We start from the raw sequence: 57,671 nt of genomic DNA on the forward strand, positions 1-57,671 counted from the left end.
TTTTATCCTTTATTCACAGCTTTGTTCACAGGGTGAATAACTTTTTTCACATTATACCCATACCCTCTTTAACATATAACTAATAATAGTTTAGATAAAATAAAACAAACTTATTCACATGATATTCACAGGGTGAAGACTTTTTTAAGGAGTATGTTTGCTAGCAGATACCATCATAGAACTTTTAAAAGAAGAGATCTCTTCACAAGAATATGATCGCTATATTAAACAACTTAAATTCCACGAAAAAGCCTCTAATTCGGATCAAATGGTCTTTCTTGCTCCTAATATTTTGATCGCTAATTGGGTTAAAACAAAATACTCCGATAAAATTGCTCATCTGTTTGAACTCAAAACGGGTAAGAAACCTGAAATCAAAATTGTCCTCAAAGAACATCTTAAAACCACCAAAGTGAAATCAACGCCTGTTGAGATGATTGATGCGATTAAAAACACTAAAAACACTATTTTAAACCCATCGTATACCTTTGATAGTTTTGTCGTAGGAAGCTCCAATCAATACGCTTACACTGCCGCTAAATCGATAGCAGAAAAACCAGGTGTCATGTACAATCCTGTTTTTATTTACGGTCCTACGGGACTTGGTAAAACGCATCTTATTCATGCCATCGGCAATTATGTTCAAGGCAGAGGTAAAATCGTTATTTATGCGACGATTGAGCAGTTTATGAATGATTTTACTTACAATCTTCGCAACCAATCTATGGACAGATTTCGTGAGAAATACCGTAGTTGTGATGTTTTGCTCATTGACGATACTCAATTTTTATCCAATAAAATTCAAACGCAAGAGGAGTTCTTTCATACGTTCAATGAACTCCATTCTGCGGGCAAACAGATCGTTTTAACTTCTGATAAACCACCAAAGATGATCAATGGACTTGAAGATCGTCTTAAAAGTCGCTTTGAATGGGGTTTGATTGCCGATATTGGCTTGCCAGAATTAGAAACTAAAATTGCGATCATTAAAAAGAAGTGTGAACTCGATGGTATTAATCTTAACAGCGACATTGTCAATTACATTGCTGCCAATATGGGCGATAATATCCGTGAAATTGAGAGTGCTATTATCAACCTTAATGCCTATGCATCGCTGATGCGTCAAGAAATTACCCTTGATTTCGCCAAAAACGTGATGCGTGAACAGATTAAAGAGCGTCGTGAAAACATTAGTCTTGAGGATATTATTCAAATCATCGCTAAAGATCTCAATATTAAACCAAGCGAGATTAAATCAACCAAACGCAGTAAAAACATTGTGGAAGCTAGACGTATTGGCATTTATTTGGCACGTACCCTCACTCCAAATTCAATGCCCGCATTAGCGACCTATTTTGGAATGAAAGATCATACAGCGGTTTCACATAATATTAAAAAAATTAACGAAATTATTGAGACCAATGAGTCCTTTAAACTCAAAGTTGAAGATCTCAAAAATAAAATTTTAACCAAGCAGATGTAAAAAGTTTTGATGATAAATGTGACGAGATGTGAAAAACCCTTGACGCATCTTTCACGCCAATAATCCCTAGTTTGAGGTATAATGTTGATGTTTTCACAATTTCATCCCATTCTACTACTTCATCTATTTTAAATTAAATAATAAAAAAGGAGACTCTATGAAGGTTTCGATAAAAAAGAGCATTTTAGAAAACATGTTACTCAACATTCAACCTTATTTAGAAAAAAAGGATTTGAGTCAGATAACATCCCATGTTTTACTCATTACTGAAGAGAGTCAATTTGTCATCAAAGCAACCGATTATGAGATTGGTTTATGCTACCACACACCTGAAGTCAAAATCATCACAGCAGGAAATGCAACCGCTAATGGTAAAAAACTTCTTGATATTATCAAAAGTTTAAAAGATGACGAAGTTGTTTTAGAAACCATCAATGATTACCTCTATATCAAACAGAATAGCTCCAAATTTAAACTTCCGATGCTTAACCCGAGTGATTTCCCACCCTTCCCTCAAATTGACGCTAAGCCCAAATTTGACATCAACAGTAACACGCTGGTTCGCTCCATTAAAAAGATCGCTCCCGCCATTGATAGCAACAATCCTAAATTTGAACTGAATGGCTCTTTAATTGACATTAAAGACAACAGCATCAATTTAGTAGCAACCGATACCAAACGTTTGGCAATCGTACAACTTGAACAACCGACCGAACATAACTTTACATTGATTATTCCTAAAAAAGCGATCAGCGAAATTCAAAAACTCTTTTTTGATACCATTGAAATTTTTTACGATGAAAACACACTCATTGCTTCATCGGCTCATTTTACATTTTATACTAAACTGATCAATGGAAAATTCCCAGACTATCAACGCATTATCCCTAAAAATAAAAACTATAGAATTTTACTCAGTCGTGAATCGATGGTGGATTCTATTAAACAGATCTCAATCATCTCTCCTGAAATTAAAATCACCTTTAAACCTGAAAAAATAGTTTTTGAGAGTTTGAATGATGATAACATTGAAGCTAAAACAGAAATTGAGTTTAAAACGGGACTTGATAGTGACATTTACCTTGCAGTTAACAGTCGTTATATTTTAGATTTTTTATCCAATATCGAAAATAGTAACTTTACCTTAGGTTTCAATGACAGTGGTCTTCCTTTCACATTAGAGAGCGATAATTTTACAACCATTGTTATGCCAATTATGATCTAAGAAACCAATACAAAAAGATAATAAAGAAGTGGAGAAAATATGAGTACTTACGGTGCAGACAATATTAAAGTTTTAAAAGGCCTTGAAGCAGTACGAAAACGTCCTGGTATGTATATCGGTGATACCAACATTAACGGTCTTCACCATCTTATTTATGAAGTGGTTGATAACTCTATCGATGAGGCAATGGCGGGCTATTGTGATCTTATTAAAGTTGAATTAACACGTGAGGGCTCATGTATTGTTGTTGATAATGGTCGTGGTATTCCTGTGGGTTGGCATGAGGGCGAAAATATGTCAGCTGCAACGGTTGTTTTAACCGTTCTTCACGCAGGTGGAAAGTTTGATAAAGATACGTATAAAGTCAGTGGTGGTTTGCACGGTGTTGGTGTTTCGGTTGTAAATGCACTTTCATCAAAACTGGTTGCGACCATTAAACGTGAAGGCAATGAACACCGTCAAGAGTTTGCCGCAGGTATTCCTCAAACACCTCTTGATGTGGTTAAAACAACCAATCGCACAGGTACGATGATAGAATTTTGGCCAGATTCTACTATTTTTGAAACCACAGAGTTTCAATTTGAAATTTTACAAACACGTTTTAAAGAGCTTGCCTACCTTAATCCAAAAATTACGATTGAACTTAAAGATCAAAGAGACGGACGCGTTGAAGTGTACCACTTTGAAGGTGGTATTAAACAGTTTGTTTTGGATCTTAATAAAAAAGAAAAAGTAGCGGATGCTGTTCACTATACTGCTAGTATTGAAGATGTTGAAGTGGATGTTGCGATGATGTATAACTCAACTTACAGTGAAATTCTCTTCTCTTTTGTCAATAACATCAAAACCATTGATGGTGGAACGCATGAAAGTGGCTTTAGAGCAGGTTTGACACGTGCCATTACGGGTTATATTAGCCTCAATGCAGGTGTAAGAGAAAAAGACGTCAAAATTACAGGTGATGATGTTCGTGAGGGCTTGATCGCGATTGTCAGCGTAAAAGTACCTGAACCTCAATTTGAGGGTCAAACCAAAGGAAAACTCGGAAGTTCTTATGTAAAACCAATTGTGCAAAAATTGGTCTATGAGCAACTGGTTAAATACTTTGAAGAAAACCCGATCGAAGCAAAAGCCATTATGAACAAAGCGCTTGCAGCAGCACGGGGCAGAGAAGCGGCTAAAAATGCAAGAGATTTAACCAGACGTAAAGATGCGATGAGTATCGGTACACTTCCTGGAAAATTGGCAGATTGTCAAAGTAAAGACCCTTCTATTTGTGAACTTTACCTCGTAGAGGGCGATAGTGCGGGCGGTTCTGCTAAACAAGGAAGGGACCGTGTTTTTCAAGCGATTTTGCCACTTAAAGGTAAAATTCTTAACGTTGAAAAAAGCCGTTTGGACAAAATTTTAAAATCCGAAGAGATCAAAAATATGATCACTGCCCTAGGATGCGGCATTGGTGAAGAGTTTAATGAAGAAAAACTTCGCTATCATAAGCTCATTATCATGACCGATGCGGACGTTGATGGTAGCCATATTCAAACGCTTCTTTTAACTTTTTTATTCCGTTTTTTACGTCCTGTTGTGGACAATGGCTATGTCTATTTGGCGCAACCTCCTTTGTACCGTTACAAAAAAGGTAAAAAAGAGATTTACCTCAAAGATGACACTGAAATGAATACTTTTTTAATTGAATCAGGTATCGATAACATTGCGATTGAAGGTGTTGGAACACCTGATTTAATTGATTTCTTTAAAATTATCTCTGCGTATCGTGGTATTTTAAAAGAGCTTGAAAAACGCTTCTCAATGATCGAAGTGATTCGTTATTTGATTGAAAATCCTGATTTGATCACGCTTCCAACTGATAAACTCTTTATAGAGATAGAGCGATTTATCACCGCCCTTGGGTACAATATTTTGAACCATTACATCTACGATGAGAGTATTCATCTGTTTATTCAAACCAAAGATGGTTTGGAAGAGCTTCTTTTGGATGAGACATTTTATGCAAACCCACTGTATGAAGAGGCACTCTATATTTATTCTAAAATTCAAGAGCGTGATTTTGATGTTTTTGACGGACGTGATCCTGTTGAAGTTTTGGATGAAATTGAAAAAAATGCTAAAAAAGGCGCTTACATTCAACGTTACAAAGGTCTTGGTGAGATGAACCCAGAGCAACTTTGGGAAACCACGATGAATCCTGAAAATAGACGCCTGTTACAAGTTAAAGTGGATGATGCTGAGGCTGCTAGTGATACCTTTACCCTCTTTATGGGTGATGAAGTTGAACCTCGTCGTTTGTATATTCAAGATCATGCCAAAGATGTAAAACACTTGGACGTTTAATGCTCTATTCTGAGATCAAGGAGAGAGAAAACCGATTTATTACCGCACTTAAAATCGTGTTTCCTCTCCTGCTTCTCATTGGCATTTTTTTCCACTCGTATCAGCTCTTTCCACACACATCCATCAACTTTATTCTTCTGATTTTATTGATCCCCATTTATGTCTATTATACGGTCTATCTTATCTATTATGGGTTTCAGACTTCACTGATTGACCCGATCACTAAAACATTCACCAGAGCCGAAATTATCGCGAAAATTAAAAAAATTAACGATCGGGAAAATACCGCCGTTATCTTTTTACATGTAAACAATTTAAGCGACATTAATGAGCGGTATGGCATTAACAATGGAGATCTCGTTTTAGGGCAATTTATCCAAAAATTGGAATTTTTTTTAAGAGAACACCGTTTTAAAAAAGTTGCGATTGGGCGTTACAGCAGTGATAGTTTTTTGCTTTATCTCAAACATCCCCATAAAGAGCTTCGCCACCTTTTAATGATTTTTACTAAAAGCGTTCAAAATGTGGGTATTTCCAATATTGAAATTAAAGTGGCTTTTTCACTCTTAAGCGCTGCGTATGATAGCGATACACATAACCTCATTGAACGGCTTTTAATGCTCATTGAAGAGCAAAAAAAGAGTGAAGAGACGACACCTCATATCAAACTCAATCAATTTCACATGATTATTGATGAAGCAATCAAACAGCATCAGCTTTTTTTCAAATACCAACCCTCTCTAAGCCTTCAAACAGAGCAGATCAGCATTTTAGAAGTCCTCATTCGTATGGAATCACACACCTATGGATCGCTCTCCAAACAGCAAATTCAGCGCATTGTAAACCATACGGGTTATGAGATGGCGTTCGATGAAAAAGTATTTGAACTTTTGGTCGAAGAGATGGAACCGTTGCTTCAAAAAGAGCTGCTTTTTAGTGTTGAAATTTCCCCCGTGACGCTGCGAAATCTCAGTTTTAAACGCTATCTTTTAACACTTCTTAGCCAACACAAGATTGATCCGCACCGTTTTATTCTTGAGATAACAGAGCAAAAAAGTTATGAAAATATGCACCGATTTAGAGAAATTATCGAGAGTTACCAAGAGGTTGGATTTAAAATAGCGCTTGGTAATTTTGGGGGTAATAACTGTGGGTTTGAATACCTGAAGCATTTGCCGATTGATTTGGTAAAGTTTGACATTGAATTTACCAAAAAAATCGAAGATTCCAAATACCAACAGCTTCTTTTACACTATGTGGAACTTATCCAATCGCTTCATATACAAAGTATGGTAAAATTCGTCGATAAAGAGGCACTTTTGGAAAAAATAAAAGAGATTAGGCCTGATTTTATACAAGGGTTTTGCATTTCAAAACCTAAAAATTTAGAACAAATAGTAGGAGATATTTTATGAAATACGGTGAACAAATTATTAAAGAATTTGATGTGGAAAAAGATTTGGAAATTTGGCCCAATCAGCACAAAAAAAACTATGTGATTAAACTGACACTGCCCGAGTTTTGTTGTTTGTGCCCACGCAGTGGTTATCCTGATTTTGCGACGATTTACATTGATTACATTCCAAATGGCTTTGTTGTGGAGCTTAAAGCGATCAAACTTTACATCAACAGCTTTATGAACCGTAACATCAGCCACGAAAACAGTGCCAATGAAATTTACGATCTTCTCGATTCCAAACTCAAGCCAAAATGGCTCAAAGTGGTGGCGGATTTTAATCCAAGGGGCAACGTGCATACAGTGATTGAAATTGATTCCAAACAGGTACGAAACGAAAGCATATGTTAAGTCCAAAACTCATTGAGCAGTTCTTTGGGGCTGCTTCGATTCAACGCTGGAACGATTACCCTCGCATGGTGGAACTGGTTGAACTTGATAAACAGGCGCACAAATTTATCATCGCCTATTTTTTAGCGCAAATGGAAGAAAAAGATAGCATCAATATGGTCACGATGATCGAAGCGGGCATCTTTGAATTTCTGCGTCGGGTTGTGGTCACTGACATTCGCCCAGATGTCTTTCGTAAAGCGCTTCAAAAAAAAGAGAAAGAGATCAATACATGGGTGCTGGCGCAACTCTATGATTCGCTCAGTGACATTGAAGATGGCGCTTTTTATGAGCGTTTTAAGAGCTATTTGAACGACAGCTCTATGTATAAAAAAGAGCGATTTATCCTTAAAGCGGCTTCGTATATGGCGACACGTTGGGAATTTTTGATCGTCTATCAAACCAGCCAATTTCTCAACAATATCGACCGTGTGAAAGAGGCAGTGGAAGAGGAAATTGAGGATTATTATGAACTCATTGGGGTTCGTAAAATGGCGATGAATAAAAAAATCTCTAAAATCGTTGATCTAAGCGGTCGCCTTCGTTTTCAAAAACGGTGGGCGCAAACGCCGCGTATTCCTGAAACCTCCGTGCTTGGGCACATGCTAATTGTCGCCATTTTGGGTTATTTTTATTCACGCTCCATCAACGCGTGCGATAAACGTCTTGAAAACAACTTCTTTTGCGCCCTTTTTCACGACTTCCCTGAAGCACTCACCCGTGACATCATCTCTCCTGTCAAATACTCCGTCAGCGGGCTTGATGACATTATCAGTGAGTTTGAAATTAAGATGATTGAAGAGGAAATTCTGCCGTTTTTGCCCGATAATTTGGTTTCGAGTTTCAAATATCTTTTGGGACTCTATGGGGACAATCAAAAAAATGAATTCCTCAATAAAATCAATCACACTGGCATTGAAATTGTCGAAGATTTGAGTGCGTATAATGAAGATAAATACAACGCGATTGATGGTGAAGCGCTAAAAAATTGTGATAGAATCGCTGCATTTATCGAAGCGACGCTTTCTATTTCGCATGGCGTGAAGTCTAAAGAGTTGATTCAAGGCAAAGAGTATATTCGTGGGAAGTTGAAAGAAAAAGGACAAATGGGCAATGCTGATTTTTATCAATTGGCGTTGGAAATTGAAACGTATTTGGGAGTTTAGGGCGTAGTGTAAAAAACCCTCTCCCAGATGACTGCGGCACACACCTAAAAAAAGCGCTCTGCTGTGTTCCCACCCTGAAGCGTTACTCTTAAAAGACATTGCACAGGTCTAGAAGAAGGCGAAGCGTATTTTACCCAAACATTCTTAAAAAACACAGAGGTTAACAATGGTCGATCCAAAAATTGAAGAGAGTTGGAAAAATGTTTTACATGTAGAGTTTCAAAAGCCCTATTTTGAGAGCTTAAAAAGCTTTTTGGTGGAAGAGAAAAAAAACTACACTGTTTATCCCAGTGGTGCGAATATCTTTGCGGCATTTGATAACACACCTTTTGAGAGCGTTGAAGTGGTCATTTTAGGGCAAGACCCGTACCATGGAGCCCATCAAGCGCACGGGCTCTCTTTTTCGGTACAAGATGGCATTCAGCATCCGCCATCCCTCCAAAATATTTTTAAAGAACTGCGCGATGACATGGGATGTGCGATTCCCAAAAGTGGCAATTTAAGCGCGTGGGCAAAACAAGGCGTTTTCTTACTCAACACGGTTTTAACCGTTCGTGCCAGTGAAGCCAATTCCCACCGTGGTCAGGGTTGGGAGAATTTTACGGACGCCGTGATTAAGACACTAAGCGCTCAAAAAGAGCATTTGGTCTTCATTCTTTGGGGCTCACCTGCAGGTGCTAAAGCCAGTCTGATTGATAGTAAAAAACATCTCATTTTACGTGCTCCTCACCCTTCACCTCTCTCTTCGTACCGTGGTTTCTTTGGTTCCAAGCCTTTTTCAAAAAGCAACGAATACCTTAGCAGTAAGGGTAAAAAGCCCATTAATTGGTGTTTGGCTTGAGTGTAAAAGAGGCGATTTATGCGTGGTATAAAACAAATGGGCGCCATGATCTTCCGTGGCGCCAAACCAACGATGCGTACAAAATATACCTCAGTGAGATTATGCTACAACAAACCCAAGTCAAAACGGTTCTTGAGCGCTTTTACTTTCCCTTTTTAGAGCGTTTTCCAACCCTTCAAAGCGTAGCCGTTGCGCCACTCGATGATGTTTTAAAAATGTGGGAAGGGCTTGGTTACTACACCAGAGCTCGAAATTTGCATCATACAGCCATTATATGTAAGGGTGTTTTGCCCAAAAATCCTGAAGAGCTTGGCGGGCTTAGAGGCATTGGAAAAAGCACGGCACATGCGATTTGCTCTTTTGCGTACCACCAAGCACTTCCTATCTTGGATGCCAATGTCAAGCGCGTTTTGTGTCGCTACTTTGCGCTAAGCATAAAGGATGAAAAAGTGCTTTGGGAAAAGGCGTGGAAGCTTTTAGCCGTAAAGCATCCGTACGAACACAATCAAGCGATGATGGACATCGGTGCAATGATCTGCACATCTAAAAATCCGAACTGTTTGGCATGTCCACTTGAGTTTACATGTAAAGGTAAAAATGCACCTGAGAGCTATCCAAAAGCAGTGAAAAAAGCGAAAGTTCCAACGAAAAAGCGCTTTGCTTTGGTTGTCTTTCAAGAAGGAAAATTGGGGCTTATTCAACGAAAAGAGAGACTGCTTCATGGACTTTGGGGATTTGTTCAGGTGGACGAAAAGCCAAAAGGTGTACACAGCCTTGGCAAAGTTGCTCACACGTATAGCCATTTTAAACTCGAACTGGAAATCATTCAAGGTGATGCTTTACATGTAAACGTGGATGGCTATTTTACAGAGGAAGAAATTGAAAGTTTAGCACTCTCAACCGTCGATAAAAAGATCATTCAAAAGATTTTTAGCTCAAAATAGCGCCATTTTGTTACAAATATACCCAAAAATTTCATTTTTAAGCTTTTATCCTTAAACCTTCCTAATGTACTATGCCATAGCGCCTCATGCCCATTCCAAGCGTCTAAAACTTAAAAATATTTTAAAACTTAATGTTTGTTTAATCTGTTTAGGACTATGGTGAAAGGAGAGAGTCATCTAAGTTGACTTAATTTTGCCTTAGGAGTTAGAATGAAAGAGGTTAAAATTGAGCTAAAAAATGTCTATAAAATTTTCGGGGATTCACCCAAAAAAGCACTTACACTGTTAAAAAAAGGTATGGATAAAGCGGAAATTTTTAGACGTACTGCTCAAACAATCGGCGTTAATAACGCCAGTCTTCAAATATACAAAGGTGAAATCTTTGTCATCATGGGTTTATCGGGATCTGGCAAGTCGACATTGGTGCGACTCTTTAACCGCCTTATTGAGCCCTCAAGCGGTTCGATTTTGATCGATGGTGAAGATATCGCCGTTATGAATCACTCAGAACTCAGAGCTGTGCGCAGGGCTAAGATGAGTATGGTGTTTCAATCCTTTGCCCTTTTGCCCCATCTTAATGTACTGGATAACGCTGCATTTGGGTTGGAACTGGGAGGTATGCCAAAAAGTGAGCGCTACATCAAAGCCAAAGAAGCGCTGGAGCGAGTCGGTCTTTTGGATTATGTTCATACGTATCCAGACTCACTCAGTGGTGGTATGCAACAGCGTGTCGGTTTGGCAAGAGCGCTTGCTAATAATCCGGATGTGCTTTTGATGGATGAAGCCTTTTCGGCACTCGATCCGCTCATTCGGTCTGAAATGCAAGATGAACTGTTAAAGCTTCAAAGTGAGCAAGAGCGCACCATCGTTTTTATCTCGCATGATTTAGATGAAGCGATGAAACTGGGTGATCGCATTGCCATTATGCAAGGTGGTTCGGTGATACAAATTGGTACGCCCGATGAAATTTTAAAAAACCCTGCCAATGAATACGTGCACTCCTTCTTTAAGGGTGTGAATGTGGGTGGGGTGATTACGGCAAAAGATATCGCGAGTACCAAACAAGTCACCATCATCCAAAAAGATGGGCAAGGAACATTGATGGCGCTTCAAACTTTGATGGATAATGATCGTGAGTTTGCCTATATCGTTGATCGTAGAAAACGCTTTTTAGGGGTCGTATCGGTCGATAGTTTGCGCTCAAAACCCAAACGTGAAAGCATTGATGTTGCCTTTTTAAAAGAGATACCGATCATCGATGGAGCAACCTATCTCAATGATATTGTCGGCATTGTTGCGAGCACGCCCTGCTCCGTACCTGTTGTTGATAAAAACCAAAAATACATCGGCGCCATTTCAAAAGCGACCCTTTTAAAAGCATTGGATTACCAAGGGGAGGATGACAATGAGTGAGAAAATAGAAAACCCGTGGGAAATGGCTCCCGCCACACAAATGGATTGGTTAAGTGACCAATCGGCGCCACCGCTTGATATTTCGTTTAATTGGTTAGACCCGTTTAAAGAGACCTTTATTCCCCTAGATCGTTATGTGGAATCGGGTTTAACATGGACAGTAGCACATTTTCGTGATGTTTTCCAATCCATTCGTGTTCCGATTGATCTGGTTTTGCGTGCGGTTGGGGATTTCTTTGGCTCCATTCCTGCCACGGTTTTTATTGTGGTGGTAACGCTTCTTGCATGGCAGTTTGCAGGGCGTAAAATTGCGATTGGTACGTTTATCTCGCTTATCATTATTGGATTGATTGGCGCGTGGAGTGAAGCGATGATAACGCTCTCTTTGGTCTTTACCTCCGTCTTTTTCTGTTTAGTGATCGGCATTCCCATTGGCATTTTGGTTGCAAATAATGATCGGTTCTCACTGATTATGCGACCGATTTTAGATGCGATGCAAACCACGCCTGCGTTTGTCTATCTCGTTCCTGTTGTCATGCTTTTTGGCATCGGCAATGTCCCAGGGGTTGTGGTGACGATCATTTTTGCCCTTCCGCCTTTGATTCGCTTTACCAACCTTGGGATCAGGCAAGTGCCTAAAGATCTGGTCGAAGTCTCGCGAAGTTTTGGAGCAACGCCTTTGCAGATGCTCTTTAAAGTGCAACTCCCTGTTGCGATGCCAACCATTATGGCAGGTATCAATCAAACGTTGATGTTAGCGCTTTCGATGGTCGTATTTGCCTCAATGATTGCAGTCGGAGGGCTAGGTCAAATGGTACTTCGTGGCATTGGAAGGCTCGATATGGGATTGGCGTCCATTGGTGGCGTGGGCATTGTGCTTTTAGCCATCGTACTAGATCGTATCACGCAAGCATTGGGGGAGAAAGATATGGTAAACGCACATGTGGCATGGTATCAAAAAGGGCCTTTAGGCTTTTTATACGACCTTCTCGCCAAACAGAGGAAAAAACATGAATAAACTACTCAAAAAAAGCCTTATCGGCATGGTTTGCTTTTTGTTCTTAAGTGGTGTGAGTGCTGCAGCAGAAATGCCAGGCAAGGGCGTTAAAGTGCATCCGATGCACAGCTCCATTGCCGAAGAGAAGTTTCAAACAATTATTATCAACGAAGCGCTCAAAGCGTTAGGATACGATGTTTTACCGATTGAGGAAGTGTCGTATGCCGTCATTTACCAGACGATTGCCCAAAACAAAGAGTCGAATGAGATCTATTATACGACCGTCAATTGGATACCGTTGCATGATGAGATGTTTGAAAACGTAGGTGGTGAAAAAGTCCTTTTTCGTAAAGGAACGTTTATTTCAGGAAATGCACAAGGCTATTTGATCGATAAAAAAACAGCGGAAAAATATAACATTAAATACCTCAATGACCTCAAAGATCCCAAAATTGCCAAGTTGTTTGATAGCAATAAGGATGGTAAAGCGGATTTAGCTGGCTGTAACCCGGGTTGGGGATGTGAAAGATCGATTGAATATCAACTGGACGCCTTTGGACTTCGAGGTACGATTCAACACAATCAAGGCGAATATTCGGCAATTATCGCTGAAACGATTGAGCGTTATAAACAAGGTCAACCCATTTTATACTACACATGGACGCCGTATTGGGTGAGTGGTGTTTTAATTCCTGGCAAGGACACTGTATGGCTTCAAGTCACAAAGAGTGCAGACCCTGATCATAAAGATACTGCATTAACAGATGGTAAAAATTATGGTTTTAGCGCTAATACAACGCATATTGTAGCCAATGGAAACCTTGCGGCACAAAACCCTGTCGCTGCTAGATTATTTGAAATTGCGAAGTTAGATATTCGCGATGTAAGTGCTGAAAACATGATGATTAGCCAAGGTCAAAAGAGCGAAAAAGAGATTGAACATCACGCGTTATCGTGGATAAAATGGCATGAAAAAATCTTTCAAGGTTGGATAAGTGAAGCGAAAAAAGCGGCGCAATAGTATGACCCAACGAGAAAAAAATTCTTCTCGTTAGCTTCCATGGTGCGGAATGTATCCTCTACTTCCCAAAAGTAACAGCGTTGCGCCACACAGACTGACCACCATCATCACACCTGTGATCGGGAAGAGTGTTGCGTCGTGCAAGGAACTGGCGGTAAACCCCATGAGGGCTCCCACACTGTACTGCAAAACACCGATGATGGCATTGGCCGAAGCGCTGATGCTTGGGAAAAACTCCAAGGATAAAGAGACAGAATTTCCAAAAATGAGCCCTAGCGTACCAATGTAGAGTCCAATGAGCGGAAAAAGAACGTAAATGCTCTGATCTTGGCAGGCAAACAACGCAATGCCAATGAGTGCTTGAGCACTCATACCAATGCGAAGCAGAACAAGAGGGTCTTTGTATTTGACAAGCCATGCGTTGATCCTTCCCACGATCATCAGCGTAGTGACATTAAGCGCGAAAAAAAGTGCAAATTGACCTGAACTGACATGAAAATGTTCCATATAGATGAAGGATGAAGAGGTGATGAACGTGTACATCCCTGAAGAAGAGAGAATTTGAGAGACGATAAAAACCATCGCCATTTTATGGCTAAGCACGGTTTTGTAGTTCTGAATCGGTGTGACTTTGACCCGTTCTTGCTTCACTGAAGGGAAACGGAAGAGGTAAAAACCGAGCGCAAAAAGGGTGTAAAGGCTTAAAAATATAAAGATGATGTTCCAGTCAAAAAATTTGAGGATTAACGAGCCCATCGTTGGGGCGATTAATGGTGCCATCAGCATCACCATCGCGATCATGGAGAAGATGCGAGCACTCTCTTTGCCCTCGAACATATCACGCACAATGGCGGAAACATTGACCGTGGCGATGCCTCCACCAAAGGATTGAATCGCTCTTAATATCCAGAACATTTCGATGCTGTCGGTAAACGAGAGCAAAAGGCTACTGATACCAAATAAAATAAGCCCAATGATGATCATCGGACGTCTGCCGTACGCATCCGAAATGGGACCACCAAAAAGCTGTCCCATTGCCATACCAAAAAAGAAAAGGCTTAAGCTGATTTCGACATTGGGAATAGAGGTTTGAAGGCTTTTAGCAATGGCGGGGAATGCCGGTAAATACATATCAATCGATAAGGGTGTAATGGCGGCAAGGCTTGCAAGCGTTAAGACAATCTGACGCTCAGTGAGTGTGTGGGACATGAAGTTCTCTTTAGATTAGTGTGCGCACATTATAGGGTAAAAGTTTAAATCCTCTGTTAACATAACCGTTTACATGTAAAGGTTGCAGGCGATAAAAAGGTTTGTTAACAGAGCGTTTGAGATGTTTTAAAAGCAAAGCTCACAACGAAGTGTCCTTGAAAAAACTGGGCGCACCTTTGGCGCTTTTTTTTTACATGTAACCTTCATTTGACACGAATTCTCTTCTTAGAATCTTTTAAGCCCGCTTTGCCTACAATTAACGGTGATAAAATATCACATATTACAAAAAAAGAGATCAAACGGTTTTAATAACAGGAGGTAGACGATGTCTACAAGCGAACAAGAAGCAAAGCTAGTAGCGATTTTAGGAAAATTCATCGACATTGTCTCCAAAGAGCTACCTGATGATGTGATGAAAAAGTTAACGGAGCTTCGAACGAAAGAGGAAGCTCCCTTAGCTAAAGCGATTTACGATGTGATGTTTGACAATTTAGACCGCGCCAAAAAACTGGGTCGCCCTACCTGTCAAGATACGGGTGTGATTCAGTTTTTTGTGCGTTCAGGTTCCAATTTCCCTCTGCTGGGAAAATTACGGAGCATTTTAAGGGAAGCGACGATTAATGCGACAAAAAGTGCACCACTGCGCCTCAATGCGGTCGAAGTCTTTGATGAAAAAAACACTGGAACCAATGTGGGAACCGATGTTCCGTTCATCGAGTGGGAGATCGTGGATGAGAGTACCAACGTCGAGATCGAAGTCTATCAAGCCGGTGGTGGCTGTTCGCTTCCGGGTCGCAGTATTGTTTTACCTCCACTGGCAGGCTATGAAGGGGCGATGAAATTTGTCTTTGACACGATTGTCGATTGGGGCATCAATGCCTGCCCACCGCTTGTTGTGGGTGTGGGGATTGGAACTTGTTCGACTTCTGCGGCGAAGCTTTCTAAAAAAGCGATGCTAAGACCGATTGGTACTTCTCATCCGCACCCCAAAGCGGCAGCCATGGAAAAGAGCATCGAGGAAGGGCTAAACGCGATTGGTTTAGGACCTCAGGGTATTTCAGGGAAAAACAGTGTGATGGCAGTCCACGTGGAAGGCATGGCGCACCACCCTTCGGTTTTAGGCGTGGGCGTAACGGTAGGATGCTGGGCAAATCGTCACGGCATCATTCGATTTGATGAAAATTTAGCGTACGAAGTGGTGTCGCACACAGGAGTGAGCCTATGAAAAAAGTTTTAACAACCCCGATTCAAGATGAAGATATTGCATCGCTTCGCGTGGGAGACATCGTTTATCTTACCGGCACATTGGTGACATGTAGAGATGAAGGACACCGCAGAATTGTGGCAGAAGGTATTATGCCTTCACTTCCGATGGATCGCATCGCCATTTTTCACGCCGGGCCGATTGTTAGAGATGTGGAAGGTGGTTGGGAGATGGTTTCCATAGGACCTACAACCAGCATGCGTATGGAGCGTTATGAAAAAGAGTTTTTAGCCAAAACGGGCGTGAAATTGGTCATTGGAAAAGGTGGCATGGGCGAAAAAACGGCGCAAGGGTGTAAAGAAAGTTTTGCCGTGCATGCCGTTTTCCCGGGTGGTTGTGCCGTGATCGCCGCCGAAGAGGTGGAAAAAATCGAAGGCAAAGAGTGGCCAGAGTTTGGGATGCCAGAAGCGTTTTGGATACTTAAAGTCAAAGAGTTTGGCCCGTTGATTATCTCGATCGATACAGAGGGAAATAACCTTTTTGAAGCGAATAAAGTGACGTTTCATGAGCGAAAAGAAGTTGCACTGAAAGATACTGCCAAACAGATTGTTTCGATGATTGCAAAGAGCTAGAAGATAAGGCGCTTTTAGTAACGCCTTTGAGGTTATTTAAAATTGGAAAGGGTGCTGTTCATACTGCGAACAATATGCTCTCGCATAATGTTACATGCCCCTTCATAATCTTTTTCAATCAGTTTTTCGACCATTTGGTCATGTTCAGCGAGTGAAATTGCGGCGTACTCTTGCGCCGTGACGAGTCGGTTCATGGAGAGACCATTCCACAAAAGAGCGAGAAAGGATTTGAGTTTTTCACTCCCCGCGGCTTCCCAAATGGTCATGTGAAATGCTTGGTTGGCAATATTATACGCCTCCGTATCGCCCGCTTCTTTGGCACGCTGTCCTTGTTTGTTGATCTTTTTGATTGCATCAAGGATGTGATCGTTCATATTGGCGCAGGCACGCTTGAATGCTTCGGTTTCGAGTAAGATGCGCATTTCATAGTGGTCTTTAATCGCCTCTTCTGAAATGCCTTTGACGATGGCGCAACGGTTTTGGCGAAGTTCGATAAGCCCTTCATTCGCGAGGATTTGAAACGCTTCGCGCACGGGAGTACGCGACATACCGACTTGTTCGCCAATGCTATCTAGCGTGATCGATTGACCTTTGCTGATGCCGCCTGTGAGGATGGAGGAGCGAAGGATCGAAGCGACTTGTTCGCGTGCAGGCAACATTTGTATTTTGGTGAGATTCATCATAAATGCTCTTTATAATTCGATATTTTGTAAAGTATAGCATGACAAAGCTATCTTTTTCAAGAAAAGTAACAATTTCGTTTTACATGTAACGCTTTTGGGAATTACATGTAAAACGATACAGGCTCAAAAGGATGAACCATGCACGCAATTGAAAAATTATTAGCCAAAAAAGCAGGTAAAACAAGCGTCAAAACAGGTGAGATTATCAACTGTGAGATTGATATGGCAGGCATCAACGATCTTTACTTGCAGACCATACGCTCTTTTTTTGAAATGGGTGGCACGAAAGTGTATGATCCAAGCAAGGTTATTATGTTTTTAGACCATTATGCGCCCGCTTCGACCATCACGCAAGCAACGAATCAGAAGCAGTTTCGAGAGTTTTGCTGGGATCAAGGCATTGATCTTTTGATGGACATCGACCAAGGTGTGTGTCATCAGGTTTTAGCCGATAAAGGGTTGGCGTATCCGGGCGAAATCGTCGTTATCACTGACTCGCATACCACAACACACGGCGCGTTTGGTGCCTTTGGAACGGGTGTGGGTGCGACGGACTTGGCGATCATCTTAGCGACAGGAAAGCTGTGGTTTAGGGTTCCTGAAATCATCAAGATCAATTTTGAGGGGAAACTTCACAAAGGTGTGTATGCTAAAGATGCGATCTTGCACGCGATTGGCACGCTTGGAGCGGATTATGCCGTGTATAAAGCGGTTGAATTTGGCGGTTCGATGTTGGAGCAGCTCAGCATCTCAGAGCGTATGGCGCTGTGCAATATGAGTACCGAAATGGGCGCTAAAGCCAGTTACATTCAGCCCGATGCGATTACGATGGCATTTTTAGAAGAGCGGGTCACAAGGGCGTATGAGATTTACCACACGGATGCTGATTTTCACTATGCCGATGAAGTGAGCTTTGATGTGAGTGCTCTTAAACCACAACTTGCCGCACCTTCAAGTGTCGATAATGTTTATGATGTGAGTCAGTTTATCGGTCGCCACATCGACCAAGCGTATTTGGGTTCCTGTACGGGTGGCAGGGCTGAGGACATCGGCATTGCGGCGCATATTTTGCACGGCAAAAAAGTAGCGTCTCGTACACGTTTTGTGATCGTTCCCGCTTCCAAAGGCGTTTTACTCGAAGCGATGGAAAAAGGGTACGTGAAAACATTGATCGAAGCGGGAGCGACCTTTGTAACGCCTGGATGCGCCGCCTGTTTGGGAACGCATGAGGGGATGATCGCGTCGGGAGAGACCTGCATTACCACGACCAATCGAAATTTTCCAGGACGCATGGGCGATACGAAAGCAGAGATATTTTTAGGCTCACCAGCGGCGGTTGCAGCAGCAGCTTTGATGGGCGAAATCGTCGACCCTACGCTTTACATGTAAAGGATAAAAAATGCAAAAATTACTGAGTGGCAATGCCTTTGTTTTTGGCAAAAATGTCGATACCGACCAGATTTATCCGGGGCGTTTTGTGGAGTTTACCGATGTGGAAGATGTCGCGAAATATGCGATGTTTGGAGCTGATCCAGCGTTTACATGTAAAGTCAAAAAAGGCGATTTTATCGTTGCTGGGACGAACTTTGGCTGTGGCAGTAGTCGCGAGCATGCCGCCATTACGATCAAAGCTGTGGGCGTGGGAGCGATCATCGCAGAATCCTTTGCACGTATCTTTTACCGCAATGCGATCAACCTTGGCATTCCTCTCATTGTCTGCCCTAACATCTCACAATTGATCCAAACGGGCGATAGTTTGAGTCTTGATCTTCACAGTGGAGAAATACGCCTCGAAAAAAGTCTCATCGCAACCGCGGAACCGATGTCAGAATATGTGCTTAACATCTTAGAAAGTGGCGGTATCAAACCGCTGATAAAACAGCAATTAGCGACTGGAAACAGAGCCTAAAATAGCTTACATGTAAAGCGTTTCCTTACCTAACTTTTTGGGCTTGTAATGGTTTAAGTTATGCCGTTATAGAATGAAGTGGAAACGAATTTAAAGGAGTCAGGTGATGCTAAGAGAGATGATGGCATGTTTAATCGTTTTAGGCTTCCTTGGTGGCTGTAGTGGCACAGAAAATCACGAAGTGGTAGGCGAAAAAAGCGTTGAAAAAGTCTATCAAGACGCGATCAGAGACGATATTCTAAAAAGCACCAAAGATCCCAAAGAGTACCAACCGCTTTCATGGAAACTGTTGAAAAGCAGTGAAGTGGTAACCAAGCGTCTTGGCAAAAGAGCTGTTTTTATTGTTCATGCGTATAAAGAAAAAAATATTTACGGTGGCGTGATTCAACGTGAAAATATCTATTTTATCGGTGATTCAAAACCGAGCCTGATTATTGACTTTGATATGAAACAGGTTTTTGAAGAGTTCCTCTTCAGTCAGAGCATGCGCGATGTCTTCTCTCAAACGACGTGGAATTTTGAAACCCTGCAAGCAGCATATCCAAAACGCTCAAGTGACCCTGTGGCTAAAGAGAGCGTGAAAGATTTTATCTATGCAATTAAGCATTACAGTAAGGCAGATCAAGAAGTGCTCATTCATTCCATCACCAATGCCAACAACCCGATGTTCATCGCCAAAAACATGGCTATTTTCTTAAATATGCGATCCTTCCCCGAGCTGATGGAAGAGTTATTATTTGATGAAGTAACCTATAAAGGAAAATACAAATAAGGGATTACCATGAAAAAATTTTTACAACTTTTATCTTTTTTAGCACTACTCTGTGCGCCGTTGTCGTATGCGGATGATTTGATGGATGGAATTAACGCGTATGAGAAGAGTGACTATGTCAGGGCTAGCGCTTCTTTTCAAACCTCATGCGAGAGTGGCAACGCCGAAGCATGCTACAATCTTGCCAATATGTACGACAAAGGGCTTGGCGTGAATAAAGATGATCAAAAAGCCGTTACGCTTTTTACCAAAGCATGCGATGGAGGCTTTATGGATAGCTGCTACAACCTTGGTATGATGTACGACAAAGGTGAAGGCGTAAAACAAGACGCTACAAAAGCAGTTTCACTCTACACCAAAACATGCGAAATCGGACATACCAGAGGATGTTATAACCTAGCACTCATGTTCTATAAAGGTCAAGGAGTTCAAAAAGACTTCGTCAAAGCATCTGGATTGTTCCAAAAAACATGCGAGCAAGGCTATGAAGAAAGTTGTTACAATCTAGGCGTAATGTACCGCGATGGACAAGGCGTTATGAAAAGTAAACAACAAGCCCTTGAGCTTTTCAAAAAAGCATGCGACCAAAATCTTCCAATTGCATGTAAAAATTATGAAAAATTGAAAAGCGGTATGTAGGAAATTTGAGGAAAAAAGTTAAAAAAGTGGCGGGCAGAGGGGGAGACAACTCCAATTCTCGTTATAACCAGCAACCCCTTTAAATAAGGGTTTTGAATACATTTTGTTCCTTTTTTTTATGATTATATCACAAAAAAAGTTGGACAAAAAGTTGGACAGTTCAAAAGTAAAATACTTATGAACTTATTCACCCATATTTTTTTTAAACCATGACATCAAGGATAAGACGTTTTTATATCTTTTTGATACACATTGACCACTATAATCAAGTAACAGATATTGACCTTCAACATAGTGCAAACAAAGATCTGACCCACATTTTTCTAAATAGTCTTCGAACAATTCTTCTTTTTCTAAATCTGACATTTTTTCTCCTTTTATTTAAATCATTTTTGAATACCTTTCAAGTAAAACCTTATTACAAATATATAAAAAAATGTTTTTGTAATAGAACTATAACATAAAAAAAAATTAAGTTTAAAAAAAGTCGAAAAAACTTTTTATATCACCAAAAATATTGTTTCTTCTTTTTTGTGAAACAAAAAACACCTTGATAATCTAACTTTTTAACGTAACGTAGTGTAGTGTCAAAAAAGTTAGGTTATCACTGTAAGGTGTTATTTCTATGGACTAAATTTGTGATCTATAATTAAGTGTATACATTTCAAAAGGAGTATACACATATGAAATACAGTTCATTTTTATACAAGGAAATCAACTACACAAAACTTGGGAAACGCATCGCTAGAAAGACATGGAACGGCTACCAACAACTGCTTAAAAGTCTAAAACACTCACTTAGACTACAAAAAGAAGATAAAATTCATATAGATAAAGAAAAAACAAAAAACAACTTCTACTATTCTTGTTTTGAATTTTCAACACAAGATGACTTAATAGGAAAAATAGAAAAAGATATTGAAGAAAAGATACAAAAATTTGAAAATATCACTGATGAAAATGAAAGAAAAAAACAGTTTAAAGACTTTCAAAACGCTAAATACGCTATTTCTAAGAAAATACCTTTAGATATACTGGAACTGGAATTAAAAGAGAGCGATGATGCTGGAACTGTCCTTCATAACGTTGTTTATAAACACAAAATCAAAAACTTAAAATCGAAAGACAAACGAACGTTAAAAACACTAGAACACTATATTTCTATGTCAAAAAGCTATTTTTCTACAAAACAAAAAACACGAAAATATAACAATCAAACTCTTATGAAAGAACTCTTGTTCAAAATTCCAGAAGGGCAGGAATTGACTTTAACAAATGAGGAATGGAACGTAATTATTCATAATTTTAAAAGTCTATATTTTAAAAATTATGACCTTTATTGCTATGCAATACATGGGGATGAAGGAACGGAAGATAAAAGTCACGTTCATTTATTCCTGAGTAGTTATAACAAAGATGCGAATGATTTTGACATACAAAAAAATCTTTTTGAATTTATTTCAAAAAAACATGATTTAAGACTGGATATTAACAAAAACGATGACCATAAAATTTTTATGCAACATTTTCAAGATGATTTTTTTAGTTTTTTTAACGAGCAATTACACTCACTAAAGAAAAAAGAACGCATAAAACAAAACGAATATCTTAATAATGAAGATATAAAAAAACGTCTTTTAATTCAAAATGATGACAAACTAACAATAGACCAAAGACATACGAAATTAATTAATCAAAAGCTCCTAGAACGCATTCAAGAAGTGAAAGACCCTATCAAGATATTAAAATTTGAAACCAGCGAAAAATCTTCCATTTTCTCAAGCGACATCACGCAAAAAATCGAAATTGAAGCAGAAAGCAAAGACGATATAAAAAAAGTCATTAAAGCAATTAAAAACTATTCTAATCTATCAAATTTCATTCAAGATTTAGAACAAAAAAACAGAGAAAAAGATATAAAAATCTTTTCACTAAATCAAAAATTGAATGATGATTACTTCTTTTTTAACAAAAAGGAAAATGACCTATTAGAGCAAATAGATATATTAAAAAATGACAAAAATGAAGATAAAAATAAAATCAAAATGGACTTAATAAAGTCAACCGAGACAAACAAAATTTTAAAAAGTATTCTTCAAAAAATAACAAATGTTGAGATTAATGAAATTGATCAAAACTTGGAATTTAACATTCTCGAACATATTAAGAAAATGCAAAAAATCAAAGATCTCGAAAAAGAAAAATTAGACAATGCTCGTTTAACTAATAAGAAAAAAACAGAAGAGCATGAAGAAGTCAAAAATAAAATAGTTTAAAATTTTACAATACGCCCCCAAACCCCCTAAAGGGGGCTTTTTAGAAAATTACTCTTTTTGCATTCCATTCATAGAATATAAAACCTCATAGAACACTCAAAAACCTCAAAAAAAGACCAAAAGAAATGTTAGACAATACAAAACATCAGAACTGAAAAAATTGATATAGAAATCGCTCTCTTTTAATTCTTTTTCTTTTAGCGCGTAATTTTTCTTTTTCTTGGCTGTGAGTCTATTTACTACAATGTAATAAGCACAAACATATCTAATCAAACTTTTTACGGCTTTGTGAGAAATTTTATGCAAAGAATTTAATGCGGGGAAAGACTTTAAAACGAAGTAAGCAAGCAAAAACAAAACTTTTAAACGTTAATTCACATATGACAAAAAAGACAAACTACATAATTTTGGAGTCAAAAGTTTGCGTTCACAAAAATTCCGTACACTAATAAGTATAGTCATCTTAATATATGAACGAAGTGAATATATTAAGAGATTATAAGTAATTAGTTACCTCTTGAGTATACTCATATGTAACTAACTACATATGAGTATAAAATAATAATATATTTTAATTTTATTGCAATAGACTAAATTTGATTAAAATTCACCAATATATTACAAAGTTGAAAATATTTAGTAAACATTATCCTATAACCACACAATTTCGACCATTATGTTTTGCTTGATAAAGTGCTCTATCAGCACGTGAAAGTAACTCTTTAACTGTATTTTCACCTTCAAATTCAGCAACACCAATACTAATAGTCATATTATTAATATCATTAAAGAGAGTATTTTCTACACAAGCTCTTAATTTTTCAGCAAGTAGAGCTGTTTTATTCTTATCTGTCTCAGGACAAATAATTAAAAACTCTTCACCGCCATAACGTCCAACAATATCACTTTTTCGTAAATTATCAGTTAATATTTTTGCTAAAGTCTGTAATGTAGAATCACCAGTAGGATGACCATAAGTATCATTGATATTTTTAAAATGGTCAATATCAAGAATCATAAATGATAAAGGTTGACGATAACGTTTTGCTCTATTAAATTCACTTTCCATATATTCATCAAGTTTTCTTCGATTATAAATTCCCGTAAGTTTATCTATTTCAGATAAGCGCTCAACTTCTTTCTTAGCGGTTATATCATTACCAATAGCCATATAAGAAACAATTCTATTATTCCCATCTTTAATAGGAAGAATATTTTGTTCCAAATAATATATATCTTCATCTTTATTAAGGTTTTTTAATTCACCTTGCCAATTTTTTCCTGCTTCAATTGTTTCCCAAAGCTCTGAATATAATTCATTCGAAGTATCAGGATGGCGGATGATATTCATTTTTTGACCTATGAGTTCTTCTTTAGAATAACCAGATCTTTTTGCAAAAGCTGTACTTACAGATGTAATGATACTATTCGTTTTTGTCGTAGCGGTAATAACATATTTATCAATAATATCAGCAAATCTTCTTAATTCATGATTTGCTAAAAATAAAGACTTTTGCAATCTTGATGGAGCGATTGAAGCAAAAAATGCTAGAGGAATACTGACTAAAATACTCAGTAATATAATTAAAATACTTGTTTTGATATTAGATGAAAATAATGTACTCTGATAGGCAACTTTTAGTTTTAAAATCAATATAGCTTTATCTTCATTATCCAATATATCATTTAACTGAAAACTATAAAAAGTCTCACCTTTATTTTCCCCTGCAAGTATCTTTTCTGCTTCTAATGGGAATTCATCATATAATCTAATACTAGAATTTGTATACCGTGACCATGAATATTCATCATTTGGATGTGTAATAAAATAACCATCTTTATCAATAATAAAATGATCAAAACTTGTTGATTTTTTTAAACCACTAATCATTTCAGATGCAAGCAAATTAACAATAACCATGCCAACAAATTTATTATCTTTTATAATAGGTTGAGCTACTCTAAATGTTGGTTTATAAGGAACTTCTATTTTCCCATTTTCAATATTAAGATCAATACGGGAGTGCCATATTTTTGCTTCTTTCATATGACTTACAATTTGAAAATAATCTCTTTGACTTTTATCTTGTAAATTTGATTCTTCAACTATAAAAGGCTTGTCATATTTATTTTTTCTATCAACTCGAACTATCTCTTTTCCCTCTGCACTAATAAATCGAGCTTGCATAATAAAATTATTTGACATAGAAATTGCATAAAAAACATTCGTTAAATTATTTCTTTTTTGCTTATCAGGCGATGTAATATATTCTTCCAATGAAGTATTAGTAGACAATGCTTTAACTATTTCATCAAATTTTTCGATATCTGGTTTTAAATAATCAAATTTTTTTATTAATCCAACTTCTTGTGAAGCTTTATCAATATTTTTTTTAATATCAATGAGATTCATGTTATAACCAACAAAAGAACCAAAAAATGCAACCAAAATACCAAAGATTACAAAATATGTAAAAAACATGAGCTTAAAATTTTTATTTGTCATAAGAAAACCTAGTTTTTTGAATTATATTTTTAATAATATCTAGTATTACTATAATCCTAAATTAATACATTAAAATTATGTGTATAACCTTTACTTGTCAAACGAAGTGTAGTTTTAGTCACTATTTAATCCAATTAAAGGCTAGAATACGGACCTTGATGTAAAAATATCTGCAGAACTCTGCTATTCGTCTGATAATAATGATTTGATAGTTATTTTTTTCAACTTTTTCTCCTATTTTCAATGCTTATTTCATATTTTAACTAAAATATAAAAGTTATTTGATTTATACAATCTCTTAATTTTTCTATATTTATTTTATTTTTATTATAAACTGTATGTGTTACATCATTTTTAAAACTGTGTCCCATAAGATACTTTTTAGTTTTTTCGTCGGAATTTGTGTTTAATTCAATTTCTTGTGAAAAGTTTTTTCTAAAACTGTGAAAACTTTTATCTTTATCATTTACTATTTTTTTTAGTCTATTGTTTACTCTTTTACCAGCATTTTTAACTTCATTTTTTTTCTCATAATCAAAAAATAGATATTTATATTTACGGTGTTTTTTTTGATATTCAATTAAATTTTGTATGTTTTTATGAACTGGAATTATTCTTTGATGTTTTTTATTAGTAGTATCATCTAACGTTGTAACATGTATTAAATTATCGTGTATGTCTTCTTTTTTAACACTTAAAACTTCTTCTAATCTCAATCCTGTATAAATCGTAAATTTACACATATTTAAATAAACTTTTTCCATTTTACTGTTAAAAATTTTGTCTATATCTTCTTGTGAATACTCTATTTTTTCACTCTCTTCTTCTTTTAAAGATTTTATATTTTTGAGTGGGTTTTCTGTCAATACCTCTTCGTAAATTAAGTAATCAAAAAATTTACTGTAATTACTCATATGATTATTTATTGTTTTTGTATTTAATACTTCATAGTTTTCTATATCTTTTAATTTTAATACTTCCTCAAAATCTTTTTTATAGTATTTCTCGTATTTGAAAAAATTCGCTGGTAATTCCTGAAATTTCTTTTGAATTTCTTTAAAAAAAGAAAAATTAAAAACAGTATTTTCTTTGATAAAATACTTTAAATATCGAAAAGAAGAATTACTCGTTCTTATTGAATCGTTTGAAACTTTGACAAAATTCTTTCTATAATCTATATACTCACTATAATATCTATCAAGATTAATTAGAACATTATTCTTTATTTTATTAATTTCTTCATCAATTTTTGGAGAATTATCTAGTTTTTTTTCTAAAATTTTTACAATTTCAAAAATCTCATTTTCTTTTCTTTTTTCTAACTCTTCTATTCTCTTGTCGTTCTCGATTTCATCTTTCCATCGCCATTCATAATACTCTTGTTCTTCTTTTTTTGTGGCAAAAGTCATAGTTTCTTTTAGTATTCCTCTCTGACTTTTTGTTAACCCAGATTCGTAAAATTCTTCATCAAATTCGCCATTTTCTTCGTGAATTTTATTAATTTTTTCTTGAATATCTTCTTGAATTTTTTGTAGATATTCAATTGAATTTTTATCTATTTTTTTCGTCATTTTTTCATCTTTTTTCATTTCTATTTTCTCTAAAATTTTATTTTTAAGATTTTTACAATACTCAAAATCACCTGATTTTAAAGATATTTTAAAAGATTTATTATTAAATTTTTTAGAAAAGTAGTAAATGTTCTTTCTTTTATATAAGTATTTTTCTTTTTTTGAAGTTGGACAAAAAGTTGGACAGTTTTGTTTTTGTAAGTTTTTAAATTGTTCAAATGTCGAATTTAAGGTAGTTTGTGAAGTTTCTGGCGGGCAGAGGGGGATTCGAACCCCCGGTGAGTTGCCCCACGGCCGCGTTCCAGGCGACTGGATTAAACCACTCTCCCATCTGCCCATTTTGATAGGACTGGAAGTATAACGATTTTGTGCTTATTTGAGGATTAATGGCTTTACATGTAAAGTCATTAATCCTTTTTTTACGATTTACGAATCGCTTTAAAGCCTTCGATGAGTTTCTCAAAGCCGACTTTACTTGCATTTTCAACGGCACGGAATGTCTGCACACCTTCATTCAAATTGCCATTGTTACTAAAAATATCAACAGCTTTTTTAAGACCTTCATGGACTTTGACGTGATGTTCACTCACTTCGTTGACAACCGTTTGGCTGAGTCTTTGGCTAATGCTTGAGAACCATTTTCCAAATCGGCACGCGGTGTGTCCTAGAATGTTAACATTTTTGCGACCGAGGGCTGCGTTGTAGCCTTTGAGTTTGAGCATGATGTGGTCAATTTTACCATTGCTGACGGAGATTTCATTGGTGACGTTGTCGCATTTGTTGGTAATGCTGACCGAATTTTTGAGCATTGTATTAATTTGAGCATAAAAATCGTCCAATATTTTCATTGAAGCTTTGGATTCACTTTGGAAGGTTTCGCTGGTATCTGCCATCGAGTTGGTATTTTGTTTCAAAACACTAATGTTAGATTCGACCTCCAGTGTCGCTTTTTGAGTACGCTCAGCCAGTTTTCGTACCTCATCGGCTACAACGGCAAAACCACGTCCATGTTCGCCCGCCCTTGCTGCTTCAATGGCAGCATTGAGCGCCAAAAGATTGGTTTGATCGGAAATATCTTTAATGAGATTAATGATGTCACTGATGGCAGAAACACTGCTGGAGAGGTTTTCGACATCGTGGGTAAATTTTTGGGTCAATTCTTGAACTTTTTCGAGCGATGCAGAGATCTCTTTGGTCTGGTTTTCAACATTTTGACCTTCTTGCATGGACGCATCGTTCAGCGTGTTGATCTCGTTGAGCATGGTCAGGCTCTCTTCGACGGTATTTTGTAAAAAATTCATACCATCTTCGTAGCTGGCAAGAAGAATCGTCAGAAGTTCCTCTTTGGTTTGATCCGCTGAAGTTTCTTTTGCTTTTTGCTCCATGTGTTGATTTACATTTTGAAGTTGTTCATTAAGGGTTTTAATTTTTTGAAGTTCGTCTTTGAGTGCTTGGTTTTCACCCTCTAATTCTGAAATACGCTTACTGCCAAACATCGTGTCTCCTTTGGTTTATATGACGAAGATTATAACCAAGAAGCGTGATTTTTGCGTTGTATTTTAATAATACCCCACACAAATTCCATTAGAAAGATTGATCTTTCTTTCAAAAGGAGAAGGGCCAAAATATTTGCACTTTTCGATGTAAATGTGGTAGTTGTAGCTAAGCCCCAGATCATCGTAAAATTTTTGGAGATTGACGAGTTTCACATCGCAGACATCGATGATCTCTAAGGCTTTGTAGATGCAAGAGTTGTTGTGTTCTATGAGGTGTGAGGGTGCGAGACCTGTGTATTTGCAAAAGGCTTGGGACTGCACCATCCCTGTGAGGTTTGTGCACTGCTTCACAATCTCTTTGTATTTTGGAAGGATGCTCTCTTTGCGTAAAAAAACAACGCGTGCGTCATCAAATTTAGCGGCTTCCCCATTTTTCCAGTAACGATACGCATTGGAAGAGATCCCCGCAAGCAGGCTAAACTCTTTGTTTAAAACATAATGGTTCAGCCAATGGTTATGCGTAAGAATGTTCATCTGCATGTTACATCATTTTCATACCCAGTTGCGCAAGGACGATAACAAGCACCAATCCTAGCGGATAAACGGCGGCATATGCGATGGACGGGTAGTCGGTTTTGGTCATATTATTGGCCATCGTTAAAGAGGGTGTCGACGTCATCGCACCTGAGATAACGCCCAAAATATCGATAAAGTTCATCTTTAAAATCGTTTTACATGTAAAGGCGACCAAGCTCATGGAAAATAGCAACGCACCAAGCGCCATAACGATCGGTAAAATTCCGTTATTTTCTAACGATTCGACAAGGTATTTACCAGCATTGGTGCCAAGAGTGGCGATAAAAATGAGCTGACCAAGGGTTTTTAAAAGCGTGGTTGAGTGTGGCGAAAGATTCCACACAATCGGCCCTACGCGACCAAGACGCCCTAAAACAAGCGCGGTAATCAAAATGCCACCCACGAAGCTGAGCTTAATCGCCCCAACACCTGGGATATAAAGAGGAATGCTTCCGAGTAAAATACCAAAAACAACACCAAGTGAGATAGGCAAAAAGTCCGCAGCAGGGTATTTTAAAAGATCATTACCGATCAGTTTTATCACCTTGTCGGTGTAAATTTCAGGGGCAACCACATAGAGTTTATCGCCCAGTCGTAAGGTTAAATCAGGATACGCAGGAATATCAATACCCGCGCGTCTGACTTTTGTAATGATGGCGCGAAGGAATTTGAGCTCTTTAATCATGCCAATTTTTTTACCGACGATCTCTTTGTTGGTGGTTAACAGCCTAAAAACAGACATATTGTCCTGAAATTCATGCTCTTCGCCAATCTCTTCCCCTAAAATAATGCTCAAACTTGCCAGTTGCTCATCGGTACCTACGACCCTGATAACATCGCCAAAACGGAGAGAAACATCATCACTGGTGTGATCAATGATGGTGCCATCCAGTGTCATACGCTCAATCACCGTAGAGGTCATACTCTCGATTTTTGATTTTTTGATTTCAGTCGTTTTGAAATTTTCATTGGTGATGCGAAAATTTCGGGTCAAAATGTCAGGAAAACGGGTTTTTTGCGCCGCTTCATACGCCTCGATCTCTTTGTCGATGTCCACACGAAAGAGCACAGGAAGTACGCGAATCAACAATACCGTTGCTACGATACCAAAGGGATAAACCAAACCAAAGATAACAGAAGTCGTAGGCGTATGTTTGATCTCAAGTGCTGCTGCAAGGGCGGGGACAGAGGTGAGCGCACCTGTAAAAATACCATCGATGATCGTTTTTGGCAGGTCAAAAAAGTAACCAAACCCAAAAATAATCACAAAAAGAAGGAGCAAAAGTGCTGTTGCAATCACGTTGAGCTTGAGACCTTCGTTTTTGATCGTGTCAAAAAAACCAGGGCCGGACTGAAGCCCGACCGCATAGATAAAAATCGCCAGTCCAAAATACTGAAACGCGTCTGAGATAACCATACCAAAATGCCCTGCGATAAGCGCAACGATGAGCATAGCGGTCACATCAAGTGAGAAGCCTCTGATTTTAATATTACCTAAGATATAGCCAACGGAAATGATGGCAAAAAGGTAGAAAATTTCGTTATTAATCATAAAAAAAGTGCCTTAAAAGAATTAGGCGAATTATACCTTATTTTTGAGGTGTGACTTTTAATAAAAGCAGCATCGTGGTTATTCGCTTCAACTAAGATTAAGTTTGCAGTAAGCCTTTGGTTAGTTGAGCGCTTTATAATTGAAACTATAAGTTTAAATTTAATATTTAAACTAAATATAAAATTTGCTCTCAAGCAAAAAAAGGGGAGATTATGCAAATCGCTAAGCTTAGTTTAGTAGCGGCAATGGTTTTGGGTTTTTCAGGTAGTGTATACGCGGCGGATACACTTGCAGATGCATTTAAAAATGGTAAAGTCAATGGCGAACTCAAAGCGTGGTATTGGGATAGAACCAAAGATGTCAGTGGCGGAACATCTTCGCACAATAATGAAAATCTTATCAATACCGCTGTTGTAATTAAATATGTGACAGACTCATTTTATGGACTTAAGTTAGGTGCTACATTCCAAGGCAACTCAATGCCATGGGCTGAAAGTGGTGCAAAAACTGAATTTAAAGACGAAGCAGGTGCGGGGGCTGTTTTATCAGAAGCATATATTGAATATACACTTCAAAACATAACAGCAAAAATTGGACGCCAGATGATTTCAACGCCATTAATTAAAGTGAACCCGTTACGTATTTATACAGAATCTTTTGAAGGGGGAACACTTATTAATAAAGATATCCCTCAAACAACACTTTTTGCTCACTATGTTGATAAATTTCAAGGAAGGTCTAGTTACATCTCAGATAATACAGATCTTGGAAGTGCCCCAACATTTGAGAAAAAAGTTATTTTAGGTGGCGCAGGAACTGCTTCTTATGCTTTTGATGGTGCCTATGGCGTTGGTTTGACAAATACTTCTCTTCAAAATTTAACATTAACTGCACAGTATGTCCAAGTTAATGATGTTCATATGGGCACTAAAAAAGATGATATAACAATGTATTACACAGAAGCAAATTATCTTCTTCCAATGAATAATCTGAAATTAGGTTTTGACGTGAATTACCGGGGCTCAAGAACAGATTCTAATTTAGACAGTTACAATTTTGAAGGTAATATGTTAGGATTAAGATTATCTCTTTTGGATATGTATGGCTTTGGAACTTCTGTTGCATATTCAACTGTTAGTGACAATGATTCTGTTATCATGGGACTTGGTAACGGACCGACAAGTTATACGGCGCTTTGGATTAGAGGACCATATGCCTATTCTTCTTCTTCAGGAATGAATGCTTATAAATTTACGGTAAATTATGATTTTGCGAAAGCAGGTGTTTCTGGTCTAATAGGGGAGCTACAATATATTGATGTTTCTCAAGATAAGCCTTCTGTTACTACAGGTATAAGTGGACTTCAGACTAAAGCAAACAGCCATTCTGATTTCACTGGTTATGCTGCAGGTTTAACATATGATATACCAGCGGTTAAAGGTTTATCTATTCAAATGATTTATGCTGCACTTAAAAAAGAAGCAACAAGTGCAACCAATGTTGTAACAAAAACAGATACTGATGAGTTATGGTTTAACACAAAGTATAAATTTTAATCGATTTTAGTCGAATGAATGACTCCAATTTAAGTTGGAGTCATTCATAATTCTGTTGCAGAATTATGAAAATCTTATTTAAAGACCTCTAAAATGAGAAAATTTTTATTAAAATTTACGCAAAATATTGAAAATTATAAGATTTATCATATCATTATTCTTTTCACAACAGTGTTTATCATTCTTTTTCTGAATGGTATTTATCATATTCGAGAAGAGCATAAAGTTATTGCTACTCAAAATCGCATTTTGATTACAAAAGAGATTGACTTCACAATTTCTTCATGGTTTGAAGCACGCATTAAAAATTTGGAAAATAGTGCAAAATATTTGAGTATGGATGATGTATTAGAAGATGAACGGATATTAGTTGCTTTTATAGAAGTCCTTTTAAATCAACATAAATATTTTGATGCTATTCAAGTTTTGGTTCCTGACGAATACTTTTATGTAAATACGCGTAAAGCAAATGATTACCACGAAAATCCTATTTTCATACATAAAGAAAGCCAATTAAATCCTATGGAAACACCTTGGTACCTTAATACCAAAAAAAATATGCAAACAACCATTACCATCATGGACAAACATGCTACTTTGTTAAAAGAGACAATGAATATTTGTACTCCCATTCAAAAAAATGAACAATTTAAAGGTGTTGTATGTGGCATTTTGAAAACGGATTCTTTATTTGACAGAATTAATCAACTTGATTTTCCCCAAAACGCATATTATTTTGTTAACAATACTGAAGGGAAAATCTTAGCAGGAATCAATAAGCCTGACTTTCAAAAAGAGCTTGAAGAGATTATTCGCTTAAATATGAAAAGTGATTTTAAATTTATTCAAAAAAAAATTGTTATGGAAAACGATGTTTTGACATTAACAAAATTACATAATTTTGATTGGTATATTGGTGTCGGTATGAGTAAAGAAGATATTATGCAAGAAAGTGCACAAAAAGTGACTAGCCATGCTATTTTCTTGTTTTTATGTTTTCTTTTACTTTTACTCATTATTAATACTGCTCATACCTTTTTACGAAAACGAGTCGAACAAAAACAAAAAGAGTATGAATATATGTTAAGTCATCGTTCACGCATTTCGGAGATTGGAAAGCTTATATCGGGTATCAATCATCAGCTTAAACAACCGCTTAATGCAACGGCGTTGGTCGTGAGCAATACGCTGGATATGTCAGAGCGTGAGCTTTTAGACAAACAGACCCTTGAGGAGAATCTTAAGCTGTGCCAGAAGTCGATTACACTGATGGACAAGACCATTGGCATCTTTCGTAATTTTTACCGTTGTAGTGAAGAGATAACGCATTTTAAGCTGTTTGATTGCATTCAAAGTGTTTTACATGTAAAGCATGTTGATCTTTCACGCCACAACATTGTTGTTGAAGTCAATGCAAAAGAGATAGCATCTATTGAAGTTGAATCAATCGAGAATTACATACAGCAAATTTTATTGGTTTTAATTCAAAATGCCAGAGATGCACTGATGCTTGAAGCCAAAAATTTTCCTAAAAAAGAGATCGTACAAAAAATCCACCTGAGCGTTTTTGAAGAGTTTGGTCGTGTGACAATAGACATTTCTGATTGGGGATGTGGTGTTTCTAAAGAGATGAACAGTACCCTCTTTTCAGAATTTAAAAGTTCAAAAAAATACGAAGGCTCAGGCATTGGGCTCTATTTTGCCAAAAAACTAGCCCGTGAAAAACTCATGGGTGATCTCGTGCTCCACAACCGTTTTGCCCCCACCATTTTTCGACTGACATTGGCGCAGTCTTTGTCTTATAAGGAGTCATAATGCATCAAGCCACCTTGAATCTTCTGGGTACCTTTTCGGTTTTGGTTGTCGAAGATGATGAAATTGCTCGCATGATGATCAAACAAGCCCTTAAACCCTACTGTGAATCATTTTACGAAGCATGCGATGGACTTGAAGGGTTGGAGCTCTTTAAAGAGCACCGTATTGATCTGATCGTGACCGATATTCACTTGCCAGGACTCAATGGCTTTGAGATGATGAAGGAGATTTTAGCTCTCAAACCAAGCCAACTTTTCATTGTCATGACATCATTCGATACAGATCAAAATATCATTCACAGCATGCACGAAGGTGCGTGTAGTTTTTTGCGTAAACCTATCGATATTAAAGAGCTTCAAACCGCTCTTTTAATGAGTTCATCTAAAGTAACGCAGTCGCTTAAATCATTAAGTTCTGAGATAACCGTTGATTATCGCAAAGAGTTGATACTCAAAAATGGGGAGCCTATTTTTCTTTCGCAAAAACACCACAAGATTTTTTGGTTACTCTGTTATAACCAAGAACGATTGGTCACCTACGAGATGTTTGAGGACTATGTTTACGCCGGTGAGTCGATCAACAAAAGTGTTTTGCACGTTTCTATCTTGAGAATCAAACAGCAGTTAGGCAAAATTTTAATTGAAAATAGCGTTAATATGGGCTATATCTTAAAACCATGGCTCAGTGATTGATGGCTTACATGTAAAGATTTTAGAGATCGTTTTGGAGGAGAAAAGGTGGTACGTTGTACCACCTTTTCTTGTTATTTAAAAGCAGATTGTATATCGATACTTAATGCTCTATAGCCAATACTTTTACTATCCACAAATTTCATTTCAAATAATTCGTCTTTCGTTCCATATTTGAATTCGTGTAAATATGGGATAACACTACCTTTACCTGAACGGAAAGCTTGAAGATCGCCAAGTCCAGCTGTTGCAGAATATACCATCATTGAATCGGTTTTAGGTTGATATTCAACGACTGAAGTAATTGGACTATACCATTCAAAACCTCTCTCTTTACCAAACTCCCAGACTTGTTGTACGGTCATGTTTTTTTCATCAACAACATATTCAACAGCACGAGAATATTTCATAGATGGCATCGCAGGCTGTTCCATACCACGGGAATCGCCATTATCAAATACACTGACATGCACTTTCCCAGGTTTTGATTTTTCATTGATTTTATAAGCTGTGTGCTGTGTCCATGACCAGTCAAATGTACCCTCACACTTACTGCTCTCACACTTAATTTTGTTGCCTTTTAAATCTACTGGCACTAAAACTTTTGAAGAAAGATCTTTATTCCAACCTTCAGGACTTGCAATAATCCATTTAACTTTTTTATCACGACCAATTTTTACAACTGCGGATTGATTTCGTGTGGAAATAATGATGGAATCATCGGTTTCATCATAATTAACAGAGTTAACATGTGCCCAGTTGCGCCCTGCACCAACGCCTGTAACATCACCCCAAGGTGCATTTGGTCCTTCCATATCTTCTTTATTAGCCGTATGACCTGCTTGTGATGCGTCTATATTCAGACATACCGCACCCTGATCCATGGCTAAAAGATTGTTGTCTCGGTAAGGATCAAGAATTTCGAATAACTTCCATTCATCTACAACATTACCTTCTTTATCTGTTTCCAAAATAATATCACGCACTGTTCTAACATCTTTACCATCTTTACGTTTATAATCTGCAGATGCAACGCGCATTAAATAATGACCTTTTGCAGTCTCTTCCATATGGTGGCTAAAGTCAATGTAGCTGTTAGGCAATTGTCGATTGAAAATTTCTCTTCCCATAAGGTCATATTTATAATAAGCTTGGCTAGATCCCCAAAGTAATGAACCATCTTTGGTTTGGTCAAAGCCCATTAAATTACCTTTTTTACGAATATCATTCGGGTCTCTAAACTTATCAACATTCAAATACCATCTTATATCACCATTGGTATCAACGATCCACACATAGGACTCATAATCCCATTCCAATGCGCCACCAACAGGATTATTCCATACAACTTGAGAAGAATTTGGCAACCCAGAAACTAAGTGGTTCATAAGGTACAATTTATCTTTTACACTTTTATCCGCTGGCTTGACAACAACCGCCTTTGGTAATGTTGTTTTTTGACCAGTTCCAGAACCATAGACCGTAATGGGAGGCGCATAAATTGTATAGGTCTCTTTCACATCTTGAGGTGTAGAACCTGCTTGAGATTTTTTATAAGAGACTTCAACACTATTTTGATAGTCTGGATAAAGACCCCATACAGGAATACCACCATTTTGTAAAATCTTAGTATTGGCAACCTGATATGTAATAGGAATACCAGAATCCCCTTTACCTTTGACTGTTACCGTCACATCTGTTAACGAGAAGCCAGCACTTCTAATTAACGCAGTCAACGGGGCAACACCATAAGGATCCATTTGAACAGCACCTATTTGACCTACACTTTTATAGGTAGTAGGTCCACTAGCCCCTCCTGCTGCTAGAATAATCGATGGAGTGACACTCAAGATTAATCCTGCCACTAAAGCAGAAGATAACATCTTTCCAATTTTCATAAAATCTCCTTTTTGAAATTTTTCTTTAAATTATTATCTAGTTTAAAGAACTTAGTGTAAGTATAAATCAGAGGACTAACGAGGGCATAACTCTAAGATTAAGATTGACTGAAAAAGGGTTACATGTAAGATTAAGAAGACACGCTAAGGGGCTAGCTAGCGTGTCCAAAACAGGAGATAAAGATGACATCGGGGCATTGATGTCACTAACGACTCTCTAAGATGCCCAATACCGTTGATAGAGAGTCAAGTAGTGGGCAGGGTTGGTATTAATGGATTAGATTTTGAAGCGATTGAGCTCGTTATCAAGGCGTAAAGTCATCTGCTCTAGATGTTGGCTGGAAGTTGCAACCTCTTCGACACTACGAGCGTTAGAGCGTGTAAGGGTATCGATCTCTTGAATTTTTTGAATCATAAAACTAATGCTTTCAAAAATATGATGGTACTCATCGACTCCTTTATGGCTCGATTGAATCGTTGATTGCATAATAACGGCGTTATTGTTAACCATTTTTTCAAGCGCTGAAGAAGCAGATGAGAGATGACATATCTCTTGTGCAACAGTGTCTAGATCGGTGCTTGCATCCATGATGGATTGTACTACAAGATTGATGGTAGAATTAATCTCAGAGAGAGATCTTTGTGTGCTATCTGCTAGTTTCCTCACCTCATCTGCAACAACAGCAAAACCACGTCCATACTCACCTGCTCTTGCTGCTTCAATGGCAGCATTTAAGGAGAGAAGACTGGTTTGATCGGCAATATCGCTGATAATATCTAAAATATTTTTAATCTCATTGGTGTTTTTGCTGGTAAAGCTCAGTTTCTCTGCAAGCCTAGACTCTTTATCGGATGTTTCCATGAGTTTTTGATTGAGAGAGATCATGTCCTTGGTAATGGTGGCAAGATTGCTATCGACTTTTACCAATTGCTGATTGTTATCATTCACTTTTTCGACAGAAGCGGTGATATTTTGAAGTACTTTTTCGCCAGAAACGCGTGTTTCATTCACAGACATACTCTGCTCCTCCGAGCGTTTGCCCACTTCCAATGATGTCGATGAAAGCTCGGCTGCAATGGAAGCATTTTCAGCACTGGTATGTTTGGCTTGAAGCAGTAAATTTTGAATTTTTTCGATAAAAAGATTGATATTGTTGGCAATGTTGCCCAGCTCATCTTGACGGGTCACTTGAAGACGCTGTGTCAAATCCCCCGTGCCATGACCCAAATCTTGTACCATCAGATCAAGCTTTTGCAGAGGTTTGAGCTGGTGTCCTAGAAAAGCGTAGAGAACAAAGATAGCGATGATAAAAAAGCCAATAGTGATGTAAATAAGAATGCTTGCTCGATGGTTGAGATCAGCATAAGCGGTATCTTCATCAATGGCCATAACAATCTTCCAGCCTGTTTGCTCGATCGTATTGAAGAACATAAGTTTTGCATTATCTCCTTTATGATATTGCAAAAAGCCCGATTTTTGAGTGATAATAGGTGCAAGATTGGGATTTTTTTCTTGAAGAACGGTGTTGATGAGCGCTTTTTCAGGATGGTAGATGACGGTTCCATCTGCTTTAAGCAAAATGGCATACCCTCCATCATAGGTTATAGAAGAAACTTTGCGAATGGCTTCCTCTATGGGCAGAGATAATACGACAAGGCTTTCATCTTGGATTGGTGCAGTTAGCGCGATAAATGGGTCTTTTGTACGTGGATTTTCAAAAATATCTGAATATGCAGGTTTAAATTGATGTTCTTTTGCAGAATTAAATGCCGATCTTTCTCGAAACATTTTTTCAGTTAATTGCGTTGAACCAGAGCTATTGATTGGAGCTTTTCCAACAAAATAGGCTAATGTAACATCACTTTTAGCCCCTTCTTTTGCTAAATTAAGATATTTGAGAACCTCTTCAGTAGGTAATTGGCTCATATCTTTTAGAGCGTTGCCTAAGGCGATTGTAATGTTCATTTTATTGTTGAACCACTCGTCAATATTCATTTTTATCGTTAATGCTTCAACATTAAGCTTTGCATGAATGGCAGCAGTTGTCGCATCTTTCATCATCTTATAATTGATAAAAGAAAATACACTAAATCCTAGTGTAATGCCAATTAAGGCGTATAGAGTGATTTTTTGTTGTAGCTTCATGGCGAACCTTCCTAATAATTACATTGAAATTCTCATAAGTGCAAAAATTATAGATCGAGGTTCTTACGGCACTCTTGCATGAATCTTAATATTAACTTTATTTTAGAAGTTAGCTCAAACAAAATAGACATTTGGTTTGAGCTAAGAGGAGTATGATCGAGGTTTATTTAGCTTTAATCAGTTTGACAATCCAACTCGCACCCATAGCGCCAAGTAGAATAAAGCAAACGATGTAGGCAAAGAGGCACGCTTGGGCCATATTGACCGAATGAGATGCTGGGAAAAGGTACCAACCATCCGCATAAAAATCAACAAGGAATTGTTGTAAAACACTGAGTTCAACGCCATCTGGAACAATCGGGCTATCAAATCCACAATCGCCTGTGGGTTTAAACCAATCGGGTGCCCATGTGTCCATAGGAAGACCAAAAGGAAAACGAGGCTCCGCTGAGCAGCCTTGAACACCAAAGGGATTATCGCTGTGCGCGGCATGGTGAATGGCATTAAGCTTTGTGCTATACATAATACCTTGAATAATCCCCCAAAATCCAAAGACATAGCCAATAATTTTTAAGGCAATATTTTTAGGATCAATGGCTGTAACTAACCCACCAATTGCCATACATAAAAAGGCAAAACGAATGTAAACGCACTGTTCACATGGTTTCATATAGACATAGTGTTGAAACAGTGTATGCGCAACTAAGATTAAAAAGATACTAGCTCCTGCCATAACGAGCCATAAAAAACGCTCATCTTGCCATTTTGCAACCGTACCCATTGGGCAGGATTTGAACTCCTGCCACATGCTTTTAAAAAAATTCATGGTGTATCCCTTATTTGGTAAGAAGCTCTTTAATAAGCTCTACCATATTGTCAGGTGATGTGATAGATGCTGTTTTAATCAAATATTTTCCGTTGACAACAAAGGCAGGAACACCTTGGATTTTGGCGACTTCGTAGCTTTGTTCCCACTCTGCAAGAAGTGCTTTCACTCGTGGATCTTCTTTAGCAGTATCAAACTCGGCTTTGCTTAAACCACTCGCTTTAAGTCCTGTCTCCAAGAAGCTCTCGGCACCTGCATCCCAATGCTCTTTTTTATCATGGTATGCATTGTAGTATGCCATTTTTGCTTTTTTGAATTGTGATTTTTCATCAAAAGCAGATTTGAGTCCGTTGTCTTGATCTTTTACTAATAATGTTGCAAAAAGTTGGCTAGCAGTTTCACCATATTTGCCTTTTGTTTTGAGGTGAAATGGTCTAAATGTGACACCTTCTGGTAGTTTTGGAACGATCACAGGTGTAACGGCTTTGTCGTATTTGTAGCAGAATGGACAATCATAACTAAAGACTTTGATGAGTGTTTTATCTGCATTTGCAATCGGCTTTTCAAGCTTCACATAATCTGTACCTTCTGTGAAACCAAAACAAGCTGTAGCAACGAGCAGACTTAACGCTAAACCTTTTGCAAGTGATCTTGGTAATTTGAAACCCATGGTAACTCCTTTAAACTTTAAATTTGAAACCATTATAAAGGAGTGAACTAACATAGGTATCACGTACATATTAAATTTTACTTAAATAGAAAGTTTATTTTTTAAAATGAGTTTGCATCGTTACATGTAAAGGCAAAAAGAGAAGAAGAGCCCTGTATTTTAATACCTAAGGCTCTTAAGAAGAATCGCTAAAAATTAAAAATCTTTCTCGATTTTAAACGCATCAAAGATGATGTCAATGGCAGACATGCGCGCACCGTGGTTGGTCGCATCCAAAATTTCGCCATCGGTATAGCCAAGATCACGCAAAGCTTGAACATCTTTGGCTTCAACGTTGTGTGGTGTACGTACCGCTTTGAGAACAAACAGTAGCATCGCTTTTTCTTTGGCATCCAATTTGGCATCGCTTGGATTGGCACGCATCGCTTCGACCTCTTTGGGACTCCAGCCCAGCATATTGATGAGAATTGAAGCGTTAAAATCGACACAATAGCTACAGCTGTTTTTATCGGAAATCAGCATACGAATGCTTGCTAAAAGCGGCATCGAGAGGGCTTTTTGTTTGACCATGTAGTATTCGATGAAACTCATTTGCTGTTTGATGAGCTCTGGACTTGCACTAAAGATTTGCGCTGAATTGCTTACGCGTCCTCGCATCGCTTCTATTTTTCCATAAAGCTCGGCGAGCTCACCTGTGGCGTTTTCGGGTTTGACGGTAGTAATTAATGGCATCATGTCTCCTTAGTGATTTAGAAAATTTTGAATGTTTTGTGCAACCAAATTCATAAGAGCCGTGCGTGCTTCAACGCTTGACCATGCGATATGCGGCGTCATAATCAGACGCTCAGGATGCTTTACATGTAAAAGCGGATGATCCTTTTGCATCGGCTCAGTTTCAAGGACATCAAGTCCTACGTAAAGCTCTTTTTCATCGATGATTTTTGCAAGGGCTACCTCATCGATGATGCCGCCGCGTCCGACATTGACAAGCACGGAACCCTCGCTTATCATGGCGAGGGCGTTCATATCGATAAGCCCTTTGGTTTGAGCATTGAGTGGTGCGTGAATACTGATAACCGCGCAGGTTTGAAGCATCTCTTCTAAGCTAAGTCGTTGTAAGAGCGCATCATTGTTGGCGCCACTGGTGGAGAAGTAAACAACCTCCGATCCAAATGCCGTCGCAATCTTCGCCACCTCTTTACCAATCGTTCCAAGCCCGATAATTCCCCAACGTTTGCCTTTAAGTTCCCAAAATGGACGCTCGATATGCGTAAATGTCGGTGCTTCAACCCAGCCACCTTTTTTAACAAATGCGTCGTAATAACCGCAACGACCGATAAGGCTAAGTGCTAGCATGATCGTCGTTTGCGCTACGGACGCAGTGGAGTAGCCTGCCACATTTTTAACCACGATGCCCTTTTCGCCTGCATGCACCAAATCAACATTGTTCGTTCCCGTTGCCGTGACGCAAATGAGCTGAAGCTTGAGGCACGCATCCATCGTCGCGGCATCGATAAGTACTTTATTACTCAAAACGATGTTCGCATCGGCGATATGCGCAACACACTCTTCGGGTGACGTGGTTTCGTAAGTGTGAAACTCCCCAAAGGATTTAAAGAGGCTTAGGTCAATATCTTTTCCCATCGTTTGGGCATCTAAAAAAACGATTTTCATACATTAATCCTTTTTAAGTAATGGTATCCATTCGTTTAGCGTTAAAACGCGACTAAATCCAAACGCCTGAGCGACTAAAAAGGCTCGGTGTAACGCTTCTGCACTCACGCTTCCTGCATTGTTCTCAAAATCCAGTGTGCCATTGGCATCGCTGAGAAATTCAACATTATATCCAAGCTGTGAAGCATCCCTTGCCGTGGCATCGCAGCAGTTTTGCGTCATGTATCCGATGATGGAAACCGTGTCAATACCAAGAGCTCTAAGCCTGTAGTTTAAGTCCGTTCCCACAAAAGAGCTCGCATGGTTTTTTTCGATGTAAAGGTCGGGTTTAATGGCTTTGATCTCATCGTGAAATTCCCACAGATGGCTTTTTCGTACAAATGCCCCCGCATTTTCTTGAAGACTTGTGTGTTGCATAAAAACGATAAAAATCCCCGCTTTTTGCGCTTCAGCAATGGCGGTTTTGATTCTCTCAAAACTATTGGGCGGGTAGCTAATGGGCAATGTGCCACCTTCAAAATACTCATTTTGGACATCTACAACGATAAGCGCTCGTTTCATAAAACCCCCTTGACTGTTTGGTCAAGTGCCATTTTAACAAAAATTGACCAAACAGTCAAGGGGCGTAAAACTATGTTATAATTTGCCTAGAATATAAAGGAAGAATTATGAAAACGACACGCGACAAGCTTATAAACGCAACATTTGACGAGGTCTTTTCACATGGCTATCAAGGTGCATCGCTCTCCGACATCTTAGCCAAAGCAGGCGTGCACAAAGGCTCCATGTACCACTTTTTTGCCAATAAAAAAGAGATGGCACTCGCCTCCATCGAAGAGACAATCCTTCAAAGAAATGCCGAAAAATACCGTTACGTCGAAACCTACACCAACGGCTTTTTAGAAGAGTTTTACACACGCCTACGCGACACCTCTGTGCGAGACTTCAAACGCGGATGCCCCATCGCCAACATCGTCCAAGAGATGTCCAACATCGACGAAGATTTCAACACACTCATGAAGTCCATCTACGGAGCTTTTCGCGCCAACATTAAAGCCATTTTAGACAAAGCGATTGAAGTAAACGAGATGAAAACGTGCGATACAACCAAGCTCGCCCTTTTTATCACTTCGACCATTGAAGGCGCTATTTTAGCAGCCAAAGCGAGTGGAAATGCTCAGGATTATGTTGATGTGATTGAAGAGTTGATTGAGCATATTGAGGGGAAGAGATGAAAATAGCGAAAATTACAAAAAATGATTTACCACAACTATCAACGCTTTTTATGGAGTTTATAGGAATAAAAAGCAATCTTGACAAAATGTCTTCAAGTTTGGACGTCATAATGGCAAATCCAAATTATAGTGTATTGGGCGCAAAAATAGACGGTGATTTAGTTGGTTCAGCTATGGGAATTATTTGCTTTGACCTAGTGGGAGAATGCCAACCTTTCATGGTTATAGAAAATGTTGTCGTTGCTGAGCATGCAAGGGGCAAAGGCGTTGGAAAGGCACTTGTAAGTGCTTTGGAAAGTGAGGCGTCGAAAGCTCATTCTCATTACATAATGCTAGTATCTTCAGCGAGTAGAGTAGATGCTCATGGGTTTTACAAGTCGCAGGGGTATGATACTGACGGATTTAGGGGATTTAAAAAGTATATAGTGTAAAACTTAGCAATATCGGAGTAGTTTTATCTCTCCGATTTTTCTACAATACCCTAAACGCAAAGCAAAAGAGGTTCGATGAAAGAGAGTACGCGAGAGGATTACGTTCGCTTGGTGTATAAAGTTGTTTTTTACATCGAGCAGAATGCAGACAAAGAGCTTAGCCTTGAAGAGTTAGCCAAGGTGGCTGGGTTTTCAAAGTACCATTTTCATCGTATTTTCAAAGCTGTTACGAGAGAAAACATCGGCGATTTTATTGCTCGGGTGAGGCTGGTTTATTCGGCGTGGAAGCTCAAAACTGAGCCTAAGATCACCGATGTAGCACTCTCGTGTGGGTTTGAAACCAATGCTTCTTTTAGCAAAGCGTTTAAAAACCGTTTTGGCATGAGTCCACGTGCGTATGCGACGATGCTCAAAGCGAAAAAAGGAGTGGTTATGCTAAAACCTACTATTGTCGAGTTTAAGCCTTTGAGTGTTTTTTATGTGCGAAAAACGGGTGCATATGAAACCTCTTCATGCGAGGCGTGGAATACCTTGATGGTGTTTGCGTATGAGCAAAAGATGAAGTTGCATAAAAATATTATGGGCAAAGCGACGATGCACTTTGGTGTTGGGCACGATAACCCAAGTTTGGTCGAACAAAATTTACTGCGTTACGATGCGTGCATTACGTGTGAGGATGAGAGTATTGAGCTCAAAGGCGAAGTCTTTAAAAAGGTGCTGGATGGTGGTAAATGTGCCATGTTTTTGCACAAAGGGGCGTATGAAAACCTAAAGGCGACCTACGCTCAGATTATGGATTGGGTGGTGAGTGAGGGGGTTGGGCTTCGCGATGCACCTTTGTTTGAGAAGTACCTCAACCGCGACCCAAGACGCACGAAACCTGAGAACTTGCGTACTGAGATTTATGTGCCGATTGTTTAGAAAAACGTTTTTACATGTAAAGATTTTTTGCGTAGAAAATCCCTAGCGTTTGCGCCCTGTCAATAAAAAGATAGGGTAATCTCCATAAGGTTTTTTCGCCACGCTGACAATTTCGATAGAGACATCCTCAAATCCTGCATTTTGAGCCCAAGTCGCAAACTCCTCTTGGTCAAAACCAAAGTGAAACACGCCCATATCTTCGGTGTGGAAAGTACCGTCTTCTTTATCCAAATCCGCCAGAGCAAGGGTACCTCCACGGTTGAGTAAGCGGTGAAATTTGTGAAAGAGGGCTTGCACATCTTCGACATGGTGAATCGTCATCGAAGAGATGATGCCATCAAAGTTCTCATCCAGCTCGCTACTGACCAAGTCAAGCTCTAACATGTTCAGCTCACAATCCAGTTGCTCTTTTTTGGCACGAAGCGCTTCATTCATCGATGGGGAAATATCTATCGTTGTCATTTTGCGCACAAAGGGAGCGATCTGCTCCGTTAAAAGCCCTGTACCTGAGCCAAAATCCATCACATGGGTTGTTGTTTTATCATACGTGAGTCTCTCTAAAATAGCTTCGCCAATGTTTTTGACATTGTTCGTGCGTGCAGCTTCGTTTTCATATAGTTTTGATTTTTCATGAAAATAGTCTTTTTTGGGTTGCATAAGTAGCCTTTTCAAGGAGATGAAAAAGTATAACACAGGTATATGAGGAAGAAAATTAACCTCAAAAACTACATAGTGCTTTTTGGTCTACTTAACTTCAAACGAAACTGCCTCTTTTACTTAGAATCTTTTTCTCTATTTTTTAATACTCTTTCTACGAGCTCCACAATTGATGAGTCATCATCATATAGCATGTTTTTTAGTGTTTTTAAAGACGTATTTTTATTTGTAGCTACTTTTTTGCGAATCTCTTTTCCATGATATTCAAATCTTTCATTTTGATCTGTACCGTGATAAAACACCTTAGTCAATAGATTTATAGTATTAAAGTTATCCCATAGTTGACGTAATAAAGATCTTTGAAATTCACCTATTTTTATTCTTTCTTCATTTCTAAACTTTTTTGTAGTTTCTCCATGGTCTGTACTTAATATATTTAATATATCTTCTGGAGTATTGTTGTTTTTGGCAACACTTGTCCTTACATGTGGAGCAGGGTCTTTGGAAAGTTCTCTTAATATTTCCGAAGATGTTTTTAAATTCTGTGCAATAGAGCTTCTTATGCTATAGTCATCACTTTTTGAAAGTCGTATTATGATATCTTGAGAAATATTTGGGTTATCAGCGATAGAAGACCAATTATTATTTTCATTTACTAGCCTCCTTAATACTTCTATGTCTGTATTAGGGTTTACACTTACGCTTGCTTGAATATCTGCATTTTTATCCCAACTTAATAGTTTTAATGCATTAGCTGGAGTGTTCTTATTTTTTGCAACTGAGATTCGAACTTTTACATTTTCACTTTGGCATAGCTGCTCTAGTATATCTGGCGGTGTTTTCATGTGACACGCTATAATTTTTTTTATTTCATCATTTTTTGAAGCACTTAAATTCCTAAGTAGTTTTTCTGAAGCTCGATCATCACGTAATGCTTGATATACTGGGTTATGTTCTCCCAAATTCATAACTTCACTATCTTCGCTTAGCTTAATAAATGTCTCTATCGGTGTATTTATATTGGAAGCTACTTTTGAGCGAACTCTTGCATTTTCATCTTGACTTAATTGCTCCAATAGATAAACGGGCATATTACCATTCAATGCAACTCTTGCACGAACTTCAATATTTTCATCTTTACTCAATTTTTCCAATATATGGATTGTCAAACTCTTATTGTTTATTGCTCTATTGCGAACTTCTGGATACTCATCTTGACATAGCTGTTCCAACACATCTGGCGGTGTATTTTTGTTGGTCGCAATCTCTTTTCTTCTCTCATTATTTTGAGAGTTACTTAATTTTCGTAGCAATTCTTCGGGTGCTGCACTATCCATCACAGCACGTTCAGGCGTCCAATAATACGGTCCTCCTCTGTCGTAATGCCTATTATATTCTTCTTCATCTGCAAGTACTTTATCAATTTCTTCCTTAGCGCGTTGCGGAGCAATTTCTTCTAACAAAAAATAAATATGGTTTAGTATCGTGTCTATATGCCCTTTATAGCGAAAACTACTTTTTTTCAACAAAATGCCTAAAATTTCTGTTGATGCATCAATATCTGTTTTCATTAACTCAGTAAACCGCTCAATAAAAATATCAATCATCTGTTTTGTTCGCTTTTCAAATTTTTCAATTTTACTACTAGCAAAACCAAAGTTCACACAATGCATCTGAAAATAGAACTTTTTATCTCTTTCATAAATCCATTCGGTCATATTCCAGCATAATTCTGGCAAATCATCAAGTATTTTCCGCTCTATTGTAATGGGGAAAGAGATGTTCCGCATTTGCGAATGTGTATCTTGTAATGCATCTTTAATCAGTTCACTAATTTGGCTAATATGTTCTGTAAAGAGCTTCTGATTTGTCATATCAAATGTTTGATACGACTCACTCCATAAAGCAAATCTTTTGGTAGCCGCTTCTGTAAGTTCACTGTTCTCTACACAATTAATAGCGATAAGAAAGTAGTTTTTTAATGACTCTTTATTCATCTCTTTTTTTTGTGTTTCGATATGCCAAAGTCTTGTACATAAATCACCGTACCATGGTTCATCTGTGCATGAGAATCGTACCAGTAGCTGCAAATTTTTTTCTATATCTGTGCCTTCAGGACAAATGTTTTGGGCAATCAAATTGTAAAGTTCAAAAGAAACGTCTCTTATCTTTGTAGAATCTACCTCCTCTTCTTTTTGCCAATCACTGTTGTAATAACTTAAAAAATGAGACAGTGCGTTCACAAATAATAAAGGTCTGATATCTTTTAATTTTCTTGCAAATTCGAGCATGCTTATAGGTCTGTGCTCTGAAAAATCGAAGATATAACTTCTGTTTGGCTTGTCGTTTAAAGCATCAAATTGCTCTAAAATATACTGCGGGTCTTCTGTTGCTAGTTCAATAAACAACTGTTCTAGGGGTTGTGTAAAGTAGTTCTTGAATTGATACGCCACAGTACTTGGATGTTCTTTGAAAACTTTCATACCAAAAGCGATACGCTCTTTTACGGATACAGTTTGATTGAAAAAATATGCCTCCTGCTTCTTAAGCAAAAACCCTATCATGTTTTCTTTACTATGTCTCAATAAATAATCATCTCTATACACAATCGCTACAATAATTTTTAACGCTAAAAGAGTATTTTTCTCGCTTAGCTGATCCAGCCTACGCACATAATCATCCCATTGTTCTTGTTTTTCTAACGTAATAACAAAGCGTTTTCCTAAGAGCTGCAATGCATCGTCAATATATCTATTGAATTGAAGAATGGCATCAGGTTCTACTGTTTGCAATATGAAATCACGCATAGCTCTTTTCCTCTTACATGTAAAAGTTGCTTTTGAAAATACAGTTTTGCTTTTTTGCTAGTGTATAAAAACTGACCTTTGTGTTATGTTAGTAACTTAAAAAATTAACCGTTTATTTTTTATCCTAGTATAAACGAGGCGTATCCGACCACGCGACTCGTATCGTTACTGCGCGCAAAACTGGTGCGATAGTCTAAAAAATGGGCTTGAAAATTGTGCGTAAGTGCACTTTGCACCATTGCTTTTACACCGGTGATACCACACGCTTCACAGCCGTGCGTTAGGGCGTGAAGATCAAGATGGGAGATGGCATTGATGCAAGCCTGATCAAGCGCATTGGCTTCCTCTTCGGTGTAAAAATGGCTCAGATCGGTGCTGATGACCAGAAGTGTTTTTTCATCATTGAGTAGCGCATCGATCAAGCGTGAGAGTTCTCCAGAGGTGACGTCGCCATAGACGATCTCAACGACTTTGGCGTGTTTAAAGTAGTGGCGAATCAAGGGCATCTGCACTTCAGTGGAGTGCTCTTCGTGTGCGAGCGGGTTGAAGCTTAGAAAAGCGAACTGTTTTTCAAGCGCATGGCTGAGTTCGAGGTCTATTTCGATTTCGCCACACGGCGTGTGGTAGCTCTCAAACAAGGCGATGGAAGCACCCGCAATGTAGATGCGATGACTAGGTCCAAGTACGACCACACGCTCGATGTCAGCGTGTTTTGAAGCGGTGTAGTGGTAGGCAAGATTGGCGGTGTAGCCACTGTAAATGTAGCCTGCATGGGGCACGATGAGTGCACGAGGCAGGACATCCAGTTCCAACGGAGGCATTGCTTTGGTAAAATGGTCTATAAAGTGTTTAATCTCACTGCAATTATCGGGGTAAAACATGCCAGCGACGGCTGATTTGCGATGTTTATTCATCAAAAACTCCTGCGAGTTTGGTTTTACATGTAGGACAGCGCGCATCTTCGATCAGATGATTTTCCATCACATCAAAGCGGTAGCGCTTAATCAAAACCGCGTTACATGTAACGCACCGTGTTGGGTTTTCAAGTCCGGCATTGCCGATGTAGATGTGTTTGAGTCCTGCTGCTTTGCCGAGTGTTTCGGCGCGTTTGAGCGTCTCTATGGGTGTGGCGGAAAGGGAGTGTTCGTGATAATCGGGATGAAACGCGCTGATGTGCCACGGAGTCTCTTCTCCCAACTCTTTGGCGATAAACGAAGCGATGGCGCCTAGCTCTGCGTCTGAATCGTTTTTGGATGGAACGATCAGCGTGGTCACTTCGATCCAGATGCCGTTTCGTTTAAACTGTTTGAGGTTTTCCAAAACCGTTTCAAGCCCTCCTCCAAGCTCTTTTTTGTAGTAATCGTGGTTGAACGATTTCAGATCGACATTGGCCGCGTCGATGATACCTTTCATGTCATCAATGACTTCGTGGGATTCAAAACCATTGGTAACGAAGATGTTTTTAATACCCCTCTCATGCGCCAAAAGAGCGATGTCGTGGGCGTATGGGTAAAAAATGGTCGGTTCATTGTAGGTGTAGGCGATGGAGGCACATTCGTATTTGAGTGCCATCTCTATGATTTGCTCAGGGGCGATAAACTCTTTTACATGTAACGTTTTTTCTTGGGAAATACTCCAGTTTTGACAAAAAGGACAGACGAAGTTACAGCCGATGGTTCCAAGTGAAAGCGCTCTGGTATCGGGCAAAAAATGGTAGAGTGGTTTTTTCTCCACGGGGTCTACATGTAACGTCACAGGAAAGCCGTAAACCAGATTTTTGATGGTGCCTTCCACGTTTTGATTCACACCACAGATGCCACGTTGTCCCTCTTTAAGATGGCAGTAATGCGCGCAGAGCAAACAAACCAGACGTGAACCTTCCGCTTTAAAGTAGTTCATTATTTCACCTTTTCAACCCTATAACGTGAAATGTCAGGATGGCTTTCTACGCAATGTGCCTCCAGCCCTGCTTTTTGGCAGAGATGGGAAAAAAAGAGCTCAAACGTAGGCAGTTGCTCCCAAACTTGGGGTAAAAAGGTCGCTTTTCGCGCTCCTTTTTGAAGAATGATGCCATCTTCCCCAACGGTGATTTTGGATTTGAGATCTGTTGTATCGCTGTATTCAACGCTTTTTGGCGCACTCAAAAGCGAGACTTCAATGCTTACATGTAAAAACTCTTCCGAACTCAGCGGATAAAAACGCGGGTCATCAAATGCGGCGGCTTTAGCGTTGTGGATCAGGTCGTCTAAAAAAGGACGATGCGCGATGAGTGAGCCGATGCAGCCACGAAGCTGCCCATCAAGAGTGAGCGTCACAAACGTCGCTTTGGGGTTGGAAAATTCGGGGTAGCGTTCTAATAACGTTTTTGTATCAATGGTGGAAGTGTGCTCCAAGCCGTCTTTGATGGCCTGTTTTGCAATAGCTAGGATCACGTTTTGCATTGTAACTCCTTATCAGAGGAGTATTATAGGATAAAATGGCTGATAGCTATCGTTATTTTTAGGCACGGATTTCGTTTACATGTAAAACATTAACACTGTTTTGCTAGACTACCGTATAATTTTTAAGGAGTGATGGATGAAACAGTGGTTGGTCATCGTGATGAGTGTTGCATTTTTTTCAGGCTGTAGCATGAGTTTTAATTATAATTTTTGGAGCCAAAAAGCCCCTGAAACGCCCACTCCCACCGTTGTAACAGAAGCCAAAATTGCACTACCAAGTACCGTTTTAATGTACGATCTTGATATTACCGATCGCCCTTACACCAGCCTTGGTGAAGTCAGCGTGACACTGACCAAACTGAACCCATGGGGCGAAGAGCCAACCCAAACGGAAGCAGAAACCAAGCTCAAAGAGGAAGCGGTGAAAAAGGGTGCGGACGCGCTCATTTACGTGCGTTACACCAAACTTGGTGCCTCGTGGAATCGACTGAGCGGCATCGAAGGCAAAGCGCAAGCGGTGAAATTTACACGCTATTAAAAGCACAATTGCGTTATACTTTTGCCATGAAAACCACGTTACTCAGCGACACGGCGTTTGAAAATATCGCCGATTCGACCAGTAGTTTTTCTTGCCACTTTCACGACACTTACACGATTGGGCTAACGCACCATGGCATGTTTACGTCGCTTCATGAGCATAAAATCACCCAAGCCTATGAGCGTTCGGCGCGCATCATTAACCCTGGCGAAATTCACGGTGGGGATTCTCACGCGTGGCAATACACCAATTTTTACCCCAGTATTGAGCTTTTAAGCACGCTGTATGAGCAGATGTACGGCGAGAAAAAGATGCCGATTTTTGAGAAACACATCATCCAAGATGATGAACTTTACGCTCGATTACTCCTCTTTTTTCAAGCCGTTTATGCCAATGAAACGGAACTGCTTTTGGAGTCCAAACTCATCGACGCACTCTCCTATCTCATCGCGCATTACGCGCATCAAACCTCGCCTTATCCTTTTACATGTAAAGATTCCAAAGGGATCTCTATGGCTGTGGAGTACATTCATGACAACATCGCTTCTGACATTAGTTTGGACGCACTTGCGGGAACAGCAAAGGTGAGCAAGTACCATTTTCTCAGGCTTTTTAAAAACCATACAGGGCTCACCCCGCACCAATACATCATCGCGGAGCGCATCTGCAAAGCCAAAACGCTCGTACTCGAAGGCGAATCATTAAGCCTTGCAGGACTGCATGCAGGCTTTAGCGACCAGTCGCATTTCATCCGCACGTTTCGCAAAATTTACGGCTATTCACCCAAAACACTGCTTCAAAAAAGCAATTTTATTCTATACACCTGAGTTTAAAAAGGGTAAACTTTGCGCCAAGGAGTTGGCTATGGCACATAAAAATCTTTTCTTTTTTTTACTCTTCATCGCGATGCTTGCATGGGGTGGTTCGTGGGTGAACGTGAAAATTTTAGGGCATTATATCAGTGCGTATGAGATGATCTTTTTGCGCTTTGGCATCACCGCCATTACGATGGTTCCCATCATTATTTGGCTGAAACATTCATTCAAAATTGACCTCAAAAGCTTTGGGTTGGTCGTCTTAGTCGCCCTTGCGTTGATCTTTTATAACAAATACTATTACCTTGGAACGAAGTTTGGTACCGCTTCCTTGGGTGGTGCGATGGTGACCACAATGATTCCCATCTTAACCTTTGTTTTACTCGCTTTGATGGGGGTTAAAAAGGTGAGTTCTAAAGATTTGTTTGCCCTTGGTTTAGGGGCTGTGGGTGTTTTGACGATGTTGCATATTTGGACGTTTGATCTCGCGCACATTTTGCTGATTCAAAATCTCTATTTTATTATCGCTGCTTTTTTGTGGGCGGTTTTGACGATTATCAGCTCCAAATCAACGAAGATTTCGCCGATTGTTTTTACGTTTTACATGTACATTATGTCCGTTGTGCTGGATTGGGTTTTGTTTGTGGATGTGAGTACTTTGCCATTTGAGACGTTTGATGGCATTTTTTGGATTAACATACTGTTGATCTCCCTCGCCGCTTCCACCTTTGCCAATACCATTTTCTTCCTAGGCATTGAAAAATTAGGCGCAGCCGAGGTGAGTTCTTTTGTCTTTTTGGTACCGTTTTCCGCCATTGGACTGAGCGCCATTTTCTTAGACGAGAAAGTGGATCTTTTTATCATACTAGGAACAGTTTTAACGCTTTTTGCGGTCAAAATGCTCAATAATATTACAATTTTAAAGCGACGCCGAAAAAGCGTTGAATAGTTGTAAAATGGCGATCCAGCCCTTCAAAGCTGTGATTGCCACCTTCTTCGACAACCATCTTTGCTCCCTCTAAAAAATCAAGCGCCTCTTCGTAGTCTAAGACCTCATCACCTTTTTGAAGTAAGAGTAAAATATTTTCAAGATTTGGCTCTTCGATTTCATAGCTTTCAAGCATCTCAAGATGTGACTCATTCCATTCGTACGTGCTGTTATCGTAGTAATTAACCCCATGTCCAATGGCGCGCTCAAGCGTTTCAGACGCATTCACCGCAGGGTTAATCAGCACGGCTTTGAGGTTGTATTTATCGCTCAAGTAGAGCGCATAATAACCACCAAGGGATGAGCCCATAAGATACACTGGCTCTTGATACGATTCGATCAGTTCACTAAGCGTGTTAATCGCAAGATCAGGAATCGTTGGCAACGATGGCGCAATGAAAGCAATGCCCTTTTCTTGGCAATACGCACGAAGCAGTTTTGCTTTACTTGCCTCGCCACTGGAACCAAATCCGTGAATGTAGATAATCATATGTTCTCCTTTATAATACCGTGTGCGGCGCGAATGCCTGAAGCCCACGCGGCGGTGATGCCTCTGCTGGTTCCTGCTCCGTCTCCGATGATGTAGTAGCCCTCTTTGACACAAAAGTGTTTATCAATAAACGCTGGTTTATTCGAGTAGGTTTTAATTTCGGGGTAATAAATGATGGTTGAAGGGTGAAGGACGCCGGGGATGATGGTGTCAAGCATCTTGAGCGATTTCCAGATGTCTCGTAAGATTTTTGCGGGCATACACAAAGACAAATCCCCTGCAACCGCACTTTTCAAGGTGGGTTCAAAGTCGTACAAATCGTTGTTAAACGTCTCCGCCTTAGAGCGTGCTCCCATGCGAAAATCCCCCACCCGTTGCATGATGACAGAGCCTCCGCTGAGTTGCATCACCATCTCGCCCAAAATCTTTCCAAACTGCTGACCGCTGACCACGGGCTCGGTGAGGCGAATGGTTTTGAGCATCGCAAAATTGACCAAATTGTTGCGTTCATTTTCACGCGAGAGCGAATGACCATTGACTGAGTAGTAGCCTTTGTATTTTTCACGCACGATGTGTGCACACCCTGAGTTGGTACAAAAGGTGCGCACCTTCCCAGGAAAGAGAATCTTAGGGTCATAATAATCCCGCACGATGGGGTAATTTTCCTCTTTGGTTTCGATCCGAACGCCAATGTCCACGATATTGTCACTGTAGGGCACACCAAGTGTGTCCATCTGCTCTTGCAACCAATCATAATCGGCACGGCCAGGGGCTAAAATGAGGTGATTAAAGGAGATATATGTGCCATCTTCAAGCGAGATGGTTTTCTTCTTGGCGTGAATGCTGTGCACTTCTGTTTTAAGTGCAACGTTTACATGTAAGACTTTGAGCGCATCAATCAAGTTCCCAATCAGCTCTGAGGATTTGTCAGTTCCCACATGCGCTTGGTCGATACTGAGGATTTCAACCCCAATTTTTTTCGCACGTGCCGCGTATTTTTCAATGTTAATTTTTGCTTCAATCGTAGGGTTTAGATGAGAAGCGACCTCTTTGAGCAACTCATCCGCCTCTTCTTTGCTCCAATGCTCACACGGAAAACCCACAGGATACGTGTAGTTTTGCTTGCAGTCGTTGCGCAAGCCTCCTGAGCTTATCTTCTTTTTTTCGATCAGTAAAATGGAGTGTTGCGTGTTTTCAGCAAGCTTAAACGCTGCACCTAGCCCTGCGGGTCCTGAGCCTACGATGATGACATCATAATGTGAGTTGAGTCTGTTTTTTTCCATGGAAAAGAGTATAGCAAAAGATTCGTTAGGCTATAATACGCGCAATTACTTATAAGAGGTTACCATGAAATTACAAGAATTGGAAGCACGAAAAATCATTCAGATGGTGATGGGTGAGTCGCGAACAATAACAAAAAACGATGAAGAATTAGCACTGCTTCTCAAAAAAAGATTGACCAAAAAAGAGTGCGAAGTGCTAAATGCTGAAGCACTTGGCAAAGACAAAGAGGCGCTGATGAGCGAGCAAAAAATAGACGCAACACGTTACGATGCACTCAAAGCAAGTGCAACTAAAAAGATCAAAAATGAGTCCGTTCATGGAGATTTTTTCTATACCAAAGGTGAATAAACATGGAACACGTTGAAGTCATAGATAGCGTTTGTACCTATTGCGGTGTGGGGTGTGACATCGCTGCGAATGTCAAAGACAATAAAATTCAAAGCATTTTCGCACATCCTGAAGGGGTGGTTTCAGAAGGCAATTTGTGTGTTAAAGGCAAATACGGCTTTGAGTTTGTCGATGCTCCCGATCGTCTCAGAATTCCACGTATTCGCAAACGTTTTTTGGCGCAAAACCCCACCATTTACGAAGCGATCGCTTTACATGTAAAAGAGTTGGATGAGACATGGGTTGAAACTACTTTGAATGCAGCAACCACGGCGGCAGCGATGAAACTTCAAGAGATTCAAGCAAAGTATGGACGAACCAGTGTCTGCTCCATCGGAGGGGCGCGAACTTCGTGTGAAAGTTCGTACCTGCTTCAAAAATTCACCCGTCATACGCTAAACTCTCCGCATGTCGATAACTGTGCACGCATTTGCCACTCTCCAAGCCTTAAAGGCATGCGCACGACCATCGGTGAAGGTGCTGCGACCAATCCTTACAATGACATCTACAACGCTGAATTTATGATCGTTTTTGGCTCTAACACCACCGAAGCACATCCGATTATTTCCAACCGCATTGTCGATGTAGCGGGCAAACACGATAACTTAGCCGTGTTTGATGTCAGGGAAATCACCTTGCATCGCTTCGCCAAATACAAAGGCATCATCCCGCATGAAGCGAATTTGCTGGTTTTAAATATGATGGCGTATGTCATCATCACCGAAGAGCTTTACAATGAGCATTTTCTCTCAGATCGCACCAAAGGCTTTGAATCGTTTAAAGCAAAAATTCTCAATGACCCTTATGCCAATCCAAAGTATTTTGAGCACATTGAAGGCTATGAAAACTTAAGTAAACTTATCCCAAAAGTCGCGCGTGAATACGCACTCAAACGGTCGATGATTTTCTGGGGATTAGGCATTACCGAACACATCGATGGTTCGTATGCGGTGATGGCGATCACGCATTTAGCCCTTATGACAGGAAACATCGGTAAGCAAGGTGCAGGACTGATGCCACTTCGTGGACAAAACAATGTCCAAGGGGCATGCGATATGGGCATGCTGCCTTACTACGACCCCGATTATCAAACACCCAAAGAGATAGGGTTGATGACGCCACAGCTGGTCGATGAGATGCTAGAAGGTCGCATTAAAGCAATCCTCAATATGGGAGAAGATCTCACGCATGTTCACCCCAACAGCAACAAAGTAAACCGTGCGCTTGATAACGTAGAATTCATCATGGTTCAAGAGCTTTTCATGACCGAAATCGCCAATCGAGCCGACATTGTCATCGGCGTGAAATCAGCCTATGAAAAAACGGGTGTCTATGTCAACGCGATGCGTCGCCTTCACCTCTCACAACCGCTTGTGAAGTCTGATTTGCCTGATGACTGGGAAGTGATCAAATTGCTCGATAACAAAATGGGCGGAAACTACACTTATGAAGATTCCAAACAGATTTGGGATGAAGTACGCGAAGTGGCTTACCGACGTTTTTCAGGGGCGAGTTACAATAGACTTGAACGTCACCGCGTTCGTGGACTTCAATGGCCTGTACACACCGAAGATACACCGATCTTGCATCAACTCGACTTCCGAACCGAAGATGGCTATGGCGAGTTTCATTACCACCCGTATCAGCTTCGTGGCATGGTGCAAGAGATACAGGAGAAAAGACTCACAGGCTATCATCTCACCACTGGAAGAACCTTAGCTCAGTATAACAATGCTTCGCAAACTAGCCGTTGTGAGAAGCTCAATAAACGTTATGATGAGACTATTCTTTTGGTACATGAAGATGACGCGGCAGATTTTACCAGTGAAAAAGTCATACTCAAAACCGAGTTTGGGCAAAGCGCTCCACTCACCGTCAAGTTTACCGATAAAGTGCAACCTAAAACACTTTTCTGTACCTTTCATCACGCCAAGTCAAAAATCAATAATCTTTTTGGTGATAGATGTGATGAACTCATCTTAACAGCAGCATTTAAGTCGATAAAAGTGGAAATTATAAACGTTTGAGTTAGATTAAAGTAGCTACTCGTTGGCTACTTTAAAAAAAGTAGTTAAATAAAGTTTGTAGTGTAGGGATTTTAGTATGAAGTGGCCGGGAGAGAGGGATTTAAAAGGCATAAATTTTCTATATTATACATTTTGTAAAATAATCATCAAAATAGCATATTTTAGGCTTTAAGATAACTTTATCAATTTCCAATAATATGTTATTATTCCAATAAAATATAAATTTATGTTGGAAATAGGTTGGAATAATGAGCCGCATCAAAACTAAATATCAAGGTGTTTTTTATCGTGAAGCTATCACGAATGGTAAGCCTGATAAGACATATTATATCGTTTTTAAAGACACTCATAATAAAACAGTTGAAACGAAGGTTGGTAAAGAAAGCGAAGGTGTACGTGCAAATTACTGCAATCAAAAGCGTAATGAGATTGTTACAAAGCAACGCTTAGGTGAAGATCTTCCGACAATAGCTATCAAAAAGAAAAGGAATATTATCACGTTAGATCTTGCGGCTGAAAAGTTTTTCAAAGAACGTGAGATGCAAAATAAAGATAATGCTCATACTCAATCAAAATACAATAATTGGATCATGCCAGTACTTGGGAAGATGGATATTGATTTGATCGGTCTTGAGGAAGTCAGAGGATTGCAAGAGAGCCTGGTGAAAAAAGAGTACGCAGCAGCCACGATTAACTTCACAATTAACCTATTAAATGCAATCATCAATTATGCGATTGAAAATAAACTATCGACAACTATTCAAAATCCCACAAAAAAGCTCAAGCAATTGAAAGTCGATAATGCTCGAGATCGATATTTGACAAAAGAAGAGTGCCAGAGCCTTTTAGAGGCCGTTGATGATGAACCCGTACTAAGATTATTCGTGCGATTGAGTTTGAGCACTGGAGGGCGATTAGAGACGATCTTAAGTATATGCAAAAAAGATATTGACTTCACCAATAAAATAATTACGCTAAAGGATCATAAAAACGCCTCTTCGTATCGTGGATTTATCAATGATGATCTCACAAGTTATGTAAATGAATACTGTAAGGATCTAAA

Annotated in this window: 52 protein-coding genes, 1 tRNA gene and 1 other RNA gene (1 of these 54 running past the window's edge); 30 read left to right on the forward strand and 24 right to left on the reverse strand. The window is 39.0% G+C overall.

From position 1 onward, the window contains the following. Window positions 1-157 precede the first annotated feature (157 nt). The 6 genes from dnaA to SHALO_RS00030 all read left to right on the forward strand — a co-directional run bounded on the left by dnaA (window position 158) and on the right by SHALO_RS00030 (window position 8,072). Complete coding sequence (dnaA, locus tag SHALO_RS00005; protein ID WP_069476816.1) at window positions 158-1,483, forward strand: chromosomal replication initiator protein DnaA; 1,326 nt, start codon at window positions 158-160, stop codon at window positions 1,481-1,483. Between the two features lie 157 nt (window positions 1,484-1,640). Beyond that, window positions 1,641-2,708: a DNA polymerase III subunit beta gene (dnaN, locus tag SHALO_RS00010; protein ID WP_069476817.1), complete on the forward strand. Its 1,068-nt coding sequence runs from the start codon at window positions 1,641-1,643 to the stop codon at window positions 2,706-2,708. 39 nt (window positions 2,709-2,747) lie between these two features. Continuing rightward, window positions 2,748-5,060 (forward strand): DNA topoisomerase (ATP-hydrolyzing) subunit B, encoded by a 2,313-nt coding sequence (gyrB, locus tag SHALO_RS00015; protein WP_069476818.1) that lies wholly within the window; start codon window positions 2,748-2,750, stop codon window positions 5,058-5,060. After that, entirely contained in the window at window positions 5,060-6,475 is a 1,416-nt protein-coding gene (locus SHALO_RS00020) for a GGDEF domain-containing protein (RefSeq protein ID WP_069476819.1), read from the forward strand. The genes gyrB and SHALO_RS00020 overlap by 1 nt, the downstream gene beginning before the upstream one ends. After that, a complete protein-coding gene (queF, locus tag SHALO_RS00025; protein ID WP_069476820.1) occupies window positions 6,472-6,867 on the forward strand; it encodes a preQ(1) synthase in 396 nt (131 codons plus the stop codon). The genes SHALO_RS00020 and queF overlap by 4 nt, the downstream gene beginning before the upstream one ends. After that, the gene (locus SHALO_RS00030) at window positions 6,861-8,072 is read left to right on the forward strand and encodes an HD domain-containing protein (protein WP_025343220.1); all 1,212 of its coding nucleotides are present in this window, start codon (window positions 6,861-6,863) and stop codon (window positions 8,070-8,072) included. Before queF ends, SHALO_RS00030 begins: the two co-directional genes overlap by 7 nt. 17 nt (window positions 8,073-8,089) lie before the next feature. Here SHALO_RS00030 and ffs read toward each other — a convergent pair. Next, window positions 8,090-8,187, reverse strand: an RNA gene (gene ffs / locus SHALO_RS00035) — signal recognition particle sRNA small type. Between the two features lie 51 nt (window positions 8,188-8,238). Here ffs and SHALO_RS00040 point away from each other — a divergent pair. From SHALO_RS00040 to proX, 5 genes are all read left to right on the forward strand, one after another. Beyond that, entirely contained in the window at window positions 8,239-8,913 is a 675-nt protein-coding gene (locus tag SHALO_RS00040) for a uracil-DNA glycosylase (RefSeq protein WP_069476821.1), read from the forward strand. Beyond that, window positions 8,901-9,857 carry an A/G-specific adenine glycosylase gene (gene mutY, locus SHALO_RS00045; RefSeq protein WP_238585314.1) on the forward strand — a complete coding sequence of 319 codons (957 nt, stop codon included), beginning with the start codon at window positions 8,901-8,903 and terminating at the stop codon, window positions 9,855-9,857. Before SHALO_RS00040 ends, mutY begins: the two co-directional genes overlap by 13 nt. A gap of 210 nt (window positions 9,858-10,067) precedes the next feature. Then, window positions 10,068-11,270, forward strand: a complete 1,203-nt coding sequence (gene proV, locus SHALO_RS00050) for a glycine betaine/L-proline ABC transporter ATP-binding protein ProV (protein WP_069476822.1) — start codon at window positions 10,068-10,070, stop codon at window positions 11,268-11,270. Continuing rightward, window positions 11,263-12,288, forward strand: a complete 1,026-nt coding sequence (gene proW / locus SHALO_RS00055; RefSeq protein WP_069476823.1) for a glycine betaine/L-proline ABC transporter permease ProW — start codon at window positions 11,263-11,265, stop codon at window positions 12,286-12,288. Before proV ends, proW begins: the two co-directional genes overlap by 8 nt. Beyond that, window positions 12,281-13,288, forward strand: a complete 1,008-nt coding sequence (gene proX, locus SHALO_RS00060) for a glycine betaine/L-proline ABC transporter substrate-binding protein ProX (protein ID WP_069476824.1) — start codon at window positions 12,281-12,283, stop codon at window positions 13,286-13,288. The genes proW and proX overlap by 8 nt, the downstream gene beginning before the upstream one ends. Window positions 13,289-13,318: 30 nt before the next feature. On the opposite strand, the gene SHALO_RS00065 is transcribed toward proX, so the two are convergent. Beyond that, window positions 13,319-14,497: a multidrug effflux MFS transporter gene (locus tag SHALO_RS00065; RefSeq protein WP_069476825.1), complete on the reverse strand. Its 1,179-nt coding sequence runs from the start codon at window positions 14,495-14,497 to the stop codon at window positions 13,319-13,321. A gap of 325 nt (window positions 14,498-14,822) precedes the next feature. Here SHALO_RS00065 and ttdA point away from each other — a divergent pair, with 325 nt between their 5' ends. Together ttdA and ttdB are read left to right on the forward strand one after the other, a co-directional pair. Next, a complete protein-coding gene (gene ttdA / locus SHALO_RS00070; protein ID WP_069476826.1) occupies window positions 14,823-15,722 on the forward strand; it encodes a L(+)-tartrate dehydratase subunit alpha in 900 nt (299 codons plus the stop codon). Beyond that, entirely contained in the window at window positions 15,719-16,333 is a 615-nt protein-coding gene (gene ttdB, locus SHALO_RS00075; RefSeq protein ID WP_069476827.1) for a L(+)-tartrate dehydratase subunit beta, read from the forward strand. Before ttdA ends, ttdB begins: the two co-directional genes overlap by 4 nt. A gap of 32 nt (window positions 16,334-16,365) precedes the next feature. Here the strand turns inward: ttdB and SHALO_RS00080 are convergent, their stop codons facing one another. Continuing rightward, window positions 16,366-17,016, reverse strand: a complete 651-nt coding sequence (locus SHALO_RS00080; RefSeq protein WP_069476828.1) for a GntR family transcriptional regulator — start codon at window positions 17,014-17,016, stop codon at window positions 16,366-16,368. Between the two features lie 138 nt (window positions 17,017-17,154). Between SHALO_RS00080 and SHALO_RS00085 the strand changes: the two genes are divergently transcribed. The 4 genes from SHALO_RS00085 to SHALO_RS00100 all read left to right on the forward strand — a co-directional run bounded on the left by SHALO_RS00085 (window position 17,155) and on the right by SHALO_RS00100 (window position 20,336). Next, window positions 17,155-18,405 carry a 3-isopropylmalate dehydratase large subunit gene (locus tag SHALO_RS00085; protein ID WP_069476829.1) on the forward strand — a complete coding sequence of 417 codons (1,251 nt, stop codon included), beginning with the start codon at window positions 17,155-17,157 and terminating at the stop codon, window positions 18,403-18,405. A gap of 10 nt (window positions 18,406-18,415) precedes the next feature. After that, window positions 18,416-18,925, forward strand: a complete 510-nt coding sequence (locus tag SHALO_RS00090; RefSeq protein ID WP_069476830.1) for a LeuD/DmdB family oxidoreductase small subunit — start codon at window positions 18,416-18,418, stop codon at window positions 18,923-18,925. 106 nt (window positions 18,926-19,031) lie between these two features. After that, complete coding sequence (locus SHALO_RS00095; protein WP_069476831.1) at window positions 19,032-19,697, forward strand: hypothetical protein; 666 nt, start codon at window positions 19,032-19,034, stop codon at window positions 19,695-19,697. Between the two features lie 9 nt (window positions 19,698-19,706). Then, window positions 19,707-20,336, forward strand: a complete 630-nt coding sequence (locus SHALO_RS00100; RefSeq protein ID WP_069476832.1) for a tetratricopeptide repeat protein — start codon at window positions 19,707-19,709, stop codon at window positions 20,334-20,336. A gap of 183 nt (window positions 20,337-20,519) precedes the next feature. Here SHALO_RS00100 and SHALO_RS00105 read toward each other — a convergent pair whose 3' ends face one another. Next, window positions 20,520-20,702, reverse strand: coding sequence for a hypothetical protein (locus SHALO_RS00105; RefSeq protein ID WP_069476833.1), 183 nt, complete (start codon window positions 20,700-20,702; stop codon window positions 20,520-20,522). 317 nt (window positions 20,703-21,019) lie between these two features. On the opposite strand from SHALO_RS00105, the gene SHALO_RS00110 reads away from it, so the two are divergent. Further along, entirely contained in the window at window positions 21,020-22,612 is a 1,593-nt protein-coding gene (locus SHALO_RS00110; protein ID WP_069476834.1) for a hypothetical protein, read from the forward strand. A gap of 646 nt (window positions 22,613-23,258) precedes the next feature. Here SHALO_RS00110 and SHALO_RS00120 read toward each other — a convergent pair. From SHALO_RS00120 to SHALO_RS00140, 6 genes are all read right to left on the reverse strand, one after another. Then, window positions 23,259-25,118: a sensor domain-containing diguanylate cyclase gene (locus SHALO_RS00120; RefSeq protein ID WP_069476836.1), complete on the reverse strand. Its 1,860-nt coding sequence runs from the start codon at window positions 25,116-25,118 to the stop codon at window positions 23,259-23,261. A 263-nt stretch (window positions 25,119-25,381) separates the two neighbouring features. Beyond that, window positions 25,382-26,707 carry a tyrosine-type recombinase/integrase gene (locus SHALO_RS15180; protein WP_084010623.1) on the reverse strand — a complete coding sequence of 442 codons (1,326 nt, stop codon included), beginning with the start codon at window positions 26,705-26,707 and terminating at the stop codon, window positions 25,382-25,384. 231 nt (window positions 26,708-26,938) lie between these two features. Beyond that, window positions 26,939-27,026: transfer RNA gene (locus SHALO_RS00125), tRNA-Ser, on the reverse strand. 82 nt (window positions 27,027-27,108) lie between these two features. Beyond that, window positions 27,109-28,185 (reverse strand): methyl-accepting chemotaxis protein, encoded by a 1,077-nt coding sequence (locus SHALO_RS15580; RefSeq protein WP_069476837.1) that lies wholly within the window; start codon window positions 28,183-28,185, stop codon window positions 27,109-27,111. 63 nt (window positions 28,186-28,248) lie between these two features. Then, a complete protein-coding gene (gene cheQ / locus SHALO_RS00135) occupies window positions 28,249-28,725 on the reverse strand; it encodes a cheVAW transcriptional regulator CheQ (RefSeq protein ID WP_069476838.1) in 477 nt (158 codons plus the stop codon). Window position 28,726: 1 nt separating this feature from the next. Beyond that, window positions 28,727-30,313: an aspartate:alanine exchanger family transporter gene (locus tag SHALO_RS00140; RefSeq protein ID WP_069476839.1), complete on the reverse strand. Its 1,587-nt coding sequence runs from the start codon at window positions 30,311-30,313 to the stop codon at window positions 28,727-28,729. A gap of 212 nt (window positions 30,314-30,525) precedes the next feature. On the opposite strand from SHALO_RS00140, the gene SHALO_RS00145 reads away from it, so the two are divergent. From SHALO_RS00145 to SHALO_RS00155, 3 genes are all read left to right on the forward strand, one after another. Continuing rightward, a complete protein-coding gene (locus SHALO_RS00145; RefSeq protein ID WP_069476840.1) occupies window positions 30,526-31,869 on the forward strand; it encodes an OprD family outer membrane porin in 1,344 nt (447 codons plus the stop codon). Window positions 31,870-31,962: 93 nt separating this feature from the next. Then, window positions 31,963-33,684: a sensor histidine kinase gene (locus tag SHALO_RS00150; RefSeq protein WP_069476841.1), complete on the forward strand. Its 1,722-nt coding sequence runs from the start codon at window positions 31,963-31,965 to the stop codon at window positions 33,682-33,684. After that, window positions 33,684-34,376, forward strand: a complete 693-nt coding sequence (locus tag SHALO_RS00155; RefSeq protein ID WP_069476842.1) for a response regulator transcription factor — start codon at window positions 33,684-33,686, stop codon at window positions 34,374-34,376. The genes SHALO_RS00150 and SHALO_RS00155 overlap by 1 nt, the downstream gene beginning before the upstream one ends. Window positions 34,377-34,447: 71 nt before the next feature. Here SHALO_RS00155 and SHALO_RS00160 read toward each other — a convergent pair whose 3' ends face one another. The 7 genes from SHALO_RS00160 to SHALO_RS00190 all read right to left on the reverse strand — a co-directional run bounded on the left by SHALO_RS00160 (window position 34,448) and on the right by SHALO_RS00190 (window position 42,148). After that, the gene (locus tag SHALO_RS00160; RefSeq protein ID WP_069476843.1) at window positions 34,448-36,271 is read right to left on the reverse strand and encodes an aryl-sulfate sulfotransferase; all 1,824 of its coding nucleotides are present in this window, start codon (window positions 36,269-36,271) and stop codon (window positions 34,448-34,450) included. A gap of 277 nt (window positions 36,272-36,548) precedes the next feature. Continuing rightward, on the reverse strand, window positions 36,549-38,417 hold the full coding sequence (locus SHALO_RS00165; RefSeq protein WP_069476844.1) for a methyl-accepting chemotaxis protein: 1,869 nt from the start codon (window positions 38,415-38,417) through the stop codon (window positions 36,549-36,551). 163 nt (window positions 38,418-38,580) lie between these two features. Continuing rightward, a complete protein-coding gene (dsbI, locus tag SHALO_RS00170; protein WP_069476845.1) occupies window positions 38,581-39,243 on the reverse strand; it encodes a protein-disulfide oxidoreductase DsbI in 663 nt (220 codons plus the stop codon). A 10-nt stretch (window positions 39,244-39,253) separates the two neighbouring features. Then, the gene (locus SHALO_RS00175) at window positions 39,254-39,913 is read right to left on the reverse strand and encodes a thiol:disulfide interchange protein DsbA/DsbL (RefSeq protein ID WP_069476846.1); all 660 of its coding nucleotides are present in this window, start codon (window positions 39,911-39,913) and stop codon (window positions 39,254-39,256) included. A 195-nt stretch (window positions 39,914-40,108) separates the two neighbouring features. After that, the gene (locus tag SHALO_RS00180) at window positions 40,109-40,648 is read right to left on the reverse strand and encodes a carboxymuconolactone decarboxylase family protein (protein WP_238585260.1); all 540 of its coding nucleotides are present in this window, start codon (window positions 40,646-40,648) and stop codon (window positions 40,109-40,111) included. Window positions 40,649-40,654: 6 nt separating this feature from the next. Further along, entirely contained in the window at window positions 40,655-41,587 is a 933-nt protein-coding gene (locus tag SHALO_RS00185; RefSeq protein ID WP_069476848.1) for a D-2-hydroxyacid dehydrogenase, read from the reverse strand. A gap of 3 nt (window positions 41,588-41,590) precedes the next feature. Continuing rightward, window positions 41,591-42,148, reverse strand: a complete 558-nt coding sequence (locus tag SHALO_RS00190; RefSeq protein WP_069476849.1) for a cysteine hydrolase family protein — start codon at window positions 42,146-42,148, stop codon at window positions 41,591-41,593. 107 nt (window positions 42,149-42,255) lie between these two features. Between SHALO_RS00190 and SHALO_RS00195 the strand changes: the two genes are divergently transcribed. The 3 genes from SHALO_RS00195 to SHALO_RS00205 all read left to right on the forward strand — a co-directional run bounded on the left by SHALO_RS00195 (window position 42,256) and on the right by SHALO_RS00205 (window position 44,174). Beyond that, the gene (locus tag SHALO_RS00195; protein ID WP_069476850.1) at window positions 42,256-42,822 is read left to right on the forward strand and encodes a TetR/AcrR family transcriptional regulator; all 567 of its coding nucleotides are present in this window, start codon (window positions 42,256-42,258) and stop codon (window positions 42,820-42,822) included. Continuing rightward, the gene (locus tag SHALO_RS00200) at window positions 42,819-43,253 is read left to right on the forward strand and encodes a GNAT family N-acetyltransferase (RefSeq protein ID WP_069476851.1); all 435 of its coding nucleotides are present in this window, start codon (window positions 42,819-42,821) and stop codon (window positions 43,251-43,253) included. Before SHALO_RS00195 ends, SHALO_RS00200 begins: the two co-directional genes overlap by 4 nt. A 75-nt stretch (window positions 43,254-43,328) precedes the next feature. Next, window positions 43,329-44,174, forward strand: coding sequence for an AraC family transcriptional regulator (locus SHALO_RS00205; RefSeq protein ID WP_069476852.1), 846 nt, complete (start codon window positions 43,329-43,331; stop codon window positions 44,172-44,174). 42 nt (window positions 44,175-44,216) lie between these two features. On the opposite strand, the gene SHALO_RS00210 is transcribed toward SHALO_RS00205, so the two are convergent. The 5 genes from SHALO_RS00210 to amrA all read right to left on the reverse strand — a co-directional run bounded on the left by SHALO_RS00210 (window position 44,217) and on the right by amrA (window position 50,079). Beyond that, a complete protein-coding gene (locus tag SHALO_RS00210; protein ID WP_069476853.1) occupies window positions 44,217-44,831 on the reverse strand; it encodes a class I SAM-dependent DNA methyltransferase in 615 nt (204 codons plus the stop codon). 116 nt (window positions 44,832-44,947) lie between these two features. Then, window positions 44,948-47,638, reverse strand: coding sequence for a HEAT repeat domain-containing protein (locus tag SHALO_RS00215; RefSeq protein WP_069476854.1), 2,691 nt, complete (start codon window positions 47,636-47,638; stop codon window positions 44,948-44,950). Between the two features lie 119 nt (window positions 47,639-47,757). Then, window positions 47,758-48,552 (reverse strand): AmmeMemoRadiSam system protein B, encoded by a 795-nt coding sequence (gene amrB, locus SHALO_RS00220; protein ID WP_069476855.1) that lies wholly within the window; start codon window positions 48,550-48,552, stop codon window positions 47,758-47,760. After that, on the reverse strand, window positions 48,545-49,537 hold the full coding sequence (gene amrS, locus SHALO_RS00225; RefSeq protein ID WP_069476856.1) for an AmmeMemoRadiSam system radical SAM enzyme: 993 nt from the start codon (window positions 49,535-49,537) through the stop codon (window positions 48,545-48,547). Before amrS ends, amrB begins: the two co-directional genes overlap by 8 nt. After that, window positions 49,537-50,079: an AmmeMemoRadiSam system protein A gene (gene amrA / locus SHALO_RS00230; protein WP_069476857.1), complete on the reverse strand. Its 543-nt coding sequence runs from the start codon at window positions 50,077-50,079 to the stop codon at window positions 49,537-49,539. Before amrA ends, amrS begins: the two co-directional genes overlap by 1 nt. A gap of 136 nt (window positions 50,080-50,215) precedes the next feature. Here amrA and SHALO_RS00235 point away from each other — a divergent pair, with 136 nt between their 5' ends. From SHALO_RS00235 to SHALO_RS00245, 3 genes are read left to right on the forward strand one after another with little or no spacing between them, the layout of a single operon-like run. Further along, window positions 50,216-50,617: a hypothetical protein gene (locus SHALO_RS00235; protein WP_069476858.1), complete on the forward strand. Its 402-nt coding sequence runs from the start codon at window positions 50,216-50,218 to the stop codon at window positions 50,615-50,617. After that, window positions 50,557-51,444, forward strand: a complete 888-nt coding sequence (locus tag SHALO_RS00240; protein WP_238585261.1) for an AraC family transcriptional regulator — start codon at window positions 50,557-50,559, stop codon at window positions 51,442-51,444. Before SHALO_RS00235 ends, SHALO_RS00240 begins: the two co-directional genes overlap by 61 nt. A gap of 37 nt (window positions 51,445-51,481) precedes the next feature. After that, entirely contained in the window at window positions 51,482-52,381 is a 900-nt protein-coding gene (locus SHALO_RS00245) for a DMT family transporter (RefSeq protein WP_069476860.1), read from the forward strand. Here the strand turns inward: SHALO_RS00245 and SHALO_RS00250 are convergent. Further along, on the reverse strand, window positions 52,344-52,910 hold the full coding sequence (locus SHALO_RS00250; RefSeq protein ID WP_069476861.1) for a YqiA/YcfP family alpha/beta fold hydrolase: 567 nt from the start codon (window positions 52,908-52,910) through the stop codon (window positions 52,344-52,346). The two genes, SHALO_RS00245 and SHALO_RS00250, sit on opposite strands and share 38 nt — an antisense overlap. Beyond that, complete coding sequence (locus SHALO_RS00255; protein WP_069476862.1) at window positions 52,907-54,193, reverse strand: NAD(P)/FAD-dependent oxidoreductase; 1,287 nt, start codon at window positions 54,191-54,193, stop codon at window positions 52,907-52,909. The genes SHALO_RS00250 and SHALO_RS00255 overlap by 4 nt, the downstream gene beginning before the upstream one ends. A gap of 64 nt (window positions 54,194-54,257) precedes the next feature. Between SHALO_RS00255 and SHALO_RS00260 the strand changes: the two genes are divergently transcribed. From SHALO_RS00260 to SHALO_RS00270, 3 genes are all read left to right on the forward strand, one after another. Further along, window positions 54,258-54,542 (forward strand): hypothetical protein, encoded by a 285-nt coding sequence (locus SHALO_RS00260; RefSeq protein WP_069476863.1) that lies wholly within the window; start codon window positions 54,258-54,260, stop codon window positions 54,540-54,542. 2 nt (window positions 54,543-54,544) lie between these two features. Next, the gene (locus SHALO_RS00265; protein WP_069476864.1) at window positions 54,545-56,608 is read left to right on the forward strand and encodes a molybdopterin oxidoreductase family protein; all 2,064 of its coding nucleotides are present in this window, start codon (window positions 54,545-54,547) and stop codon (window positions 56,606-56,608) included. Between the two features lie 248 nt (window positions 56,609-56,856). Then, window positions 56,857-57,671, forward strand: the 5' portion of a protein-coding gene (locus SHALO_RS00270) for a tyrosine-type recombinase/integrase (protein WP_069476865.1). 283 nt of this gene lie beyond the right edge of the window; only the first 815 of its 1,098 coding nucleotides appear in the window; its start codon is at window positions 56,857-56,859; its stop codon lies off the right edge, out of view.

The sequence above is a fragment of the Sulfurospirillum halorespirans DSM 13726 genome (assembly GCF_001723605.1).
GTDB lineage: Bacteria > Campylobacterota > Campylobacteria > Campylobacterales > Sulfurospirillaceae > Sulfurospirillum > Sulfurospirillum halorespirans.

Coding starts and splice junctions, on each gene's coding strand:
- gyrB (WP_069476818.1), top strand. CDS start 2,748: ATGAGTACTTACGGTGCAGACAATATTAAAGTTTTAAAAGGCCTTGAA.
- SHALO_RS00215 (WP_069476854.1), bottom strand. CDS start 47,638: ATGCGTGATTTCATATTGCAAACAGTAGAACCTGATGCCATTCTTCAA.
- queF (WP_069476820.1), top strand. CDS start 6,472: ATGAAATACGGTGAACAAATTATTAAAGAATTTGATGTGGAAAAAGAT.
- SHALO_RS00085 (WP_069476829.1), top strand. CDS start 17,155: ATGCACGCAATTGAAAAATTATTAGCCAAAAAAGCAGGTAAAACAAGC.
- amrS (WP_069476856.1), bottom strand. CDS start 49,537: ATGAACTACTTTAAAGCGGAAGGTTCACGTCTGGTTTGTTTGCTCTGC.
- SHALO_RS00155 (WP_069476842.1), top strand. CDS start 33,684: ATGCATCAAGCCACCTTGAATCTTCTGGGTACCTTTTCGGTTTTGGTT.
- SHALO_RS15180 (WP_084010623.1), bottom strand. CDS start 26,707: ATGAAAAAAGATGAAAAAATGACGAAAAAAATAGATAAAAATTCAATT.
- SHALO_RS00190 (WP_069476849.1), bottom strand. CDS start 42,148: ATGAAACGAGCGCTTATCGTTGTAGATGTCCAAAATGAGTATTTTGAA.
- SHALO_RS00150 (WP_069476841.1), top strand. CDS start 31,963: ATGAGAAAATTTTTATTAAAATTTACGCAAAATATTGAAAATTATAAG.
- SHALO_RS00080 (WP_069476828.1), bottom strand. CDS start 17,016: ATGATGAATCTCACCAAAATACAAATGTTGCCTGCACGCGAACAAGTC.
- dsbI (WP_069476845.1), bottom strand. CDS start 39,243: ATGAATTTTTTTAAAAGCATGTGGCAGGAGTTCAAATCCTGCCCAATG.
- SHALO_RS00105 (WP_069476833.1), bottom strand. CDS start 20,702: ATGTCAGATTTAGAAAAAGAAGAATTGTTCGAAGACTATTTAGAAAAA.
- SHALO_RS00160 (WP_069476843.1), bottom strand. CDS start 36,271: ATGAAAATTGGAAAGATGTTATCTTCTGCTTTAGTGGCAGGATTAATC.
- SHALO_RS00265 (WP_069476864.1), top strand. CDS start 54,545: ATGGAACACGTTGAAGTCATAGATAGCGTTTGTACCTATTGCGGTGTG.
- SHALO_RS00140 (WP_069476839.1), bottom strand. CDS start 30,313: ATGATTAATAACGAAATTTTCTACCTTTTTGCCATCATTTCCGTTGGC.
- SHALO_RS00185 (WP_069476848.1), bottom strand. CDS start 41,587: ATGAAAATCGTTTTTTTAGATGCCCAAACGATGGGAAAAGATATTGAC.
- SHALO_RS00030 (WP_025343220.1), top strand. CDS start 6,861: ATGTTAAGTCCAAAACTCATTGAGCAGTTCTTTGGGGCTGCTTCGATT.
- SHALO_RS00110 (WP_069476834.1), top strand. CDS start 21,020: ATGAAATACAGTTCATTTTTATACAAGGAAATCAACTACACAAAACTT.
- SHALO_RS00175 (WP_069476846.1), bottom strand. CDS start 39,913: ATGGGTTTCAAATTACCAAGATCACTTGCAAAAGGTTTAGCGTTAAGT.
- SHALO_RS00260 (WP_069476863.1), top strand. CDS start 54,258: ATGAAATTACAAGAATTGGAAGCACGAAAAATCATTCAGATGGTGATG.
- SHALO_RS00095 (WP_069476831.1), top strand. CDS start 19,032: ATGCTAAGAGAGATGATGGCATGTTTAATCGTTTTAGGCTTCCTTGGT.
- ttdA (WP_069476826.1), top strand. CDS start 14,823: ATGTCTACAAGCGAACAAGAAGCAAAGCTAGTAGCGATTTTAGGAAAA.
- cheQ (WP_069476838.1), bottom strand. CDS start 28,725: ATGCAGATGAACATTCTTACGCATAACCATTGGCTGAACCATTATGTT.
- SHALO_RS00195 (WP_069476850.1), top strand. CDS start 42,256: ATGAAAACGACACGCGACAAGCTTATAAACGCAACATTTGACGAGGTC.
- SHALO_RS00245 (WP_069476860.1), top strand. CDS start 51,482: ATGGCACATAAAAATCTTTTCTTTTTTTTACTCTTCATCGCGATGCTT.
- SHALO_RS00090 (WP_069476830.1), top strand. CDS start 18,416: ATGCAAAAATTACTGAGTGGCAATGCCTTTGTTTTTGGCAAAAATGTC.
- ttdB (WP_069476827.1), top strand. CDS start 15,719: ATGAAAAAAGTTTTAACAACCCCGATTCAAGATGAAGATATTGCATCG.
- SHALO_RS00065 (WP_069476825.1), bottom strand. CDS start 14,497: ATGTCCCACACACTCACTGAGCGTCAGATTGTCTTAACGCTTGCAAGC.
- SHALO_RS00235 (WP_069476858.1), top strand. CDS start 50,216: ATGAAACAGTGGTTGGTCATCGTGATGAGTGTTGCATTTTTTTCAGGC.
- SHALO_RS00250 (WP_069476861.1), bottom strand. CDS start 52,910: ATGATTATCTACATTCACGGATTTGGTTCCAGTGGCGAGGCAAGTAAA.
- amrA (WP_069476857.1), bottom strand. CDS start 50,079: ATGCAAAACGTGATCCTAGCTATTGCAAAACAGGCCATCAAAGACGGC.
- SHALO_RS00255 (WP_069476862.1), bottom strand. CDS start 54,193: ATGGAAAAAAACAGACTCAACTCACATTATGATGTCATCATCGTAGGC.
- proV (WP_069476822.1), top strand. CDS start 10,068: ATGAAAGAGGTTAAAATTGAGCTAAAAAATGTCTATAAAATTTTCGGG.
- proW (WP_069476823.1), top strand. CDS start 11,263: ATGAGTGAGAAAATAGAAAACCCGTGGGAAATGGCTCCCGCCACACAA.
- SHALO_RS00200 (WP_069476851.1), top strand. CDS start 42,819: ATGAAAATAGCGAAAATTACAAAAAATGATTTACCACAACTATCAACG.
- SHALO_RS00180 (WP_238585260.1), bottom strand. CDS start 40,648: ATGATGCCATTAATTACTACCGTCAAACCCGAAAACGCCACAGGTGAG.
- SHALO_RS00020 (WP_069476819.1), top strand. CDS start 5,060: ATGCTCTATTCTGAGATCAAGGAGAGAGAAAACCGATTTATTACCGCA.
- amrB (WP_069476855.1), bottom strand. CDS start 48,552: ATGAATAAACATCGCAAATCAGCCGTCGCTGGCATGTTTTACCCCGAT.
- SHALO_RS00165 (WP_069476844.1), bottom strand. CDS start 38,417: ATGAAGCTACAACAAAAAATCACTCTATACGCCTTAATTGGCATTACA.
- SHALO_RS00100 (WP_069476832.1), top strand. CDS start 19,707: ATGAAAAAATTTTTACAACTTTTATCTTTTTTAGCACTACTCTGTGCG.
- SHALO_RS15580 (WP_069476837.1), bottom strand. CDS start 28,185: ATGTTTGGCAGTAAGCGTATTTCAGAATTAGAGGGTGAAAACCAAGCA.
- dnaN (WP_069476817.1), top strand. CDS start 1,641: ATGAAGGTTTCGATAAAAAAGAGCATTTTAGAAAACATGTTACTCAAC.
- SHALO_RS00145 (WP_069476840.1), top strand. CDS start 30,526: ATGCAAATCGCTAAGCTTAGTTTAGTAGCGGCAATGGTTTTGGGTTTT.
- proX (WP_069476824.1), top strand. CDS start 12,281: ATGAATAAACTACTCAAAAAAAGCCTTATCGGCATGGTTTGCTTTTTG.
- SHALO_RS00040 (WP_069476821.1), top strand. CDS start 8,239: ATGGTCGATCCAAAAATTGAAGAGAGTTGGAAAAATGTTTTACATGTA.
- SHALO_RS00120 (WP_069476836.1), bottom strand. CDS start 25,118: ATGACAAATAAAAATTTTAAGCTCATGTTTTTTACATATTTTGTAATC.
- SHALO_RS00210 (WP_069476853.1), bottom strand. CDS start 44,831: ATGCAACCCAAAAAAGACTATTTTCATGAAAAATCAAAACTATATGAA.
- SHALO_RS00205 (WP_069476852.1), top strand. CDS start 43,329: ATGAAAGAGAGTACGCGAGAGGATTACGTTCGCTTGGTGTATAAAGTT.